At 35.2% G+C, this 57,671-nt stretch carries 44 protein-coding genes and 1 pseudogene (2 of these 45 only partly in view); 17 read left to right on the plus strand and 28 right to left on the minus strand.

The window, feature by feature from the left end:
- Positions 1-698, plus strand: partial view of a phosphatidylglycerol lysyltransferase domain-containing protein gene (locus tag Q0358_RS02885; RefSeq protein WP_299546852.1) — the 3' portion only. The gene continues 208 nt to the left of window position 1, outside the view; only the last 698 of its 906 coding nucleotides appear in the window; its start codon lies off the left edge, out of view; its stop codon occupies positions 696-698.
- Positions 699-708: 10 nt separating this feature from the next.
- On the opposite strand, the gene Q0358_RS02890 is transcribed toward Q0358_RS02885, so the two are convergent.
- The 3 genes from Q0358_RS02890 to acnB all read right to left on the minus strand — a co-directional run bounded on the left by Q0358_RS02890 (position 709) and on the right by acnB (position 6,725).
- Positions 709-2,739, minus strand: coding sequence for a hypothetical protein (locus tag Q0358_RS02890; RefSeq protein WP_299546855.1), 2,031 nt, complete (start codon positions 2,737-2,739; stop codon positions 709-711).
- Positions 2,740-2,961: 222 nt separating this feature from the next.
- Entirely contained in the window at positions 2,962-3,999 is a 1,038-nt protein-coding gene (locus Q0358_RS02895; RefSeq protein WP_299546859.1) for a cytochrome-c peroxidase, read from the minus strand.
- Positions 4,000-4,178: 179 nt separating this feature from the next.
- Complete coding sequence (acnB, locus tag Q0358_RS02900) at positions 4,179-6,725, minus strand: bifunctional aconitate hydratase 2/2-methylisocitrate dehydratase (RefSeq protein WP_299546862.1); 2,547 nt, start codon at positions 6,723-6,725, stop codon at positions 4,179-4,181.
- Between the two features lie 231 nt (positions 6,726-6,956).
- Here acnB and cysK point away from each other — a divergent pair, with 231 nt between their 5' ends.
- The 3 genes from cysK (at position 6,957) to Q0358_RS02915 (ending at position 10,709) form a co-directional block, all read left to right on the plus strand.
- Positions 6,957-7,874: a cysteine synthase A gene (cysK, locus tag Q0358_RS02905; protein ID WP_299546865.1), complete on the plus strand. Its 918-nt coding sequence runs from the start codon at positions 6,957-6,959 to the stop codon at positions 7,872-7,874.
- Positions 7,875-8,250: 376 nt separating this feature from the next.
- On the plus strand, positions 8,251-9,597 hold the full coding sequence (gene thiC / locus Q0358_RS02910) for a phosphomethylpyrimidine synthase ThiC (RefSeq protein ID WP_299546868.1): 1,347 nt from the start codon (positions 8,251-8,253) through the stop codon (positions 9,595-9,597).
- Positions 9,594-10,709, plus strand: a complete 1,116-nt coding sequence (locus Q0358_RS02915) for an Mrp/NBP35 family ATP-binding protein (protein WP_299546871.1) — start codon at positions 9,594-9,596, stop codon at positions 10,707-10,709. Before thiC ends, Q0358_RS02915 begins: the two co-directional genes overlap by 4 nt.
- A gap of 30 nt (positions 10,710-10,739) precedes the next feature.
- Here the strand turns inward: Q0358_RS02915 and Q0358_RS02920 are convergent, their stop codons facing one another.
- The 10 genes from Q0358_RS02920 to Q0358_RS02965 form a co-directional block, all read right to left on the minus strand.
- Positions 10,740-12,398, minus strand: a complete 1,659-nt coding sequence (locus tag Q0358_RS02920) for a hypothetical protein (RefSeq protein WP_299546874.1) — start codon at positions 12,396-12,398, stop codon at positions 10,740-10,742.
- 52 nt (positions 12,399-12,450) lie between these two features.
- Entirely contained in the window at positions 12,451-13,467 is a 1,017-nt protein-coding gene (locus Q0358_RS02925; protein WP_299546877.1) for a hypothetical protein, read from the minus strand.
- Positions 13,468-13,519: 52 nt separating this feature from the next.
- Positions 13,520-13,801 (minus strand): YkgJ family cysteine cluster protein, encoded by a 282-nt coding sequence (locus Q0358_RS02930; RefSeq protein ID WP_299546879.1) that lies wholly within the window; start codon positions 13,799-13,801, stop codon positions 13,520-13,522.
- Between the two features lie 8 nt (positions 13,802-13,809).
- The gene (locus Q0358_RS02935; protein ID WP_299546882.1) at positions 13,810-14,223 is read right to left on the minus strand and encodes a hypothetical protein; all 414 of its coding nucleotides are present in this window, start codon (positions 14,221-14,223) and stop codon (positions 13,810-13,812) included.
- Between the two features lie 279 nt (positions 14,224-14,502).
- Positions 14,503-14,985 carry a low molecular weight protein-tyrosine-phosphatase gene (locus Q0358_RS02940; protein WP_299546885.1) on the minus strand — a complete coding sequence of 161 codons (483 nt, stop codon included), beginning with the start codon at positions 14,983-14,985 and terminating at the stop codon, positions 14,503-14,505.
- Positions 14,964-15,989, minus strand: coding sequence for an aspartate-semialdehyde dehydrogenase (locus Q0358_RS02945; RefSeq protein ID WP_299546888.1), 1,026 nt, complete (start codon positions 15,987-15,989; stop codon positions 14,964-14,966). The genes Q0358_RS02940 and Q0358_RS02945 overlap by 22 nt, the downstream gene beginning before the upstream one ends.
- Before the next feature lie 9 nt (positions 15,990-15,998).
- A complete protein-coding gene (locus tag Q0358_RS02950) occupies positions 15,999-17,312 on the minus strand; it encodes a sigma-54 dependent transcriptional regulator (protein WP_299546891.1) in 1,314 nt (437 codons plus the stop codon).
- Between the two features lie 28 nt (positions 17,313-17,340).
- Positions 17,341-17,721, minus strand: coding sequence for a hypothetical protein (locus Q0358_RS02955; protein ID WP_299546894.1), 381 nt, complete (start codon positions 17,719-17,721; stop codon positions 17,341-17,343).
- Positions 17,722-17,744: 23 nt separating this feature from the next.
- Positions 17,745-20,222: a DNA topoisomerase (ATP-hydrolyzing) subunit A gene (gene gyrA / locus Q0358_RS02960; protein WP_299546897.1), complete on the minus strand. Its 2,478-nt coding sequence runs from the start codon at positions 20,220-20,222 to the stop codon at positions 17,745-17,747.
- Between the two features lie 65 nt (positions 20,223-20,287).
- Positions 20,288-21,043 carry a hypothetical protein gene (locus Q0358_RS02965; RefSeq protein ID WP_299546900.1) on the minus strand — a complete coding sequence of 252 codons (756 nt, stop codon included), beginning with the start codon at positions 21,041-21,043 and terminating at the stop codon, positions 20,288-20,290.
- A gap of 75 nt (positions 21,044-21,118) precedes the next feature.
- Between Q0358_RS02965 and Q0358_RS02970 the strand changes: the two genes are divergently transcribed.
- Genes Q0358_RS02970 through Q0358_RS02980 form a run of 3 tightly spaced genes read left to right on the plus strand, consistent with a single transcriptional unit; the run spans position 21,119 to position 25,613 of the window.
- Positions 21,119-21,592 (plus strand): peptidylprolyl isomerase, encoded by a 474-nt coding sequence (locus tag Q0358_RS02970; RefSeq protein WP_299546903.1) that lies wholly within the window; start codon positions 21,119-21,121, stop codon positions 21,590-21,592.
- Between the two features lie 7 nt (positions 21,593-21,599).
- Positions 21,600-22,157, plus strand: coding sequence for a DedA family protein (locus tag Q0358_RS02975; RefSeq protein WP_299546906.1), 558 nt, complete (start codon positions 21,600-21,602; stop codon positions 22,155-22,157).
- Between the two features lie 9 nt (positions 22,158-22,166).
- Positions 22,167-25,613 (plus strand): homocysteine S-methyltransferase family protein, encoded by a 3,447-nt coding sequence (locus tag Q0358_RS02980; RefSeq protein WP_299546909.1) that lies wholly within the window; start codon positions 22,167-22,169, stop codon positions 25,611-25,613.
- Here Q0358_RS02980 and Q0358_RS02985 read toward each other — a convergent pair.
- The 9 genes from Q0358_RS02985 to Q0358_RS03025 form a co-directional block, all read right to left on the minus strand.
- Positions 25,610-26,170, minus strand: coding sequence for a flagellar FLiS export co-chaperone (locus Q0358_RS02985; RefSeq protein WP_299546912.1), 561 nt, complete (start codon positions 26,168-26,170; stop codon positions 25,610-25,612). The genes Q0358_RS02980 and Q0358_RS02985 overlap by 4 nt on opposite strands.
- A gap of 224 nt (positions 26,171-26,394) precedes the next feature.
- A complete protein-coding gene (cydB, locus tag Q0358_RS02990) occupies positions 26,395-27,510 on the minus strand; it encodes a cytochrome d ubiquinol oxidase subunit II (RefSeq protein WP_299546915.1) in 1,116 nt (371 codons plus the stop codon).
- Between the two features lie 10 nt (positions 27,511-27,520).
- Entirely contained in the window at positions 27,521-29,038 is a 1,518-nt protein-coding gene (locus tag Q0358_RS02995; protein ID WP_299546918.1) for a cytochrome ubiquinol oxidase subunit I, read from the minus strand.
- Between the two features lies 1 nt (position 29,039).
- Positions 29,040-29,246 carry a DUF4492 domain-containing protein gene (locus tag Q0358_RS03000; protein ID WP_299546921.1) on the minus strand — a complete coding sequence of 69 codons (207 nt, stop codon included), beginning with the start codon at positions 29,244-29,246 and terminating at the stop codon, positions 29,040-29,042.
- Between the two features lie 114 nt (positions 29,247-29,360).
- On the minus strand, positions 29,361-29,951 hold the full coding sequence (locus Q0358_RS03005; RefSeq protein ID WP_299546924.1) for a disulfide bond formation protein B: 591 nt from the start codon (positions 29,949-29,951) through the stop codon (positions 29,361-29,363).
- Between the two features lie 15 nt (positions 29,952-29,966).
- Positions 29,967-30,863: a DMT family transporter gene (locus tag Q0358_RS03010; RefSeq protein WP_299546927.1), complete on the minus strand. Its 897-nt coding sequence runs from the start codon at positions 30,861-30,863 to the stop codon at positions 29,967-29,969.
- A 42-nt stretch (positions 30,864-30,905) separates the two neighbouring features.
- Positions 30,906-32,156, minus strand: a complete 1,251-nt coding sequence (locus tag Q0358_RS03015) for a TolC family protein (protein WP_299546930.1) — start codon at positions 32,154-32,156, stop codon at positions 30,906-30,908.
- Entirely contained in the window at positions 32,149-35,340 is a 3,192-nt protein-coding gene (locus tag Q0358_RS03020; protein WP_299546933.1) for an efflux RND transporter permease subunit, read from the minus strand. Before Q0358_RS03020 ends, Q0358_RS03015 begins: the two co-directional genes overlap by 8 nt.
- Positions 35,337-36,491 carry an efflux RND transporter periplasmic adaptor subunit gene (locus Q0358_RS03025; RefSeq protein ID WP_299546938.1) on the minus strand — a complete coding sequence of 385 codons (1,155 nt, stop codon included), beginning with the start codon at positions 36,489-36,491 and terminating at the stop codon, positions 35,337-35,339. The genes Q0358_RS03020 and Q0358_RS03025 overlap by 4 nt, the downstream gene beginning before the upstream one ends.
- A 92-nt stretch (positions 36,492-36,583) precedes the next feature.
- Here Q0358_RS03025 and Q0358_RS03030 point away from each other — a divergent pair, with 92 nt between their 5' ends.
- Entirely contained in the window at positions 36,584-38,452 is a 1,869-nt protein-coding gene (locus Q0358_RS03030) for an STT3 domain-containing protein (protein WP_299546941.1), read from the plus strand.
- Between the two features lie 10 nt (positions 38,453-38,462).
- On the plus strand, positions 38,463-38,933 hold the full coding sequence (gene moaC / locus Q0358_RS03035) for a cyclic pyranopterin monophosphate synthase MoaC (RefSeq protein WP_299546944.1): 471 nt from the start codon (positions 38,463-38,465) through the stop codon (positions 38,931-38,933).
- A 17-nt stretch (positions 38,934-38,950) separates the two neighbouring features.
- Here moaC and Q0358_RS03040 read toward each other — a convergent pair whose 3' ends face one another.
- Both Q0358_RS03040 and Q0358_RS03045 read right to left on the minus strand, forming a co-directional pair.
- A complete protein-coding gene (locus Q0358_RS03040; RefSeq protein ID WP_299547053.1) occupies positions 38,951-39,502 on the minus strand; it encodes a YiiX/YebB-like N1pC/P60 family cysteine hydrolase in 552 nt (183 codons plus the stop codon).
- 12 nt (positions 39,503-39,514) lie between these two features.
- A complete protein-coding gene (locus Q0358_RS03045; protein ID WP_299546947.1) occupies positions 39,515-39,907 on the minus strand; it encodes a DUF4878 domain-containing protein in 393 nt (130 codons plus the stop codon).
- Between the two features lie 239 nt (positions 39,908-40,146).
- On the opposite strand from Q0358_RS03045, the gene Q0358_RS03050 reads away from it, so the two are divergent.
- From Q0358_RS03050 to Q0358_RS03075, 6 genes and pseudogenes are all read left to right on the plus strand, one after another.
- Entirely contained in the window at positions 40,147-41,214 is a 1,068-nt protein-coding gene (locus Q0358_RS03050; protein WP_299546950.1) for a Cj0069 family protein, read from the plus strand.
- Positions 41,215-41,343: 129 nt separating this feature from the next.
- Positions 41,344-43,264 (plus strand): annotated as a pseudogene (locus Q0358_RS03055) (class I SAM-dependent DNA methyltransferase).
- A gap of 48 nt (positions 43,265-43,312) precedes the next feature.
- A complete protein-coding gene (locus tag Q0358_RS03060; RefSeq protein WP_299546953.1) occupies positions 43,313-43,519 on the plus strand; it encodes a hypothetical protein in 207 nt (68 codons plus the stop codon).
- A gap of 55 nt (positions 43,520-43,574) precedes the next feature.
- On the plus strand, positions 43,575-43,751 hold the full coding sequence (locus Q0358_RS03065; protein WP_299546956.1) for a hypothetical protein: 177 nt from the start codon (positions 43,575-43,577) through the stop codon (positions 43,749-43,751).
- Positions 43,752-43,765: 14 nt separating this feature from the next.
- Positions 43,766-45,073 (plus strand): restriction endonuclease subunit S, encoded by a 1,308-nt coding sequence (locus Q0358_RS03070; protein ID WP_299547056.1) that lies wholly within the window; start codon positions 43,766-43,768, stop codon positions 45,071-45,073.
- A gap of 14 nt (positions 45,074-45,087) precedes the next feature.
- Complete coding sequence (locus Q0358_RS03075) at positions 45,088-48,012, plus strand: type I restriction endonuclease (RefSeq protein ID WP_299546959.1); 2,925 nt, start codon at positions 45,088-45,090, stop codon at positions 48,010-48,012.
- A 74-nt stretch (positions 48,013-48,086) separates the two neighbouring features.
- Here the strand turns inward: Q0358_RS03075 and Q0358_RS03080 are convergent, their stop codons facing one another.
- The 4 genes from Q0358_RS03080 to Q0358_RS03095 all read right to left on the minus strand — a co-directional run bounded on the left by Q0358_RS03080 (position 48,087) and on the right by Q0358_RS03095 (position 55,440).
- Positions 48,087-48,863, minus strand: coding sequence for a pseudouridine synthase (locus Q0358_RS03080; protein WP_299546961.1), 777 nt, complete (start codon positions 48,861-48,863; stop codon positions 48,087-48,089).
- 2 nt (positions 48,864-48,865) lie between these two features.
- Positions 48,866-49,231, minus strand: coding sequence for a translation initiation factor (locus tag Q0358_RS03085; protein ID WP_299546963.1), 366 nt, complete (start codon positions 49,229-49,231; stop codon positions 48,866-48,868).
- Positions 49,219-52,710 (minus strand): DNA polymerase III subunit alpha, encoded by a 3,492-nt coding sequence (dnaE, locus tag Q0358_RS03090; RefSeq protein WP_299546966.1) that lies wholly within the window; start codon positions 52,708-52,710, stop codon positions 49,219-49,221. The genes Q0358_RS03085 and dnaE overlap by 13 nt, the downstream gene beginning before the upstream one ends.
- A gap of 78 nt (positions 52,711-52,788) precedes the next feature.
- Positions 52,789-55,440: a valine--tRNA ligase gene (locus tag Q0358_RS03095; RefSeq protein ID WP_299546969.1), complete on the minus strand. Its 2,652-nt coding sequence runs from the start codon at positions 55,438-55,440 to the stop codon at positions 52,789-52,791.
- Positions 55,441-55,646: 206 nt separating this feature from the next.
- On the opposite strand from Q0358_RS03095, the gene fliW reads away from it, so the two are divergent.
- Both fliW and Q0358_RS03105 read left to right on the plus strand, forming a co-directional pair.
- Positions 55,647-56,036, plus strand: coding sequence for a flagellar assembly protein FliW (gene fliW, locus Q0358_RS03100; RefSeq protein WP_299546972.1), 390 nt, complete (start codon positions 55,647-55,649; stop codon positions 56,034-56,036).
- 5 nt (positions 56,037-56,041) lie between these two features.
- On the plus strand, positions 56,042-57,671 hold the 5' portion of the coding sequence (locus tag Q0358_RS03105) for an ATP-dependent helicase (RefSeq protein ID WP_299546975.1). The gene runs 407 nt beyond the window's last position; 1,630 of the gene's 2,037 nt are visible here — the first part of the coding sequence; its start codon is at positions 56,042-56,044; its stop codon lies off the right edge, out of view.

The following is a 57,671-nucleotide window of genomic DNA, read 5'->3' on the forward strand; positions in this document are numbered from 1 at the left end:
AAAATAACAATTTAGACTCAAAAAAACAGACGATATTACAAATTATGGAATCCTGCAAGGGCAAGGGATTAAAATTCTCCATTCACTCATTAAGCCAAGCAGATAAAGAAGAGCTAGAAACACTTATGCCAAACACATTTGATTTTTTTTACAGAGAAGATAGAAGCGATTACATCTACTCTATTCCAGAACTTATTGAACTCAAAGGCAAAAAATATCACAAGAAAAAAACACATCTAAATCGTTTTGTGGAACGCTATTCTTTCAGTTATGAAGCACTAAATCCACAAAATGTTAATGAACTTATAAGCACCTATCAGGCTTGGTTTGGAAAAATCAGTGATGATGCAAATGATGGATTGCGCAATGAATATGTTGGAATTATAGAATCCTTAAAAGAGTTTGAAAACCTTGACTTTCAGGGTGGAATCTTGCGTGTCGATGGAAAAATCATCGCATTTAGCTTTGGAGAACCTTTAAACAAAGACACAATTGTTATCCACATTGAAAAAGCAGATATTGAGTTTCAAGGAGCATATCAAGCAATCAATAGAGAGTTTTTGGCAAACGCTTGGAGCAATTATAAGCTTGTTAATCGCGAAGAAGATTTAGGGATTGAAGGCTTAAGAAAAGCGAAGCAATCCTATCAGCCTTTATATCTGCAAGAGAAATTTGACGCATTTTTAAAAGAAAATTAAATTCTAACTTTTAATCTAATTTTTCTTCTTTAACTGCAACAAAAATTACGGAGTGCAAAGCTTTACGTGTGTATTCCGTAAAGATACCTTGTTGACAAATATCACTACAAACAAGATAGTATTTTTGTCCAATTTTTAAAATTTGGCTCATCTTCTTAAGATTTTTAAAATCAACCACATCATTATGTAAAAATTCATCGAAGTTCAAATCACTCTTTGTTGTAGCCAAAACATTTTTATTATCATCAAACACAACACTAAAAATCTCACTATCTTGTGAAAGGATTTTAGAATCATTTGACAAAACCTGATTTAAAGTATCTTGTATCTTAACAAAATCTAGCACAAAAACAAGCCCTCCTACTAAATGATGTGTAGAATCTTTTAAATACCGATACATTAGCATTGTTGGTTTATCATTGTATAAAAATGAAGATTCAAAACCAGAAACAATCACATCACTTGAACTTGTTGTACCACAGAAGTTAATTTTCTTTTGATTGATTGTATTATCATCAAGTCCATTTAACAAAATCGCACCTTCTTTATCAAAAAGCACCACATTATAAAAACTAGAAAAATCTTTCTCCAAAGACGCCAAAGAAGCCTTAACTTCAGTATCCAAAACTCCTTCTTGTCCAACTTTACTAAGATATTCCGCAAACTCTGTATTTTCACTAATTTGATCTACATCTCTAATTGCCTTTGCAAAAAGTCTATCTGTAGTAAAAACAAGAGACTTAGAATAATACTCTACAATATTAAAAAGCGCACTATAAATCCCTTTTTGCAATTCACCTGTAGATTGAAGACATAGTGTATTCATTTCTTCGCTTAAAATTCTAATATTATTAAGAATCGGATTTAAAGCATAAGAATGACTTTTTGAAGCAATAATCTCACCATTAATCACAACATCACCAAGTTCTTCATTAATATTCTCACCTTCAGCAATCACACGATCAAGATCTTCGGTAATCAATAAAGAATCTTCCAATAAAAAATCATCAATTTCTCTTTTTGTTTGGCGTTTTGTATCAAATGCAACATACAAAGGAACGATTCTACAAACACTACAAGTTTTTATTACGCTTTCTAAATGATCTAGCCCATTTATCTCGCTAATTGCTACCATACAAGTTTTAGAACGATTTTCTAAAAATGTATGTTCCTTATGCTTGTTTAATGCTAAAATCTGTCCAATAGGAAATGTGCGCACATTATCTGAAAACACGATATGTTCTTTTGTGTTCATTACAACCAAATTTGCTTGTGGCAAGCGATAGGGGAATTGTCCCAAAATTGCCTTGACTTTTTCTTGGATATTCATAACAAACACTGCTGTCATACAAACTGCAGACTCCTTGTTTGCACGCAATGGAACTACAAAAAACAATTCTAACTTATCATCTTGAATATCTTCTACCACATTATAAAAATCTGTTTTTTGACAATATTCCGCGTAAGATTCCATTTTGCTAGCTTCTAGCACATAAGGAAGCTTTGTTTTTCTGTTATATTCTTGTTCTCCTACATAGTTTAAACCTTTAATTAAAGCCCCATCATTACCAAATAGAAAAATATCTTTATAAGCCTCTTGAGAGTTTTTACCAAAATTTTGTAAAATATTTAAAATTCTTTCTAAAGATTCACTTGCACTTTCCTTCTCTAAAGCATTGACAAAATCTACGGCAAAATTATGCAAACTCTTATCCTTAGAAAGTTCTGAAATGCTTTCATGGCAGCCCCTAATGAAATTCCCAATCGCACTGCCAATTAATCTTGCAGAGGTCAATGCTTCTTCATAGGCATTATAAAAATTCTGCTCCATAATTGTATGAATTAACTCATCTTGAAGATTTTCAAATTTTTCTTGTGTTTTCTCCATATAGTCAAATAAATTTTCAGCAATATCAAGAGAACTGATTTTTCCTGTTAAAGTTGTTTTACTTAATAAAGTGTTTAATGATGAAAATTGTGATTGATAGCGCTGCACCATCGGAACATAATTATTTAAAATATTGGCAACAGATTGTTCCATTGATTATCCTTGCTTGTTAATAAAATTTTGAAATTATAGCAATATAATCTGAAAATAATGCAATTTTTATTAAGACTTTCACAACTTAATTGATAAATTCTTTAAACAACACACAAAAATTATTAAATTTAACAATAAAATAAAAGCGTAAAAAATTGGAATCTAAAAAACACAAAAGCATCAAAAGGATTCCAACAAATGAAATCCTTTTAAAAGAAAACCTTAAAGTTCTGGTTTTGGTGTTTTTTCGGTAGAAGCTGGAAGTTGTGGATATACAATTTTTGGCTTTTCACCTGTTAAAGCATTTAAGAAAGTTGCAATTTGCTTTGCTTCTTTATCAGAAATCTTAATACCCAATTGTATGCTCCCCATTTCTTTAATTGCATCTGTTAAACTCCAAACTGCTCCATTATGAAAATATGGGGCAGTTTCAGCAACATTACGCAATGTTGGAGTTTTTACCATACCATTAACATCCCCCTTAAAGTTTCCAACATTTGCGAATTTATATTTATTAACCACTTCAAATGCTTGCATTGTTCCACCAAGATTTGGACCTGAATGGCAAGTTGTGCAGCCTTTATCCATAAACACTTCTAAACCTTTTTTCTCTTCTTTGCTTAAAGCTTTCTCATCTCCTTTTAAGAAAGCATCATAGCGTGAAGGGGTGATTAAAGTGCGCTCAAAAGTTGCAATTGCATCAGCAATATTATCAAATGTTAAGCCTTTTTTTCCATAAATCTTTTCAAACTCTGCTTTATATTCTGGCATAGAAGAAATTTTTTCTACCGCAAGTTTTGCAGGTGTTGCCATTTCTGGCTCTGCTTCAATTGGACCTTTTGCTTGATCTGCTAATGTTGCAGCGCGTCCGTCCCAAAACTGCACTTGATTTAATACAGAGTTATAAACTGTTGGTGAATTTAAATGACTAGGGTTTGCCGTCCATTTATGTCCAACAGCAGCTGAGATACCGTCTGCTCCACCCATACCTAAGTTATGACAGGTGTTACAGGAGATTAGACCACTTTTAGAGAGACGCGGTTCAAAATACAATTTTTTCCCAAGCTCTACTTTTTCTTCAGAAAAAGGAGTGAATTTTAAATTCATTTCTTTAAAAATTGCTTCAACTTCACTTTGATTACTGGGCAATGGAGCAAGCCCATTATCTTTTGCATTTTGAAGCAAACTAGAACCCGCTGCATTTAGTGTTAATGCAGAGACAACAACAAGCGTAGATAACGATACAAAAAATCGCTTCATAAAAACTCCTTAATACAAAATTTAATCGTCAAATAATCACGCCTGATTTTATAAGCGTCTTACTTGTAAAAATATTAATAAAAGTATGATTTTAGATATTATAATATAAAGAAAAAATAAATTTAACCAAAATGAGAAATTTTGTAACACTTAGCCCAAAAGGGATTCCTTTAAGGCTTTTAAAGTGTATAATCTTGTAAAAGATTAAAATTTAAGTAACGATAGATTTGCGACTCCTTACCTTCAATCTTTTTAGGGATTAACTCTAAATACTCTTGTTTGCTTGGAATTTTTCCCAGCAAAGCACACGCTGCTGCAAGCTCTGCACTTCCAAGATACACTTGCGCTCCTTTACCCATACGATTATCAAAGTTTCTTGTAGAAGTTGAAAATACTACCGCATTATCCCTAACACGCGCTTGATTCCCCATACACAAGCTACAACCCGGAATCTCAATTCTAGCTCCAGCAGCCCCAAAGAGAGAATAATAACCTTCATCTGTAAGTTGTTTTGCGTCCATTTTTGTAGGCGGTGCTACCCAAAGCGTTGTAGGCACCATTCCCTCTCCACGCAAAACCTCACCAAGTGCGCGATAATGCCCAATATTTGTCATACAGCTTCCGACAAACACTTCATCGACTCTATGTGGACGTTTAGAATCACCTAAAATTTCACTAAGCGTTGCCACATCATCAGGGTCATTTGGGCAAGCAAGAATCGGTTCTGTAACTTCATTAAGATCAATCTCAATCACTGCTGCATACTCCGCATTAGAATCTGCTTTTAATAACACAGGATTATCAATCCATTCTTGCATTTTTCGCGCTCTTCTTTGTAAAGTTTTTGCGTCTTGATACCCAGCTTCTATCATTGCATTAATCAATGTAATATTGGATTTTAAATACTCAATAATTGGTTCTTTATTAAGTGCAACACTACAAGCTGCCGCACTTCTCTCTGCGCTCGCATCACTTAGCTCAAACGCTTGTTCCACTTTCAAATCTGGTAAGCCTTCAATCTCTAAAATTCTACCACTAAAAATATTTTTCTTTCCTTTTTTTTCAACCGTTAGCAAGCCTTGTTTAATTGCATAATATGGAATCGCATTAACCAAATCTCTAAGTGTAATACCCGGTTGCAACTTACCGCTAAAACGCACAAGCACAGATTCTGGCATATCAAGTGGCATAGAACCCGTAACTGCAGCAAAAGCTACTAGCCCACTACCTGCTGGAAAGCTAATTCCAATAGGGAATCTTGTATGAGAATCCCCACCTGTGCCAACAGCATCAGGCAAAACCATACGATTTAACCAAGAATGAATCACTCCATCTCCCGGACGCAAGGCAACTCCACCACGACTACTCATAAATTGTGGCAAAGTCGCATGCAATTTAACATCAGCAGGCTTTGGATAAGCAGCAGTATGACAGAAGCTTTGAAGTACAAAATCCGCACTAAAACCAAGAGAAGCTAACTCTTTTACTTCATCTCTCGTCATTGCTCCTGTGGTATCTTGACTTCCAACAGTGCTAACGCGTGGCTCGCAATAAGTTCCGGGCAAAATCCCATCCACTCCACAAGCACGCCCTACCATTTTTTGCGCTAAAGTAAAGCCTTTTGCGCTAGAGTTTGGCTGTGCAGGTTTGGCAAAAATCTCCTCTTTTGGTAAATTTAGCACTTCTCTAGCCTTTGTGGTTAGCCCGCGCCCAATAATCAAATTAATACGACCACCAGCACGGATTTCATCTGCCATTGTGTTAGGTTTTAAATCAAACCTAGAAACGATAGCTCCATTTTTGCAAATCTCTCCCTTAAAAGGATAAATCTCAATTACATCGCCTTCATTTAGTTCGGTAACTGGTGCAACAATCGGCAAACAACCACTATCTTCACAAGTATTAAAGAAAATTGGAGCAATCACGCCACCAATCACTAATCCTCCAGCCTTTTTATTAGGAATATATGGAATCTCACGCCCCATATGCCATACAAGAGAGTTACACGCAGATTTTCTAGAACTACCCGTCCCCACAACATCTCCCACATAAACAAGCGGATAACCTTTTTCTTTAAGTTTCGCAATTCTCTCAAAAGCATTTTGCGTTCTAGCCTTTAGCATTGCTTGAGCGTGAAGCGGAATATCACTTCTTGTAAAAGCATCTCCAGCTGGACTTAAATCATCTGTGTTAGTTTCGCCATCAATCTTAAAAACAACTGCTGTGATTTTCTCTTCTAAAGCAGGCTTACTTAAAAACCACTCCGCATTTGCCCAAGACTCCAAAACTTCTTTAGCATAAACATTACTCTTAGAAATCTCTACAACCTCATTAAACGCATCATACACAAGCAATGTATGCTTTAAGGCTTCAGTGGCAGCTTTTGCAAGTGTGGAATCGCTAGATTTTAAAGCCTTAAGAAGCGGATTAATATTGTAACCCCCAAGCATTGTGCCAAGCAACTTAACAGCTTCTACATTTGAGATTCCATTAATCTTTTCTTTTCCTTCTACTATGGAATCCAAAAACTCTGCCTTGACTTGTGCGGCTTCATCAACTCCTGGACTTACGCGGTTTGATAGCAATTCTATAAGCTCTTGTGTTCTCTCCCCCTTTTTTAAAAGCGTAATCACTTCTAGTGTTTGCTCTCTGGTTAGTGGTAGTGGTGGAATATTTTGTTTTGCGCGTTCTTGCACTTGTTTATCATATTCTTCAAAGAAACTCATTGTCTAACTCCTTGCAAGTATTTTAGTTTTACTTAGAATCATACAAAAAAATCCACCTGTTTGCATAAAATTAGATAAATATTTTTTAATCTTTTTTAAAAAAATGTGTAAAAATGTGCTTTTTTTCTACAATTTATAAAATAATTTAAATTTTTAAATTTATTATAAGTTTCAATATTTTAAAAAAATCATTAAATATCTTTAACAATAAAATTAAAAAGGAGTTCTTTTATGAAAATTATCCATTCTATAACCGAAGCAATCGGCAACACACCACTTCTAAAACTAGAAAAACTCTCCAAAGAGTGTGGAGCAAATATTTTTGCAAAATGTGAGTTTTTCAATCCTACAAGCTCCGTAAAAGACAGAATTGCTCTAGGAATGATTGAAGATGCACTTCAAAGTGGAACAATCACCAAAGAAACGATTCTTATTGAACCAACAAGCGGAAACACAGGTATAGGACTTGCTTCAGTTTGCGCTGCAAAAGGTATTAAACTTATTCTTACAATGCCAGAATCTATGAGTATAGAGCGCAGAAGGCTTATGGTGGCATTTGGAGCAAAACTTGTTCTAACGCCAAAAGAAAAAGGAATGAAAGGCGCAGTAGAAAAAGCTATAGAACTTCAAACAAACACGCCAAATTCTATAATTTTACAGCAATTTCAAAACCTTTCAAACCCTAAAGCACACAGAGAAAATACCGCACTTGAGATTTTAGAAGCACTAGAGAATCAAGTAGATATTTTTATCTCAGCAGTTGGCACAGGTGGGACATTAAGCGGAGTTGGTTCTATCTTAAAACAACGCAATCCTAATGCAAAAGTGATTGCTGTAGAGCCCATAAATTCTGCAGTCTTAAGCGGAGAAGCACCCGGACCTCACAAGATTCAGGGAATAGGAGCAGGGTTTATCCCAGATACATTAGAAAAAAGCCTTATTGATACAATTTTAAAAGTTGATGTAGAATGGGCATATAAAGAAGCTAGAGAAATTGCTAAGACTGCAGGAGTTTTAGTTGGAATCTCAAGTGGAGCAAACCTTTGGGCAGCGCGTGAAATCGCTAAAACTAATCCGGGCAAAAATATTGTAACAATTCTTTGTGATACAGGTGAGCGATATTTAAGCACCGAACTTTATGAAGATTAATTTTATAGAATTAAGATTCTAAGAAATATAGAATCCAAAATTTAAAGATTTAATAAGTAACATTATCACAAAATTTTATGAGAAATTCTCAGTATAATTACAACGCCCATTTGAAAAATATCACCATAAGAGTCTAAGGCTAGCACAATCCTCAAGTGTTAGCTAGATTCTTTCAACGATTAAATCTTTCTAAGTTTTCTTTATTCTTCATTAATAAAATTTTTTAAAAGCACTTAACCTTAAAGAAGTTTGGTTTTTAAAATTTTATGAAATTTCACACAAAGAAAAGCTAAAATTTATTTTTATTTTGTTACCTTATTGCCTTAATATAATCTAAAAAACTATAAAACCAAATTTTGCAAATTAAGGAGTATTTATGCGAAGCAAATGGGTACAATCCCGTCAAAATGACACCATACGCACACAGCTACATTATGCTAAAAAGGGAATCATTACACAAGAAATGGAATATGTTGCAAACATAGAGCATTTAAATCCAGAAATTGTGCGCAAAGAAATCGCCAAAGGACGATTAATTTTACCTGCAAACATTAATCATACAAACTTAGAACCTATGGGTATTGGAGTTGCAACACGCACAAAAATCAACTCTAATATAGGTAGTTCTGCGCTTGCAAGCTCTATTGATGAAGAAGTGCAAAAAACACTTGTTTCTATCAAATATGGAGCAGATACAATTATGGATTTAAGCACAGGTGGCGATTTGGATTCTATTAGAGAGGCAGTCATTAAACACTCTAGCGTGCCAATTGGAACTGTGCCGATTTATCAAATTTTACACGATGTAAAAAACGATATTAATGCCTTAACGATTGATAAAATGCTAGAAGTTATGGAGCGACAAGCAAAGCAAGGGGTGAGCTATTTTACAATCCATTGTGGATTTTTATTAGAACATATGCCACGCCTTGCAAAACGCAAAATGGGCATTGTTAGTCGTGGCGGAAGTTTAATGGCGGCGTGGATGATGCATTATCACAAGCAGAATCCTTTCTATGAAGCTTTTGATGATATTTTAGCAATTTGTCAAAAATACGATGTATCTTTAAGCCTTGGAGACTCTTTGCGTCCGGGCTGTTTGGCTGATTCTAGCGATGAAGCACAGCTTGGCGAACTTAAAGTTTTAGGAGAACTCACACTTAGAGCTTGGGAAAAAGATGTTCAAGTAATGATTGAAGGACCTGGGCATGTGCCATTAAATGAAATTGAGCGCAATGTGGAGCTCCAAAAAGAGCTTTGCCACGAAGCACCTTTTTATGTATTAGGACCACTTGTTACAGATATTGCCGCAGGATATGATCATATCGCTTCTGCTATGGGAGCAGCGATTGCTGCTTGGAAAGGTGTTGCAATGCTTTGTTATGTTACACCAAAAGAACATTTAGGATTGCCAAACGCAAAAGATGTGCGTGAAGGTATTATTGCTTATAAAATCGCTGCACACGCAGCAGATATTGCACGAGGCAGAACAAATGCAAGACTAAGAGATGATGCAATGAGTAATGCACGCTACAATTTTGATTGGAATAAACAATTTGAACTTGCCTTAGATCCAGAAAGGGCACGCGAATACCACGACGAGAGCCTGCCTCAAGAAGTGTTTAAAGACGCAAAGTTTTGCTCAATGTGTGGTCCAAAGTTTTGTAGTTACAAAATCTCACAAGATATTATAGAAAATACTCAAGAAAAGGAAGCCGTATGAATCAAGAACAATTAATTAATCTTTTAAAAGAAGTGATTTATCCAAATTTTGAAAAGGATATTGTAACTTTTGGATTTGTCAAAGAAACTTTAACAGAGGGTGATTCTGTGGCAATTCGCGTAGAGATCCCATCAGCTTCAAGCGAGATTGCAGAGAAATTGCGTGAAAATATCACACAAAAACTTAACACACAAGGAATCACTAGGATTAATTTAGACATCAAACAACCAAAGCCACAAACCCAAACACAAAAACCACAAAGCACAAAAAACCTTGCACCGCAAATCAAAAATTTCGTAATGGTAAGCAGCGGAAAAGGTGGTGTAGGTAAATCCACAACAAGCGTTAATCTAGCAATTGCTCTAGCACAACAAGGCAAAAAGGTTGCTTTACTTGATGCGGATATTTATGGTCCAAATGTGCCAAGAATGTTAGGATTAGAAAAAGATAAACCAGAGGTTGATCAAAAGCTTAAAAAACTTATCCCCTTGCAAGCTTATGGGATTGAGATGATTTCAATGGGTGTGCTTTATGACGAGGGACAAAGTCTAATTTGGCGTGGTCCTATGATTATTCGCGCTATTGAGCAAATGTTAAGTGATGTGTTATGGGGAGAACTTGATGTTATGGTGATTGATATGCCACCAGGAACCGGTGATGCACAACTTACACTTGCTCAAAGTGTCCCTGTAACAGCTGGTATTGCTGTATCTACTCCACAAAAAGTTGCACTTGATGATGGAGCAAGGGCTTTAGATATGTTTGCAAAACTCAAAATCCCACTTGCTGGAATCGTAGAAAATATGAGTGGTTTTATTTGTCCGGGTTGTGGTGAAGAATACGATATCTTTGGCAAAGGCACAACAAGTGAAGTTGCAAACGCATTTAATACACAAGTTCTAGCGCAAATCCCTATTGAACCTGTTGTGCGTGAGGGAGGAGATAGTGGAAAACCTATTGTATATTTTCACCCAGATTCAAAATCTGCTAAAGAATATTTAAAAGCAGCTAAAATGCTTTGGGATTTCATTGAAGAAGTTAATACTAAAAAACTTGCTGATAATGCCGCAATTCAACCTATTAATACAGGAAAATCCGCCTGCTCATCTTAATAAAAGTTGGAATCTAAAAAGATTCCAACTCTACAACTGCAATTTTCCTGTTCTATTTGGCATTTCTAATATCTGCTTGACATCATCCATATTTTTAATGCATAAAGTCTCTCCATACAGATTACAAATGCCATTGAGGGCATTATAGATTCCAATATCATTATTGTTTGCATAGGCAAGTTGATAATCTCTAAATGAAGAATCTATAGCCATTAATCTTTTGCGGTGTGTTTCTTCAATAAGCTGTTCTAGCGTCTCTCTATTTTCCATTAATGCAGGTAGTTTTTCCACAACTAAATTTGCTATTTCTTCTGCCCTTAGCTTTGCCTCATTCCTTGCGGCAAACACACCAAAGAGAGCATCTATTGCCATATCTATACTTCTACTTGTAACAACAACGGCAAATGCACTTGCGACAATAGCCAATACAGGAGCTATAAAAGGGGCAAGTGGTGCTAAAGGCGTAGCACTCAATGCAGTTTGCATTTGTGCCTCTAAACCTACTACCCCAACAACCCAAGATGCTGAAAAAAGAGATTTTAAAATCGTTTTTGTAAGCGTTCTAAAATCCTTAATTTCACCTTCTATATAAGAATATATACCATTATAAATGGACTTTGCAGAAGTTCGTATGGCTGCCCAAAGCTGCTTTAAACTTCCAGCCACACTTTTAAAAACTTGACTTGCAATCCCAACTACTACATCAATCGCACCAAATCCAGCACCCCTTGTAAAATTACTTTGAAAAGTTTCTTTTACCTTTTGCAACAATCGTTTGATTCTAGTCATAATGGAAGTTTCAGAATCCACTTTGCCACTCAACATATCTTTTACTTCCCAAATGATTCCATTTGCAAGTGTTGATAGAGCAACAACAATCGCATCGCTAAGTCCTGCTTGAGCTATATGTCCGCTTGCCGCTATGCTTTGAGTAAGCACTGCGGTTGTGCGTGGATTTTCAGCCATAAGGCGATTGCAAGTGTTGCTTGCATTAAGCTTTTCTAGGGCGATTTTGGCTTGTTCTGCTTTTGCAACAGCTTTTTCATCATTTGGATTTTGTTTTCCTTTTGCAATCATCGCTTCCAAGTTTTCCTTATGTGTCTTATATTCATCAAAAGGCACTTTAAGCGTATCTGGTGCTGTATCACCATTTAAATATCTGTCTTTAAGCAACCCTTCTGTATCTTTAATGACTTTGAGCTGTGAAGATTGCACTACATTGCCATTTTTATCAAGGGTTATTGTATCTGTGGTATTATGATTCTTTGTTGCAAAATCGCCAATCTTGTCAAAATCCATATTTTTCACTTCATCGCTATAATGTGTGAGAATATACTGAATCTTTGCCCTACCTTTCTCATTAAGATTCTCTAGTTTTTTACCGCTTGCAAGCATTTCACGCGTATTTTTAATATCATAGAGCGTATCTGTTGTATAGGTTTTCTTGCCAGTGTTTAAAAGAGAATCTTGTATATTTTGATGACCTACATCAATCTCTTCATAAGTTTGCCCAAAATATCCTGGATTATTCTTGTGTTGATTGTATGCTTTGCTTGTATCAAGCGTCATTTGCACACTTGCCCCATACGACGCATAGGTGTTTAAGCTAAAGATATTTAATCCAAAGCGAGCCAAAGTCTGCGTGCCAATTTCATCAATCACTTCTTCATAGAGTGCTTTTTGTGCCATATTTATCCTTTATAAGCTATAAGAGATTACAAATCCCTTACTTTTTAGAAACTCATTCTCCCCATCTTTCTTGAATCTCACTCATAAGTTCTTTGCATTTTTCCTGATGTTCTCTTAGACGTTTTGTTAATTCATCTTCATCATTCATTATAGGGGCATTGATGGTTGTAACAACTACTCCTGCGAGTTGCATTAAGGTTTTTAACACCCTTTGTTCTATTTTGTTCCAAATGAATATGCTTACACCTTTGTCCCGCATAATGCTTTCTACTTCTCCAATTAACTCCTGTATTTCTTGCCTATTTGTTTCCAAGATTCCTATTTTTTCGCTACTTTTAGCAAGTATTTGCCTATGTGTTAAAGCTTCACCTTTCATAGCCTCACACAATGCTTCCACGCTATCATAATACGCATAAGCATCATATTTTTTCTTTTCAGAACTTGCTGCAAAGACTGAAGCCGCCACAGCGATAACAGGAGCTACTACAATGCCACTAAGCACCAAAGTCCCTCCAGCCATTCCTAACCCACCAGCAGCCAAAGAGCCACCGCCAAACCACGCTAAAGTCGCATTTGTAGCAGCCACACCACTTAGAGCACTAATAGCAGTCCCCGTTGAAGCAGTTGCTAATAACCCAGCCCCACCAAATGCACCAAATCCAGCCAAAGCCCCAGCAACAGCACTCCCAGCAACAGCACCTAGCGTTGTCTCTAACGACACGATAGATTGTCTTATTTCTACGAGTTTATCTATTGTTTCTTTTCCTACAATGTTTGCAAAATCTACATTACTTTTTATATCAAGCTTGTCTATAAGCTCTGCATAGCTTGTTAGCTCATTTTCAACAATATTTGCTTGCAATTGCCCTAATTTTTCAAAAGTATCTTGTGTTGCTTTTCTTGCTTCATTGAGATCAGATTCTGTCTCATCATACAATTCTTTTGCCCTATTGTGCCAATAATCAGCTGTCTTTGTATCCTTATACGCATCATAGCCCTTTTTAGCTCCAAATGCAGCAGTTGTCAATGCTGCTCCTCCAAGTAAAACTGGTATCAATGGTAATGGCATATTGCCTCCTTAAAAATTAGAATATATAAAATAGATTCTATCTATGTAGAATCTATAATCTCAACGCTTTATCTACATTCTCTTTTTCCTGCAAAACTTTGCAAGATTCTATATTGAGTGCATAAAAGTCCTCTTTGCTGTATTGCCCCACATAGACTTTGTCATGCATTGCTTCTATCCTGCATATTAAAGGGCGATTTGCATAGATTTTACATTCATTGCTTTGCGTGTCTAAATGTTTGCATACGCCATTACCTAAATCATAAGATTCTAGCTCTTTAATGTCAGAAATATTTTTGCAGCACGCACCGCATTTTGTGCAAGGAAAGTCCATTTTCTACTTTAGAGATTGATAAGATTTTTGCCCTGATCAGTAAGAATTAGCATAGCCTTTGTCCAATCCGCATACACCATAGCCAATTCATTACTCAAGCCAAACTCCTTAATCATTGTTTCTAATACTTCTTTTTCGCCTTTATGCAGAGCTTCTAAGGTCGTGATATTATCCGCCATTGCCAATGCCATAGTCTCTAGCAAAACAATTTTTTGATGTGTCTTATCCTTAAACTTTGCTAAAGTATTTTTGAGATTAAACTCGCTTTCATCGTAAGAAATATTACTCACTTGCATTTCCAAGCAATAAGTCGCAATAATTTCTTTTTCTGCGTCTGAAAAGTCATTATTGCTCCACGCAAAATGATATGCAATTTCCAAAAATGCTACTTTTTCTTCCTTTTCTAATAAACCTAAAAACATTCTATTCTCCTTGCAATATTTGTATATTTTTTCATTAAATAATTATGAAAAAATATACAATATTTTAGTATAATAAACCTTAAATATTACAATTACAATTACAATTACAATTACAATTAATTTATTATTTTAATTCAAAATAATTACTCTATAAATTTTCAATTTAATTTTTAATGGATTATATTTATAGTTAAAAGATTTGAGGAGATTGCTATAATTTTACTTGCATTTCTTTTGGTGCAAAATCTTATTTTAGATTCCAACTTTAAGCGTTTAAAATTAATGTTCTATAATTACACCTGTTTTTATTTTCTTTAGAAGCTCTGTGATAGCTGTTTCTAGCATTATATAAACTTCTTCAAAACCATCTAAGTCTTTATAATAATAAGGATCAGGTATATCTCTTCCTTGCAAACCAAAATCCCCCATTAGAGCAAGTTTTCTAAACCCTAAACGTTTCAAATCTGTGTAATTTTGCCCATCCATTGCAACAACTAAATCAAATTCCAAATCCTTATAAACATTAACCCTTCTACCGCGCAAAGAAGAAATATCAATTCTGTGCTTCTTACCAACCGCAATGGATCGCTCACAAGGTGGCTCATCAATATGCCAACCACTTGTTCCAGCAGAATCTATCCTTAACTTTAAATCCATTCTACCAGCCAATTCCCTTGCGATACCTTCAGCTAAAGGTGAGCGACAAATATTCCCCAAACACACAAACAAAATGGATTTTATCACTCTTGCATTCCTATCCATTTTTGCGCAATCCTAACGGCATTTGTTGCTGCTCCTACGCGGATTTGATCTGCAACACACCAAAGATGTAAAATGCTTTTATCATAGTTATCAACACGGATTCTGCCCACATAAGTTTCATCAGTATCCGTAGCAATCATTGGCATTGGATATTGTTTTTGGCTAGGATTATCTACAAGCACCACAGATTCCGCATTTTTAAGCACTTCTTGGGCAGCCTCTTTACTGACTTCTTGTTTAAATTTAATCGTAATTGCTTCACTATGACTACGCAAAACAGGCACACGCACACAAGTTGCACTCACTGCAAAATCACTATGCATAATTTTATTTGTTTCATTCACCATTTTCATTTCTTCTTTTGTATAGTCATTATCCATAAACACATCTATTTGCGGAATCAGATTCAATGCAATTCTATGCGGAAACGCCTTTGGCTCACAACTCTCAAGACTAAAATCAAAGAATTTCTGCATTTGCAGGACAAGCTCTTCCATTCCTTTCTTTCCTGCTCCTGATACTGCTTGATAAGTACTAACATCTACGCGCTCAATCCCAAATTTTTCGTGTAGCGGTGCTAGAACTTGCACCATTTGAATTGTGGAGCAGTTCGGATTAGCAATAATACCTGTTTTCTCCCATAAGACAATATCATTAGGATTAACCTCTGGCACAACAAGTGGCACATCTTTTTGCATTCTAAAATGACTTGTGTTATCAATCACTACTGCTCCAGCTTTAGCTGCACTTGAAGCAAACTCCGCGCTCACACTTCCTCCTGCTGAAAAAAAAGCAATTTCAATATTTTCTTCATCAAAAACAGAATGCGTTAGCTCTTTGACTTTATAATTTTCACCTTTGAAACTAATTTCTTTTCCTACACTTCTAGCACTTGCTAATGGCACAAGCTTATTAATCGGTAAATCGCGCTCTTCTAAGATTCTAAAAATCTCTTCACCCACAGCACCTGTTGCACCTACAACAGCAATATTATATGTTCTCATTGTATCTCCTTAAAATTTAATATGATAACGCTCCATTTTACTTAACAACACATCTTTTTTAAGCCCTAACAATTCTGCCGCACTATCTATATCAGAGTCGCAATTCTTTAGAGCCTCATAGATTAACTCTTCTTCTAAGTTTGCAATTTTTTTCTTGCCCCCGCTCTCTCTTGAGCTTAAAAACAAATCTTCTGGCATAATCGTATCTTCTTCACATAAAATTGCTGCTCTCTCTATCACAGATAGCAATTCTCTAATATTTCCGGGCCAACGATAAGACAACAATTGCTCCTTTGCTCCTTCTCCCCATTTTTTAATTCCGATTCCATATTGCAAATCCACTTGTTGTAGCTTCCACTCACAAAGTGGAATAATCTCTTCTACACGCTCACGCAAAGGCGGGATATTAATGGGGATTGTTTGCAATCTAAAAAACAAATCTTCTCTAAATTCTCCCTTTTTAATTTTCTTTTGAATATCTGCATTTGTTGCTGCAATAAAGCGTATATCTATTTTAATAGGCTTACTGCTTCCAAGTCGCACCACTTCTTTTTCTTGTAATACACGCAAAAGCTTTGCTTGAAGCCCCATAGGCATTTCTCCAATTTCGTCTAAAAAAATGCTTCCACCATTTGCAGTTTCAAACTTCCCAGCCCTGCCCTCTGTTGCATCTGTAAAAGCTCCTTTTTCATAACCAAAAAGTTCAGATTCCAACAAATTTTCAGGAATTGCTGCCATATTTAACGCAATAAAAGGCGCATCAGCCCTTAAAGAATTTGTGTGGATAGAATTTGCAAAAAGTTCTTTTCCTACTCCACTTTCTCCCAATAAAAGCACAGAAGCATCTGTTTTAGCTGCTTTATTTGCAAGCTTTAATGCGCTTTGAAGTGCTGGAGAACTTGCAATAAATTGTTTATTTTCTGCTACTTTTACAGGTTTTTGAATTTTTGTAGTTTTTGCTTTTGTTAGCACTTCTTTAGCTTTTTTTGCCCTATGGATTGCTTCAATTAGCGTTTCAATTTCAAAAGGCTTAGTCAAAAAGTCCTTAACGCCAAGTCTAATAGAATCAATAGCCTTATTTAAAGTTGCATTTCCAGTAATGATTAATGCTTCATATTTCCCATTTAGCGTGCGCAAAAATTCGATTCCGTCCATTTGCGGCATATTAATATCAGTAATCACTAAATCAAAAGAATCATCAAGTTTTTTTAGCGCATCTTTCGCACTCTTAAAACTCACCACTTCAAATTCATCATATTCCCCTAATGCGATTTCTAGGGATTTTCGCATATTAATATCATCTTCAACAACGGCTAATTTCATCTTTGCTCCTTTGTTTCCCTAAAGTCTTCTACCCTTTTTCTTTGATGAGTGCATAAATTGTTGCAATTCCATTTTCATAATTAATTTTAATGCGTGAAGGTGGAATCCAAAGCAGTGTCAATGATTTTCCTTGTAAATTCTGCACTTCACTCCGATCTTCTAAACGCACCCCCCAACCAAAAAAACATTCCAAAATTTCTTCTTTGTAATTATTAATAAATTCTTTTTCATTTTTTGCTTCGTGAGAAATTTCACATTTTTTATAAGGATTTCGGACTCTATCTAGCATTTTAGCACTCACCATTGCTGGAGAAAAATTGTATTTTTCATTTAAGATAATTCCATTTTTAATTGCAACTCTATAAGAAAAAAGATACTCTGTGGCATTTAAAATTAATCCGCAAAACACAATTCCCCATAGAATCCTAAACATTACTCAAGCAATCCAGACTCATTTTCAACTTCTTGTTGCTCTTCTTCTTTTGGACATCTAGCAATAGAAACAACTTTGTCATCATCAACGTTAACAATAATCACGCCACTTGTTGCGCGCCCTGCTTTACGGATTGTTTGCATATCTACACGAATCATCTTACCACTACTTGTTAGCACCATTAAATCCATATTTTCATCAACATTAACAATCCCAACAAGCTTCCCTGTTTTTGGCGTAAGCTTCATTGCAATTACACCTTTACCGCCACGATTTGTAATACGATACTCATTAACTTCTGTGCGCTTTCCAATCCCCTTTTCACTCACACTTAAAATCTCTTCATTTTCACTAGCGACAACAGTTGCGCCAATCACATAATCTTTTGGCATTTTAAATTTAATTGCAGTTACGCCTCTTGCAACACGCCCAATCTCACGCACATTATCTACTCCAAAGCGCACACACATTCCTTCATAGGTTACCACTAAAATTTCTTTAATATCAGCACTAATGATTTTTGCAGTAACAAGTGCGTCATTTTCATCTAGGTTAATTGCCCTAACCCCAACGCTTCTAATGTTTTTAAACTCGCTTAAATTTGTGCGCTTAATGATTCCATTTTTTGTAAAAAATGCAAGAGATTTATCAGGGTTAAAATCTTTTGTTGTAATTGTTGCCATAATCTTTTCATCAGGAGAGAGATTAATAAGATTGACAACTGCCTTACCAATTGCTGTTCTACTTGCTTCTGGTATCTTATACACTTTTAACCAATACAACTGCCCTTTATCTGTGATAAATAAAATTGTATCGTGTGTATCCGAAACAAAGAAACTTTCAATAAAGTCATCATCGTGCGTATTTGCTGAAATTTTACCCTTTCCGCCACGATTTTGCTTTTCATAAGTGCGCACAGGCACACGCTTTACATATCCCCTATGGCTCATTGTAACCACCACAGGTTCATTTGGTATCAAATCTTCAACATCAATGCTTTCATAATCTTCTTCAATCGTCGTTAAACGCTTAGTAGAAAACTTCTCTTTAATTTCTAGCAATTCTTCTTTTATGATTCCATTTAATAAGCTTTCGCTTTTTAAGATCGCACTTAAATGCTCAATCTCTTTTAATAATGTTTGATATTCATTTTCAATCTTATCACGCTCCAATCCTGTCAAGCGTTGCAAACGCATATCTAGGATTGCTTGGGCTTGTATTTCACTTAAATTAAACTGTGAGATTAAGCCTTCTTTTGCAACCTTTGGATCACTGCTTGAACGGATTAATGTAACAATAGCATCAATATTTTCTAATGCAACTCTCAAACCTTCTAAAATATGCGCTCTAGCCTTTGCCTTTTCTAGCTCAAAAATCGTGCGACGAATCACTACGCTTTTGCGATGTGATAAGAATAAATCCAACAATTCCAATAGTGTAAAAACTTTGGGTTCTTTATTGTAAATTGCAAGTAAAATAATTCCAAATGTGCTTTCCATAGGTGTAGATTTAAAGAGATGATTTAGCACAATCTCACTCATCGCTTCACGCTTTAACTCAATAACAACTCTAATCCCTTCTCTATCAGACTCATCGCGCACTTCAGAGATTCCATCAATAACTTTTTCTTTTGCAAGCTCTGCAATCTGCTCTACTAAGCGCGCCTTATTGACTTGATAAGGTATCTCATCAATCACAATAATATCTTTTGTCTTTGTTTTTTCAATGTGTGTCTTAGCACGAATCTTAATGCGTCCCCTACCGCTTTCATAGGCTTCTCGGATTCCACTTTTACCATAGATAATTCCCCCTGTTGGGAAATCTGGACCTTCTATGAACTGCAAAATTTCATCTAAACTTGCTTTAGGATTATCAATTAAATGCACAAGCGCATCAATGATCTCATCAGTTCTATGTGGAGGGATATTTGTTGCCATACCAACAGCGATTCCATTAGAGCCATTAATAAGTAAGTTTGGCAAACGACTTGGCAAAATATCTGGCTCTTGCAAAGTATCATCATAATTTGGTAAAAAATCCACCGTATCCTTATCAATATCACGTAACACTTCTTCAGCTGCCTGTGTCATTCTGGCTTCTGTATAACGCATAGCTGCCGCACTATCCCCATCAATACTACCAAAGTTTCCTTGTCCATCAACAAGCTCTAAGCGCATAGAAAAATCTTGTGCCATTCTAACAAGCGCATCATAAACTGCTGTATCTCCGTGTGGATGGTATTTACCGATAACATCACCTACGATTCTAGCACTCTTTTTATATGCTACGCGCGAAGTTACGCCTAATTCATACATTGCATATAAAATCCGTCTATGCACAGGCTTTAACCCATCTCTTGCATCAGGTAATGCACGCCCAATAATAACACTCATTGAATAATCAAGATAACTCTCTTTAATGGATTCTTCAATATTGACATTTTGAATATCTTGATTAAAATTTAGCAAGTCAGACATTAATTCCCTTTTTTTTAAAAAACTATACTAAGGCGCGATTCTACTTAAAATTCGCTTTAATCTTGCTAAGGCGTGTTTTGTAAATCCAAAGGAGTATTACAAAATGCATTAAGATTTGGCTTATCTTTTAACACAGAAGTTTCACGCTCTATTTGACACAAAAACTCTAAGATTTTTCTATGTGTTAAGATTCCAATAGAATCCATTTTAGATTCCATTATTTTTAGTCCTAAAAATTCATTTTCTACAAACAAAGGCATTCCCCTAAGTTTTTCTTTATCTATTTTTGAAAATGCCATAAAGTCCTGAAATGCAGTTTTTTCTCTTAGAAATTGCGACCAATCGTGTTCTTTAAAATACGAAATCTCCAAGCGTTCATCTAGCGGTAAATCAAGTGGTAACAAAAGAATATTAAAATAATTTTCTTTAAAGCTAAGTCTCCTAAAATTTGGCTCTGGCAAAACATTACAATAAATATCTGTAAATCGCTCTGCTTCAAGCACAGCTAGATCTAGATTTGTATCAATAGCTAAAATTCTAGCGTGAGATAAGCAAGCAATAGGTTCTCCTAGCATTTCAGAGTGATAGATCGTAATATCCTTTGCCTTCTTATTTTCAAATACAACACTTGCGCTTGTTAGCACAAGCCCATCATTAATGATTAGTCCATAACCTTCATTATATTGCTGCACGCTTTTATTTGGCACATCAAATTCCGCAATCACTTTCACTCCGTATTGTAACCAATCTGGATATTTCGCATTTGCACAAAGATTTGCACTAAAAAAGACAAAAATTATCCCTAAAATTATCTTTACCATCGCTATCCTTTTTGGATTTTTTAAACCTTAAAATACTACAATAAATGCCTTAATTTTACACAAAGGTTTTAAAATATGGAATTAAAAGCATTTAACTTACCAAAAGAAGAATTAGAGAAACTGCAATACGCGCTCATTCAAACAGAAAAAGGTGATATGAAAATCAAACTTTTTCCTAATGAAGCTCCAAATACCGTGGCAAATTTCGCTCACCTAGCACAAAGCGGCTTTTATAATGGCTTAATTTTTCATCGCGTAATCCCCGGATTTGTTGCACAAGGTGGCTGCCCAGAGGGAAGCGGTAGAGGAGGTCCGGGATATAAAATTGCTTGCGAGCTAGAAAATAATCCCCACAGACACTTAAAAGGCACATTATCAATGGCACACGCCGGGAGAAATACTGGTGGGAGTCAGTTTTTTATCTGTTTTGCACCACAACCGCACCTAGATGGCGAACACACGATATTTGGACAAATTGAAGATGAAGAGAGTTTAAAGGTTTTAGATACCATTAAACAAAACGACAAAATCCTAAAAATTATTGTTTAGGATTGTTATGCAAGAAACAATTGATTTAATTGCAAAATACGGCTATGTCATTTTATTTCTTTACTCACTTGGTGGGGGATTTGTTGCCCTTGTTGGCGCAAGTGTATTAAGCTTTGCAGGGAAGATGGACTTAAGTCTTAGCATTATAGTAGCGGTTATTGCAAACTTTTTAGGGGATTTAATGCTCTTTTATATGGCGCGCTACCAAAAAGTAATGATGCAACCTTACTTTGCAAAACACCGCAGAAAACTTGCATTGGTGCATCTTTTAATGCGTAAATATGGCTCAATAATTATTGTGATTAAAAAATACATTTATGGATTAAAAACACTTGTCCCATTAGCAATCGCCCTAACTCCTTACTCTTTAGCAAAATTTAATCTCTATAACGCCATTGGAGCAGTGATTTGGGGAGTTAGTATAGGACTTTTAGGATATTTTTCAGGTGGAATCCTAATTCAAGGGTTTGAAACATTAGGAGAATATCCGCTTCTTGCGCCACTTTTTATTCTTGTGTTGCTAGGAGGTTTATGGTTTTGGTTAAAACACGCAACTAAAAAATAAGGAATCTAAATGCACTCTATTCAAACATTAATCAAAGAGCGTGTGCTAATCTTAGATGGTGCAATGGGAACAGAAATCCAAAAGCACCCCATACAATCTTGGGGAACTAATGCAAAAGGAGAAAAACTAGATGGCTGCTCAGAAGCCCTTAATCTCTTTGCGCCCGATGTAATTCAAAGCATTCATGCAAGCTACTTGCAAACCGGTGCAAATCTTTTAAAGACAAACACCTTTGGTGTAATGCCCTGGGTGCTTGCAGAATATGATCTACAAGAACAATGCAAAGAACTTGCAAAAGCTGGAATCACATTAGCAAAAGAGTGCATTAAAGCACATCAGCCCTTAGACAATCAAAAAGACGCACTTTTTATCGCTGCTTCTTTAGGTCCGGGGACAAAACTACCAAGCCTAGGGCATATTGATTATGATACAATGTTTCGTGGCTATTGCACCTGCATAGAAGGCTTTAAAGAAGCAGGGACTGATGTGATTTTACTAGAAACCGCACAAGATCCTTTGCAAATTAAAGCCGCTTTACACGCGTGTGAAGCTATTGCGCCAGAGATTCCAATAATGGTATCAGTTACAATTGAAACCACTGGGACAATGTTAATAGGCACAGATATTACGACACTTTTTTATATTTTAGAACCTTTCAATCTCCTTTCTTTAGGAATTAATTGTGGCTTAGGACCAGATTTAGCTCGCAAACATTTATTAGATTTAAGTGCTGTGTGTAAGTTTCCCATTTCTATCCATACAAATGCAGGATTACCAGAAAATAGGGGTGGAATCACATATTATCCTATGGATGCAGAAGAGTTTAGCACGATTGAAAAAAGTTTTTTAGAGATTAATGGAGTGGCATTTTTAGGGGGTTGTTGTGGAACAACACCAGAGCATATTAAACAGCTTGTGCAAAAAACTACACATTGCAAACCATTACCACCTAAGAGTTCTATAACACCTTGTATTACTTCGCTTTTTGACTACAAAGAATTAAGGCAAAATCCAGCTCCTCTTCTTATAGGAGAACGCTCCAACGCCACAGGCTCTAAAGCCTTTAGAGAACTATTATTACAAGAAGATTATGAAGGTGCTTTAAGTGTAGGCAATACACAAGTTAGAAGCGGTGCACATTGCTTGGATCTTAGCGTTGCTTTTGCAGGACGCAATGAAGAAAAAGATATGCAAAATCTAATCCCGCTTTATGCAACAAAAATTGCTCTCCCTTTAATGCCTGATTCCACACAGGTTAATGCGCTAGAAATTGCATTAAAACACATCGGTGGGCGTCCAATTATTAACTCCGCGAATTTAGAAGATGGGATTGAAAAATTTGATAAAGTTGCAAGTTTAGCCAAAAAGTTTGGTGCAGCCCTTGTGTGCTTAACCATTGATGAACAAGGAATGTGTAAAACTTATGAAAGAAAAATTGAATGCGCCAAAAGAATGATGGAACGCGCCAAAACTATACACAATTTAAGAGAGGAAGATATTATCTTTGATCCACTTACCTTTACAATAGGAAGTGGCGATGCAGAATATTTTACTGCTGGAATTGAAACACTAAACGCAATTAAAACTTTAAGTGAGATTTTTCCAAAAGCTGGGACAACACTTGGGCTTTCTAATATTTCTTTTGGATTAAGCAAAGAAGGAAGAATTTGTTTAAACTCTATTTTTCTGCATTACGCAATTAAAAATGGTTTAACTTCAGCGATTGTTAATGTCGCACATATTATCCCTTATGCACGCTTAGAAAAGGAAGACATTAAGGCGTGTGAAGATTTGATTTTTAATCACACACAAACTAGTGATCCTTTATATGCCTTCATCAAACATTTTGAAAACAAAGAAGCAATGGAGCTTCAAAATACCGAAGATGATAACGCACTTCCCATAAAAGACAGAATCCAAAAATATCTAATCAATGGCGATTTAAATGCTATGCAAAATCTCTTGCCCCTAGCAAAAGATTCCATTGATCCTGAAATCATTATTAATGAAATCTTAATTGATGCAATGAAGATCGTAGGAGAACGCTTTGGTAATGGAGAGATGCAACTCCCATTTGTTTTGCAAAGTGCAGAAGTAATGAAAAAAAGTGTGGATTACCTAAATGCCTTTTTACCTAAAAAACAAAGCACACACAAAACAACAATTGTCATCGGCACAGTTAAAGGAGATGTGCATGATGTGGGTAAAAATCTTGTGGATATTATCCTAACCAATAATGGCTTTAATGTTATTAACATAGGGATTAAAGCAGAGTTGGAGAAGTTTTTAGAAGTTCTAGAAAGTCAAAAAGTGGATTGTATCGGTATGAGTGGGCTTTTAGTTAAATCCACTTTGGTGATGAAAGAAAATCTACAAGAACTTAAAAAACGCGGAATTACAATCCCAGTAATGCTAGGTGGAGCAGCACTTAATCGCAATTTTGTTGAAGAGTATTGCCGTCCAAATTATGATGGAATCATTTTTTACTGCAAGGACGCTTTTGATAGTGTTGCTGCAATGCAAATTATTCAAAGTGGAGATTTTAGCGATTTAACACTCCCAAGTGATAAGGCAAGTAAAACACAAGAAAAGCAAGAAAAACAAAAAGAAAGACTCGCTAAAAAACTTGAAAAAAGCTTACAAAAAGATTCCACTCCAAAACCTACCAAATGCGAGCTAGAGTTTGATTACATCTCACATACTCCACCTTTTTTTGGAGCAACTTCACTAGAACTTACTTTAAGTGATTTAGATTCCGTCTTTAACTACATTGATAAAGATTTGCTTTTTAAGCATCGTTGGGGATATAGCAAACTCAAAAAAGAAGAATATTTAACTTTAAAAGAAAAAACACTAGAACCAACTTTTCAAGCTTTAAAACAAGAATTTATTGAAAAAGAGATATTTAAACCCATTGTGCTTTATGGATATTTTCACACACAAACACAGGAACCTAAAAATCTAGAAGATGGACTAATTTTAAATTTAAGTGCAAATACGAATTTTAACAATATGGAATCTTTTTTGTTCCCACGCAGCAGCAAAAAACCCTATTTATGCCTAAGCGATTATTTCAATCCAAAGGGCGACATTTGCGCTTTACATTTAGTTTCTAGCGGACACAACTTTGCACCTTATGAAGAAACCCTTTATAAAAACGGAGAGTATCATAAATACTATTTAGCCCACGCCTTAGGGATGGACCTAGCAGAAGCTTTAGCGGATTTTATCCACGCAAAAGTGCGTAAAGAACTAAGTTTGGATTCTAAATGCGGACAACGCTACTCCTTTGGCTACCCTGCTTGTCCGGATTTATCTCTAAGCAAGGGACTTTTTAATCTTTTAAAGCCAGAGTCTTTTGGTATCACACTTAGTCAAACCTACCAAATGACCCCAGAAGCAACGACTTCAGCACTCATTGTGCCTTATAAAGATGCAAAATATTTTGCAATTTAGCCAAAGATCCCTTTAAGCGAACTAGGATCAAAGTTTTCAAAATCAAAACTTTGTCCATTAGGTGCGCTAAATGGCAGACTTGCTTTTTCAATTAATCCACTAATTTGTCCCATTTTATCACTAATTTCTTGATGTTTATTTGCAAGATTTTCTCCCAAATCGCCTTGCATTTGACTAGGGAGTGGCAAAGATAATGATACACTCTCTCCTGCTAAAGAAATTGTAAGCTCTTTTCCAAAGAGAGCCTCTCCTTTAAACTGTGCCGCTTTTGCGCTTGCATCAAGCGCATTTAAATCACTTCCACTGCTTTTTATTTGATTACTAAGAGCATTTAGTGTAATATCAGCAATCTGCATTGCACCTACCATCTCATTTGCTCCTTTAACACCATCAGTAAATTTACGAATTTCTAAGGCATTTTGAGAAAGATTAGGAAGCTCCTGCGTTTCTTTTAGAGAAACAATCTGCTCTTCTTTTGCTTGAGATTCCACATTTGCAGCTATTTGTGGTTTTTGATAAACATTCCCCAATCCATAGGGATTTATTGTTGAAATCATCATAACTCCTTTAAAGTTTTCTAGGGATTAAGCATTTATTATTCCACTTTTAAACTCTAAAAGAATTCTCTATCAATCTATTTCAAATTTACTTGCACACTTTCTTTACACTACACTTCTCTACTTTCAATCTCATTAATATTTAAACGCACAAACTTATAGCATAAAAAAATTACTAGAGGCCACAATAAAATCAATAGAATTGTATAAATCATAAAATCTCCTTAATAAGAATGATCATCTAAATCATTAGTTGAGAGCTTTTTAGAATCCATAACTCTCCACACATACACAATATATCCAAGTACAAAAGGTACAAGCAAACTCACATAACCCATTACACTAAGCGTGTAATAACTTGAACTTGCATTAGAAATTGTTAAAGAGCTTTGTAAATCTGAAGTTGAAGGATAAAATGCGCTATTTCCCAAACCTACATTTAAAAAAACTGCCATTACTGCTAACACCACACCAACACCTAGCAAAAAGATTCCTTTTGTGCATTTTAAACTTCCATAAATTCCACCAAGCACTAACACAACACCCACAAGTAATAAGACTAATAACACAGAATTATCTAAAAAATTTTGTAAATACACATAAGGTTGCAAGCTCACAATACCACTACTATCTGCAAAAAATCCATCTTTCAAACAAATCCAAACAAGAAATCCCAAAAAGAAAGGTAAAAATAAAAGTGTATTAATCACTATATCTTTTCTTGCTTTTTCCACAATTTGTGCATTGTCAATAGCATTTATAAAATAACTCTCTGCCAAGATTCTACTTAAAAAAACAAGCGCAATTCCTAAAAGATAGTTAAAGGGATTCGCAAGTTGCTCTAATCCTCTAAAAGCACCCTTCCACTCCACAAAACGATTTTCATCTAACACAAACTCTGAACCTGCAAAAAATGTGCTAACTGCCACACCAATTAAAAACACACCTAAGATTCCATTAATCTTTAAAAACATTTCATAGGTTTTACTGCCTAAGAAATTACCCTCTTTTTTTCTGTATTCATAACTCACAGCTTGTAAAATAAAACAAAACAAAATTATAAGCCATACCCAATAAGCCCCACCAAAACTTGTGCTATAAAACAATGGAAATGCTGCAAATGCCGCTCCTCCAAATAGCACAAGCGTTGTGAAACCAAGCTCCCATTTTCGTCCTAAACAATTAATTAAAAGCGTTTTTTCTTCTTCGTTACTTGAGAGTCTATCTATCAACCCTTGACCACCTTGCACAAAAAACATAAACACAAGCAATCCACCAAGTAAGCTTAGGACAATCCACCAATACACTTGCAAACTAGCGTGTTCTAATCCAAAAAACATTAATTCTCCTTTAGTGCAAAAAGCCCTTTTTGATTTGTTTTGCCATAATCCCAAGCTCTGCAATAAGCAAAGCGGTAAAAAGCACAAGAAAGATAAAAAATGAAATCTGCACATCAAGATGTGAAAGTTTCGTTGCTGCAATATGCACAGGCATTAAATCCTGAATCGCCCAAGGCTGCCTACCAACCTCTGCTACAATCCATCCTGCTTCTGCTGCAATATAGCCTAGCGGAATTGCAATCACACAAAGCCAAAGAATCTTTCTAAATTTTTCTATATGATTTGCCATTGCAAGATACAACACTATAATAAATAAGATAAAGAAAAAGCTCCCAAGTGCTACCATTAAATGAAAGCTATAAAAAGTCAAAGCAATAGGTGGCACAGCTTGCTCTTTATCTTTTAAATATCCATATCCAAAATTGTGCATATTTGCTTGTAAAATCTCACGCGATTCTTGCATTAAATCCGTGTTATTTTCTGCCTTAGCAGCCTTATAGTCCTTTAGAGCCTGCACAGCTAATTGCCCACTTTGAATCCTAGCATCCATAGGTGGAATCCCTTTTGCTTCATTGCCAAAAAGCAAATCATCAATCCCTGCAATAAAACCATCACTATCTCTTTGCCCCAAAATTGAAAGTGCGTAAGGAATCGTAAAATCAAACAAAAACACATTCTCTTCATCTCCGGGTTTTTTATTTGGATTTAAGATTCCAAATGCCACAAGTCCTGCTCTGTGCTCCCCTTCATAAATTCCCTCCATTGCTGCTAACTTCATTGGTTGCTTTTGTGCAACTTGATACGCACTCTCATCGCCACTAAAAAACAAGAAAATAGAAGTCAAAAGGCCAAAAGAAGCTCCCACAATTAAACTCTTCTTTGCTGCAATAATATGCCTACCCTTTAGCAAATACCAAGCACTAATTCCCATTACAAAAAGCGAAGAAATCACATATCCACTAGCCACTGTGTGTAAAAACTTAGAAACCGCCACTGGAGAGAGTGCCACATCTAAAAAGCTTGTCATTTCATTTCTAGCGGTATCTGGATTAAACATCGTTCCTACTGGATATTGCATCCAACCATTTGCAACCAAAATCCAAAACGCGCTTAAATTACTTCCAATTGCTACAAGCCAAGTAGAAATCAAGTGAAATCTTTTTGAGACACGATTCCAACCAAAAAACATCACAGCAAAAAAAGTCGCTTCCAAGAAAAAGGCTAAAATCCCTTCAACTGCCAAAGGTGCGCCAAAAATATCACCTACAAACCAACTATAATTTGCCCAATTTGTGCCAAATTCAAACTCCATTATAATGCCTGTTGCCACACCAATGGCAAAGTTGATCCCAAAAAGCGTCAGCCAAAATTTCGTAATTTTTTTCCACTCTTCCTTGCCAGTTTTTACATAAATGCTTTCCATAATCGCAATAATAAAAGACAGCCCAAGCGTTAAAGGCACAAACAAGAAATGATAAATCGCAGTTAGCGCAAACTGCGCCCTGCTCCAATCCACACTTAATTCCATTTTATTCCTTTGTAAGATTTTCTAAAACAAAATTGCTTTTTGCTTCCTGTGTTTTAAAGCCCCTTAATGAAGTGTCATAAACAAAAACCTTAAGCACTGCAAAAATCACAAAAATTTTAATTAAAATTACAAGCCATAAAGTTTTACCAAGCTGCATATTACGAAATCCATTAACATACAACCCTAAAACATTTTTAAACAAATCCATAGCAATCCTTATAATCACCAAAAACTTGGGATTTTAGAGAAAAACAACTTGTTAAATGCTTAAGATAAGAAAAAAATTAGTGATTTATTTTTAAATCTAATTTTTAGTTAAATTTTATTTGACTTTTTTGAAAAAATCTATAAAATTTACCAAAATTAAAATTCCGATTCCAACTCCATAAGTTATAAAAATAAACAAAGCACACTCCGCCATTGTGCCAAACTTAAGCATTGGGATCAAATACCAACCTTCAGCATATAGAGCAATTAACTTCTCTTGTAAAGGCAAGAGTGTTTGGATTCCATTTAACATAGGCGTATCAATCCCACAAAATCCACTAGGCGCAAAAAGTTTCGGCATCCAAACATCAAGTGGGAGATTAAAATCAAATTTTGGATTTAGCGAACAGCCATTTAGTCCAAAGATAAAAGTCTCACTTTTTAAAGCTTTTTGGATTTCAATTAAACTAAATGCTGCTGAACTCCCTCTAATTAGCGCATACACACAAATGCCAATCCCCACATATCTAAGCACAAAAAATCTTGCAATCAAACAACCAAAGCCCAAAATAATAAAAGCATAGCGGATATAAACACATTGCTCACAAGGTTGCAACATCAAATAGTTTTGCAACACAAAATGTGAAAACACCACAAACAAAAATGCCATAACCCCAAGAAAAAACCAAATTTTGCTCTGTGTCATTACTCTTTCTTTTTATTATATTTTCTTTTTAGGCTTATAAAGATTGATTAAATAAGTAGCAAAAATCGCAATTACCCCACCAACAAGCGTTAAAAGACTTGGTATCTCCCCTAAAATAAAATAGCTTGTTAATAACGCAAAAACTGGCACTAAAAGCGGATAAGAGCTTGCTTTCTCTGCACCAACTTGTGCAATCCCCATATAATAAATACTTGTGCCAATAGCAGTGGATAACACAGAAATAGTTAAAAGCATTAACCAAAAACGCAAATCAAAATGAAAAATCTCTAACATTTCAGGCTGTATTAAAAAAATAGGAGAGAACAACGCTACACTAAAAAGCGTAATATAAAAATTAATGGCAATGGGGTGAATTCTAATGCGCTGACACACTAGCGTTAAAATCGCCCAATCTAACGCACACAATACAAAAAAGACATTAAATTTGCTAAAAAGTATTTGTAAATTTCCTAAATCTAGCAAACAAATCCCAGCAACAATCCCTAGTATTAATCCTAAAGCTTCATTGCCTTTTACTCTCTTATTGACGCCATTTTGGATTCTATATAACATAAAGGTCAAAAGATACACAAACACAGGAGTAATTGTCGTTACAAGAACTCCACCCTTGCCTGCACTCCCATAATTTAATCCTACAAAAAACATCAAAGAATATAAGCAATTAAATACCGCTGCAGCAAGTAAAAATTTAAATGCCTTACTATCAATTTTTAGTGGAATTTTAAGAATAATTACAAGAGGGATAGAAGCAAAAAGAGCGATAAAAAACCGCCAAAAAGTAACAACATCAGCACTTGTATAAGTTACAAGCACTTTGCTACTAGGCCAAGAAGCTCCCCAAAAAAACATCGCAACAACAAGCAAAATAGAAAAGACAACACCTTTAGACATTTTTTCTCTTACAAATGCAATTTAAGGGTGTATTATAGCAAATTACTGCGTGAGTGTCATTTGAACAATGCGTTCAATTTGCGCTAAAGATTCCATAATTGCATAAGTATTAATTGCCACATTGCTCCTTGCTTGCGTTAAGGATAATTCTGCATCTAAAAAATCGCTTGTGCTATCAATTCTTTGCGCATAGCGATTTTTTGAAATTCTATAATTCTCTTCTGCTTGTTTGAGTGCAAGCTTAGCAATCTCTAACGCATTTAGTGCAAGATTATAATTCTCTAAAGCACCAAAGAGTTGCAACTCCAAATCTTCAATTAACCCTATGCGTTTAGCTTCAAAGGCAAGTTTATTTGTTTTAGCACTCTCTATGTTGTATTTATCATTAAAACCATTAAAAAGATTAAGATTAAATAAGAGCTGCACGCTTGTTTCGTCCTTATAGATTCCATCTCTTCCACGCAAGGCATAATCATCTCCATAGCGCATATAATTTCCTACAATATCTATTTCTGGCAAAAAATTCCCTTTAGCACTTTGCACCAAATACGCCTTGCTTTGAATAATTTTATCCATAAACAAAAGCTCTGCGCGCCTTTGAAGCATCTCTTGTCTAAGATTTTCAAAATTTAGATTCCATTTTTTTGGCTCTAATTCTTCTAAATCTTTTAGAGCAATTTTAGTGCGCGTGTAACGCTCTAAATCTCTTAATGCATAAATTAAGGTGCTTTGATAATTCAATAAGTTCTGCAATGTATTATTAAGCTCTACTTCAATTTTTAATAAATCGTTTTTTTGGATTAATCCTACACGATAAAACTCTGCATTTGTTCTTCTTTGCTCTTCTAATAACACTTTAGATTGTTCAGCAATCTCTACATTTTTTGCCTGACGCAATACATTAATATAAGCACTCTTTACAAGCAAAATCATATCTTCTCTTGTTGCTTCTAGTTGATAATCTTGCGATTGCAATAATGCCTTTGCACTTTTTAGATTATAAACATCACTAAAGCCATTAAAAAGATTATATTGCACATTTGCGCCTAAATTTCCACTTGTTTTTTTATCTGCCCTTTGGATGCGATTGCTTGTTTTTGTGCCATAAGTTACATTTAAACTTGGATAAAATGGGCTTTGATAAGATTTATAATTTGCTCTACTTTCTTGCAATAAATACTCTTGCTCCTTAATGCTTGGATTATGGCGCAATGTTAAATCAATTGCTTCTTGCAAACTTAAAGCATTTAAAATCCCATAAAGTAGAGATAAAATTCCAAAAATTCTAAACATTTTTTAACCCCCTTGTAATAAAAAAAGACAGCAAGCAAGGGATTAGAAAAATACTAAGGATTGTAGAAAATCCTAATCCTCCTAAAATCACAGCTCCAAGCCCACGATAGATCTCACTCCCAGCACCGGGTGCCACTACAAGTGGGAGCATACCAAAAAGAGAAGTAAGAGTGCTCATATAAATAGGACGGATTCTAACACGCACTGCTTCTAGGATTCCATTTTGCGCATCCATTCCATACAAACGCACATTATGCAAGCTTTGATACACAATTAAAATCGCATTATTTACAACAATTCCAACCAGGATAATAAAACCGAGCATTGTTAGCACATCTAAAGGTTGATACACCAAAAAAACATTGACCAACCAAAGTCCCAAAAATCCACCACCAACAGCAAGTGGGACACTAAAAAGAATAATCAAAGGATATATAAAATCTTCATACAATGCCGCCATTAATAAATAAATAATAAACACTGCTAAAACAAAACCAAGCACTAGAGAGTCTTTAATTTTTGTGAGAGAATCTGCCGTCCCACTTAATGAAATTGTATTTTTACCAAGTGCGCCACTTTGTTTTAAGCGTGTTAAAATCTCTCCGCTAATTAGCTCCATAGATTCTTGGATTGTGATGTTTGCTGGTGGGCTAAGTGTTAGCGTAATTGTTCTATTGCGTTCATAATGACGGATTTGATTTGTCCCATACTCAAGCTTCAAATCCGCTAGCGTGCTAATAGGGATAATACCTGCTGTTGAAGTATAAATGCTTGCATTATAAAGTTCTTCTGGAGAATAAATCGCGCTATTTTGAGATTTCAAAACCAAATCAATCTTCTCTCTCCCTTCTTCTTTAAACTCCCCAATCTTTCTTCCATCTAAAAGCACATCTAAAGCAACACTAAAAGCATTCACATCAAGTCCAACAGCACTTATGCGCTCTAAATTTGGATATAAATTTAACTCCGGATAAAGCATTTCTAAACTTGGACGCGCACGCATTTGCAAAGTTGTAAGATTTTTTGCTCCGTATTTCTCCCTAAAAACTTCTCTAATAATTTTTTCTAGCGCAATTGTGCTAGCAATTAAAGATTCTATATGATCTCCACTAATATCAATATCCACACTGCGACTTGAACCCCTACGCTCAAAAATCCCAGTTTGCAACGCCGTCCCTCTAACTCCGGGTATTTTTTGGATACAAGTTTTTGCAAGTGGGATTAAATCTGCTGCCCTTGTTATATCAAAAGAACGCAATCCAAAGCTAAGATCAGAAGTCCCACCGATATAAAAAAGATTATGAATTGCAGGATATTGCGCATCTCCTTTAAATCCACTGCTTGCAAAATAATCACTAAAACACATAAAAACTTCCTGCCCTATATTCTCTTTTTCTCTATAAGATAGCCCAGGAGGTGGAGTGATTCTCCCAAAGACAAAATTTTGATTTCCCTGTGGTAAATATTCCATTTTTGGGAGCAAAACATAGCTAAAAATTAAACTTAATAATGTCAAACTAAGAATTGTTAAAATCTTATTGCGCTTGCTTTGCATAGATTTTTGCACAAAAAACATTATCCAATCCACACACCATTGCCCAAACTCTCTAATCTTTAAAGAAAATTTAGAACCGCGGCTATAAACCTCTTGTAAAAGCTTATGTTCCACTAAGATACTTGTTTTTGCGCCAAGTAATTTTGCGCTTTGATAACTCAAAGTTGGAATCACAACGATTGATACAAATAAAGAAAAACTAACAGCACTGCTTGCAGCAAGAGCAATATCTCTAAAGAGTTGCCCTGCTTCTTCTTGGATATTTAAAATCGGAATAAAAATCGCCACAGTTGTCAAAACAGAAGCAATCAATCCACCAACAACTTCTTTTGTCCCATCAATCACTGCCTGCATTGCATTTTTTTGTAGTTTCTTATGCCGATCAATATTTTCTAACACAACAATAGCAGAATCCACAAGCATTCCTACCGCAAAAGAGATTCCAGCTAAAGATACAACATTTAGCGTGCGATTTAAGAACGCCATTACAATAAATGTTCCAAACACACTAAGAGGTATAGCCACAGCAATAATTAGCGTTGAAGTTAAAGAGCGCAAAAACACAAAAAGCACTCCACAAGCTAAAAATGCTCCAACAATAATATTTCCCTTAACTAAAGAAATTGCCTGCTCTATATAATCTCTTTGATCATTTGTCCATTCAAGCTTTAAGCCATTTTCTTTTAAGATTCCATTATTTAGGGCATTAAACACGGCTTCCACCGCATTTGTAAGCTCTAATACATTTGCATCAGCAGCTGGTTTAATTGCCACAAACAAAGCTTCTTTGGGTGTTTTCTCATCTCCACGATAATAAGAAACCGTAGTTTTATTTTCAAACCCTTCTCTAACAACAGCTACATCACTAATCTTAACGCGCTTAACACCATCACTCCAAATCACTACATCTAAAATATCTTGTGGATTTTTAAACTCTCCAATTGTGCGTACACGATAAGATTTTCTCCCATAATCCAAGCTACCTGCCGATAAATTGATATTTTGCTTATTTAAAACATTTGCAAGACTTGTTACATCTAATTGATAAATTGCAAGTTTTCTCTCATCAATAATAATATGCATTTCTCTATCATCACCACCGGGAAACAAAACCTCCGCCACTCCATCAATGCGCTCAAAATATTGAATAACATTTTCATTAAAAAATGTCCTTTGCTCTCTTACGCGCACATTAGAATCAAGACTAACTAACATCATTCTAACAACTGGACTTGTATCCTCACCTGTGGCTCTAATCACAGGACGATCAATAGCATCAGGATAACCTTTGACTTCATTGAGTTTATTACTGACATCTAGCATTGCTTTGGTTAAATCCGTACCAATTTTAAACTCTAAAGTTACATTTGCACGCCCACTATTTGCAAAGCCCTCCATTGTTTCAAGATTATCAATCCCTTTTAGCACTTGTTCTTGTCGCTCTAAAATCTCTCTTTCAATCTCATAAGGAGTCGCACCACTCCAAGTAGTATTGACAGAAATCACAGGTCGTGTAACTTGTGGTGTGAGTTGATAGGGCATCGTGCTTAAAGATAAGACCCCGAATAAACTAAGTAGAATCATTCCTACAATCACTACAACAGGGCGGTTAATCAATGTTTTTATCATTGTCTAACCTCAACAACATTTTCTCCACCCTTTAAACGCTCTGCTCCTACAACAATCACTCTATCTCCCTTGCTAAAACTACCATTTAAAGGAGCAATAAACGCTTTTAACCCATCATAACCTTGAACAAGAATTTTTACTTTTTTTGCTTGGCTACCATCAAGAATAAAAATCACATTGCCATCAATTTCTGGCAAAATCGCATCACGTGGGACTAAAAATTTTTCTTTTTGCCCCTTAACATTAAAAGAAGCTCGCACTTCTAAGCCCTCAATTAATTCTCCTTTAGGATCTTCAATGGCAAGCTTTAAGGGAAATGTTCTAGCCTTTGCATCTCCTAATGGGATTAAGGCACTAACTCTTGCTTGATAAGTATGATTTGCAATTTGCACTTCTAAACTCTCTCCAACCTTTAAAGAACGCAAAATCTCAAAAGAAACTTCAAAAGTTGCTTCAAGAGGAGTTAGCTTTGCGATATTAAACACACTTGCTCCAGCATTAACCCACTCTCCTTGTTTTAACATTTTTTGCAATACCACACCATCATAAGGAGCAATAATCGTCTTTTTGCGCTCTTGTGTTTTTAACAACTCTAAAGCATTACTAATGGATTCCATATTTCCTTTTTGTGCTTGCATATCAAATAAAATATCTTCATATTCTTTAAAAGAAATCGACTCACTCTCATACAAGGACTTGTAACGCGCATAGTCTTTTTTAATCTTTTCATATTGCGCCTTTGCTTGCTTTAAGGCTCCCTCTTTAGAAGCAATCTCATCACGTAGTAAATCACTATTTAAAACCGCTAATGCTTGCCCCTTTTTCACGCGTGCTCCATCATCTACAAGCACAGAATCAATAATACCAGAAACTTCAGAAGCAAGCATTCCACGCTCGCTAAAATACAAAGAGCCGACATATTGATAAGTTTGACTTAAAACACCGCTTTCTATTAAGGCAGTTTCTACAAGAATTGCTCTAGTGTCTTTTTTGGATTCCATATTTTTAGATACTTGAATTTTAGATTCCATATTTTGCATTTCTTTGGTTTGAGATTTAATTTGCCAAACATAAAACACACCAATAACTCCAAGCACCACTACACACAATAAAATTAAACTTTTTTTACTAAAATTTCCACGAAAACGCACAAAATTCCTTTTAAAAACTTTGTTTTATTGTAGAATAAAATTGTTAATTTTTTGTGAAATTTTAAAGGATTCTCTCCATAAAAGGATAGTTTTTGCATATTCAAAGAGATATTTTAGCTAGCATTTGCATATATTTAATCTGCGTTGCTTTGCGCTTTTATTATCCTTTTATCTTAGAATCTTTTCCGCAATATTTCTTGGATAATGCGTGGCTCTTAAACACACACGATGCTTACTTTTATGCACAAGGCGCAAAAGATGTTTTAAACGCCCTAGATGGCTTTTTAGATTCCAACTTTTTATTCACTAAATCCACACTAAACTCCCCCACACACGAACCCCTTTCAATCATCACCGCTTGTGTTGCCTTTTTTACGCCTTTATCTTTGGAGCAAGTTTTCTTTTATCTGCCCGGATTTTTCGGCACACTTATTGTTTTTCCTATGTTTTATATTGCGCGCAATTTTGGGATTATTCAAGCAAGCCTAGCTAGTCTTTTAAGTGCGATTAGTGTGAGTTATTTTAATCGCACAATTTTTGGCTATTATGATACAGATATGTTAATTTTGCCCTTAGTGCTTAGTGTTATTGCTTTAATCCTTTCTAACACTTCTCGCACATTTTTATTTGCACTTAGTGTGTTTGCTTTGTTGTATTATCCAAACTTACGCTATGTATTTTTGGGATTTATTGTGATTTTATGCTTCTTTAAAGACAAAAAAGAGGCAATGCTAATACTAATGCTTAGTCTTGTTTGTGTGCTATATATACGCTTTTTTCCACTTTGGATTCTTCTTGCAATTAGCCTTTTTAAGACACAAATTCACACTAAGTTTTTTATTTTCACAACTTGCTCTTGTGCGCTCTTAATCCTTTATGCTTTAATGCCTAATCTCTTAAACTCTCCATTTCTAAATACTCTTTTGCCGTCCTTTATAGAATCCAAACCCGCGCAATCTTTGCCTTTTTTAAATGTTTTAGATTCCATTGCAGAAACTTCTAAAATTTCTTTTTTTGATCTTGCAAAACGCATAAGTGGCACTCTCCCTCTCTTTATTTTAGGACTTATAGGTTATGGATACTTGGTGTATCAAAGACGGATTTTTTTACTATTTTTACCGCTTTTACTCTTAGGGTTTTTCTCTCTCTTACAAGGCTTGCGCTTTAGCTTTTATGCTACTCCTGTTTTAGCACTTGGACTTAGCTACTTGCTCTTTTGCTTAAGAAAAAAGATTCCATCTTTACGCATTTTTGTAGTATTTTTTATTGCGCTTGTTGTTTATCCTCATTTCTTTCATATTGCAAACTACACGCCAAAGCCCATTTTAGATTCCACAGAAGCAAAAACCCTAAAAGAGATTCCAACTAAAAGCGGAGATTATGCTCTTGCCTGGTGGGATTATGGCTATATGATCAATTATTTTAGCAATCTAAATGTCTTTATTGATGGCGGCAAACATTCAGGCAAAGAGAATTATCCTATTAGTCAATTTCTAGCAAGCAGTGATCCTATCTTAAGCTATGATATTGCAAAATCACTTTTAAACAATACACAACAAACCTTATTTATTATTTTGCCTTTAAGTATGCTTGAGATTTTCCCAAGCGTTGTTAGATTTAGTAATTTTAATCCACCAAAATTCTTTGCACTTAGCAAAAAGATAGAATCTAAAATAGCATATTTCAATCACAATATCACACTAGATTTAAAAAACGGAATCCTAAATCCAAATCAACAAAAAATTTCAAAATTTATCAGTCTAAAAACCCAAACAACACTGCATTTTAATCCAAAAAGTACATTAAGCGCATTAGAACTTAAAGACGATAGAATCTTATTATGCGATAATTCTTACCTAAAAAGCTTTTATTTTCAAGGATTATTTTTTGACACATTAGAGAGAAACTTCTTCCAAAAAGTGTTAAAAAATGACAAAATTGCAATTTACAAACTTCTCTAAAAGGACAGCAATGCAACTTACACATTTAGATGATCATCAAAACCCAAAAATGGTAGATGTTTCTTTAAAGGATCCCACACAACGCGAAGCAATCGCTAGTGGCAAAATCACAATGAGCAAAGAAGCTTTTAGTGCAATAAAAGAACAAAGAGTTAAAAAAGGTGCTGTATTACAAACTGCAATTATCGCAGCAATTATGGGAGCAAAACACACTTCAGAACTCATTCCTATGTGTCATCCACTTTTCTTAAGTAGCGTAAAATGCGATATTACAGAACTTGAAAATGAAAACGCTTTTATCTTAAAAGTGCGTGCAAAAACCTTTGGGCAAACAGGTGTAGAAATGGAAGCTCTAATGGGCGTAAATATAGGACTTTTAACCATTTATGATATGGTAAAAGCAATTGATAAGACAATGGTTTTAAGCGAGATTTGCCTACTAGAAAAAAGCGGGGGTAGAAGCGGACACTTCACGCGATAGTGTCTTAAAATAGACAATCAATCGCGTATGCTTTCATAAATTAGTTTGCTTCTTTTATCCTCAAAAAAAGCTTTGGGAAATAAATAATATCCCTTAATAAAGGGAAAGCCAACAAACTCTTTTTTTAACTTAAAATTCTCTATCTTATTAATTGCTTCTTCTAAAAAAGTCGTGCAATAAAATGCATCTTCTTTGGTGCTTAAAACAAACTCTCTCCCTAAATTTTGCATTGCAAAATCAACAATTTTTTCTTTATTTTTTTGAGAAAAATCAGGTCTTTTAACAGCAATCTTAGAGCCTAGTCTCACAAATTCATCAAGAGAGCTTAAAATCACTTGATTTTGCCGATTAGTATCATCATTTGTTGTTGCGTGAATCAACAAAACATCAGGGCTTATTTTTACCACCATAGCAATATGACTATAGGGAGAATTGCTAAATTTTTGTATCAGCAAACTCTCCGCACCAATGCCTTGCCTAAAAACAAAATCGCCAATTTGAAGAGGTGGAAAATCAATATCTTTAGCAACAGCAATACCAAAGAAAAAGCAAAAAATAAATTGAAAAATTTTCACATCAAATTATTTAAGCTCCACAAACCAAGTGTTATCTTTTTTTATTAAACTTGTTCTCCCTGAAAGATCTTCACTGCCATCTTTAAAGATTACTTTAGTTTGTATGATTGCCTTATTTTCTGTAATTTTCTTATCTGCAACAACCACTTCTTTAACTCCACCCTTAGATTCTGATGTTTTCTTTGCTTGAGAAAGAACTAATCCTATTTTACCTTCTGCAAACGCAACTTCTTCTGGTTTTGCACCCTCTAAATCAAAAAACTTCATCACAGCCTTTGTATCTCCTGCATAAACTGCCTTAGTAAAGTCTAAAGCAATCTCTTCTGGCGAAGAACTCCCACAAGCACTCAAAAACACACCTAAAACAAAGGCAAAACATAACTTTTTAAGATTTTTCAAAACATCTCCTTAAATACAAAATAAAGCCGTTATAATAGCTTAAAATTTATTAATTATTCATCTTTGCTTATATTATGATTTTTTTTTGAATTTCTTTTAACACTTTTATGAAAACCAATCTATTTGTAACATTGTGTAACATTATATAGATTTAATCCCTAAAAACACTTTGAAATCCTTAAAAATTTAAATCTTGTTTTGATAAAATATAAAATTCAGATCTTACAAAAGGAGCGAAAATGAAAAAGAATATTATTTTCTTTGAAGCAATTGGCGGAAGCGATAAAGGCGCAGATGGACATAGAAAAGACACAATGCCAATGGTAAATGCCCTAAAAGCTAAGGGTTGGAGTGCGGAAGTTGTGTTTTTTAGTGATGAAATTTTGCGTAATGAAACTGAACGCAATGCGATTTATGAGCGCGTTAAAAACAGCGCAGATGGCTATGTTTCACGCGTAAATCCGGGCAACTTAAAAGAAGAAAAACTCTATTTTGATGTTTTACGCAAACTTTGTGCTGATGGACTTGTAGGCATGCCACATCCTGATGCAATGATTGGATATGGCGCAAAAGACGCCCTAACAAAGCTTGCAGACACTCCTTTAGTGCCTGATGATACTTATGCATATTATGATATTGAAACTTTTAAAAAGACTTTCCCAAAAAGCCTAGCAAAAGGCGAGAGAGTGCTAAAACAAAATCGCGGCTCAACAGGGGAAGGGATTTGGCGCGTAAGATTAGCAGAAAGTGCATACAATACTTGTGATTCTTTACCACTTGATACAAAAATCATCTGCACAGAAGCTAAAGATAATCACAGCGAAGAGAGAAAGCTTGGAGAATTTATGGATTTTTGCGAGCAATACATCATTGGCGATAATGGAATGCTTGTAGATATGACTTTCTTGCCACGCATTAAAGAAGGTGAGATTAGAATCCTAATGCTTTATAAAACTCCTGTTTATGTTGTGCATAAAAAACCAGCTGAAGGCGGAGATGCTTTTTCTGCAACTCTCTTTAGTGGTGCAAAATACCGCTATGATGAACCAAAAGATTGGCAAGAGCTTGTAGATTGGTTCTTAGGACAACTCCCATCTATTAAATCCAAGCTTGGTAACTATGATTTGCCATTAATTTGGACAGCAGATTTTATTTTAGACACCGATGAAAAAGGCGCAGATCGCTATATTTTAGGAGAGATTAATTGTTCTTGTGTTGGCTTTACAAGCCCTGAAGAATATATGGCAAAAATTGCTGTAATGGTTGGCGATAATATCGTTGATATTGTAAGTGAAAAAAAGGCATAACCCTATTTAAGAGTTGGAATCCAAAAAAGATTCCAACTATACACTCTCCCCAAAAAAATCTTAGAACAAATATCTAAATATGCCATAATGAAACCTTACGCAAATATAACCCTTCAAGGAGTCACTGTTATGCAAATTCATCAATTTCAGCCTATTGTTAGTTTTATTTGGAGCGTGGCAGATGATTTACTACGCGATGTATATGTAAAGGGTAAATACCGCGATGTTATCTTGCCAATGACGATTTTAAGGAGGCTAGATGTTATCCTAGAGCCTACAAAAGATGAAGTCCTAGAGACTTACAACAAATACAAAGATATAGCAGATAAAGATACTCTAAATACTTTGCTATGCAAAACAAGTGAAGCTACATTTTATAATCACTCAAAATTCACACTCAAAATGCTTTTAAACGACCCCAAAAATATTAGAGCAAATTTTGAAAACTACCTTGATGGCTTTAGTGAAAATATCGACGACATTATTGCTAAATTTAAATTTCAAAATCAGCTTGACACGCTTGAAGATGCAAAAATCCTTCTTGGCGTTATAGAGCGATTTTGCTCTCCTAAGATCAATCTCTCTATGCACGACATTAAAGACGATAAAGGCGAAATTCTCCATAAGGGCTTAAGTAATCTTGGTATGGGCTATGTCTTTGAAGAGCTTATAAGAAGATTTAATGAAGAAAATAACGAAGAAGCCGGGGAGCATTTCACACCTAGAGAGCTTATAGACCTTATGACTCATCTTGTCTTTTTACCCGTGAAAGATAAAATCCAAAAAGGTGCTTTTAGCATTTATGACAATGCTTGTGGAAGCGGCGGTATGCTTACAGAATCTAAAGAATTTATCATAGATCAAAGCGGACCTATCCACTCTAAAGCTCAAATTATCTTTACGGACAAGAGATAAACCCAGAAACCTACGCCATTTGCAAAGCCGATATGCTGATAAAAGGCGAAAACCCGGATAATATCAAATACGGCTCCACCCTAAGCGATGATAAGCTAAAGGGCGTTAAATTTGACTTTATGCTGACAAATCCCCCTTATGGCAAATCGTGGGAAAAAGACCAAAAAGAATTAGGCATTAGCAAAAATGGCAGTGCTACAACTTGCAACGACCCAAGATTTCAAGTAGGCATTACAAGTAAAAGTGATGGGCAAATGATGTTTTTGCTTAATCAGCTAAGCAAGATGAAAAAACCAAGTGAAAACAAAGGCTTAGGCTCACGCATAGCCTCCGTGCATAATGGCAGCTCACTTTTTAATAGCGATAGTGGTATGGTAGCCATACGCAAGCACATCATAGAAAACGACTTCCTAGAAGCCATCATCGCCCTACCTACAAATATGTTTTATAACACAGGAATCCCTACTTTTATATGGATTCTAAGCAACAACAAAACAAAAGAGAGAAAAGGTAAAGTCCAGCTTATAAACGCCACAAAAGAGGCATATTATACTAAGATGAAAAAGTCCTTAGGGCAAAAGCAAAACGCAATGACAAAAGAACATATTAATAAAATCACGGAGTATTTTTTGCAAAATAAAGAAAATGATGATTGTAAAATTTATGATAATGATGAATTTGGCTATATTAAAATCACCATTGAGAGACCAAAAAGCATAGAAATTTTACTAAACGATGAAAAATTTCAAGCCCTAGAGCAAAAAGATGAGCTTGTATCAAAGCTTAAGGAGCTAGAAGCAAATCCGCAAGATTTCACAAGCAAAGAAGACTTTATAAACTTCCTTGATGTCAAACTCAAAAAAGCCGAAGTCAATCTCATCATCGATAGCGATAAAACAAACAACACAGAAAAAATCCCCCTAAAGCAAGACATACAAAGCTACTATGAAAATGAAGTAAACCCTATGTGCCAAACTCGTGGATAGCGTGGGAGAGCAAAGTGGTAGGCTATGAGATTTTGTTTAACAAATATTTCTATACCTACACACCACCAAGAAGCCTAGAAGAGATCGATAAAGATTTACAAGACTTAGAGCAAGAAACACAGGATTTGTTAAAGGAGATTCTATGCTAGCAAATAGCTTAAAGATAATGTGCTAAAATACAAATAAAAGGAATAAAAATGACTTTGACACTAGAAAATGTAGATACCAACACTTTGCGTGTTATAGAATCCTTACAGGGACTAAACAAGAATTTACATATCAAAATATCCAAAGAAACACCTACAATAGAAAAAGCAGAATCTGATTCTATTATTGAAGAGAGTATCGCAGATTTCTTAAAGCCAGAAAACTATGCCGTTTTTGAAAGGCTTAAAGATAAATGAGATATTTAAGCTTACAAGAAGTTTTAAAATTACACGATATGCTAAAAGGAATTTAATGAAAAAGCATACTCAACCCCCTTATGAAAGCAGCGAAATGTCCTACAAGCCTAGTAATATAGACTATCTCGGGGGGGTAAAATCCCTAAACATTGGGAATATGTCCCACTTCGCTCTTGCTTCACAGAATTTATTCAAAAGTGTAATGATAAGTCTTATCCCTTATTATCCGTAACAATAGCAAATGGTATTGTCTATCAAGATGATATTGAAAATAAAAAAGATATATCAAACGATGATAAATCAAATTATAAAATTGTCCCTTTAAATGCAGTTGCCTACAATAAAATGAGAATGTGGCAGGGAGCTGTTGGAGTTAATACCCTTGCTAAAGGGATAGTAAGTCCTGCTTATATCGTGGCAATTCCAAACGAAAAAATACTTCCATTTTTCACTTTATATTTATTGAAATCAAAAATAATGATAGGCGAATTTGAAAAAAATTCTTATGGACTTTGTTTAGATATGAATAATTTAAGATATGAGGATTTTAGAAATATTAAAGTCCCCCTACCACCACTACAAGAGCAAAAAGAAATAGCGGAATTTTTAGATTCTAAATGTGAGAAGATAGAAAATTTCATCACTAAAAAGCAAAGCTTAATCACACTCTTACAAGAGAAAAAACAAGCTCTAATTAACGAAGCTGTGTGCGGCAGGGTCGTTCGTTGTCATACTGAGCCTTGCGAAGTATCTAAAAATACAGAATCTAAAAGAGATTTTTCGCTATCGCTCAAAATGACAAGCTCCTATAAACCTAGCGGGACAGATTATCTCGGCACTATCCCTAAACATTGGAAAGTAAGGCGTGTCGCAACGCTTGGAAAATTTTTTAAGGGGAGCAATATCTCAAAAAATGATTTACAAGATAGTGGTGTTTCCGTTATTTTATATGGCGATATATACACAAAATATGAGATAAAAACAAGACACTTTCAATCAAAAATAGCAGAAAATTTTGCTAAGGATAAAACGCAAATCTTATGCGGTGATTTGTTATTTTCTGGTTCTGGAGAAACAAAAGAGGATATAGGAAAATGTATTTGTTATTTGGGTAACGAAAAAGCGTATGTTGGCGGTGATGTAATTGTATTAAGGCAAATGGGGCAAGATAGTTTGTTTTTATCTTATGTTTTAAATAGTGATTATACAAAATATCAAAAGGCAGTAATAAGTAAGGGTGAAATTATAATTCACATTTATGCTTCAAATTTAAGAGATTTAAAAATCCCCTTACCACCACTACAAGAGCAAAAAGAAATAGCGGAATTTTTAGATTCTAAAATCGCACAAATTGATTTAGTTATAGAAAAAACAAAAAAGCAAATCACACTCATCAAAGAATACAAAAACACCCTCATAAATGAAGCTGTTTGCGGTAGGATAACTTGCAGCAGAGATTTTTCGCCTACGGCTCAAAATGACAAGAATAGAACAATTCAAAATGGCAAGGAGAATTTTTGTCATACTAAGCCTTGCGAAGTATCTAGGAACTAACAAAAGGAAGTAAAATGCGTGCATATAAAGAAGAAAATTTAGAAAGCTTTATAGAAGCTCATTTATTAAAAAGTGGCTATATCAAAAGAGAAAGTAAAGATTATGATAAAAGCTTGGGTGTAGATAAAGAGTTGCTCAAACACTTTTTACAATCAACTCAAAAGAAAGCCTTGCAAGAGCTAGAGAAAAAGGGTATAAAAGAGCAAGAGCTATTACAACGCATTATCTCACAAATAGAGGAGAAAGGCATCTTAAAAGCCTTACAATCATTTATAGAAATAAGGGGCGTTAGAATCACACTAGCCTACTCTAAGCCAAATTTAAGTGCAAATGAAAAAGCCATAGAAAATTATAATAACAATATCTTTTCTATCACGCGTCAGCTACATTACAGCACGAAAAATAATAATTCTTTAGATATGGTGATATTTTTAAATGGTTTGCCACTTATCACTATGGAGCTAAAAAATCCTTTCACACATCAAAATGTCTATAACGCCATAGAGCAATACAAAAAAGATAGAGATTCTAGAGAGAGGATATTTAAGCAAAGTGTGGTGCATTTTGCCCTTGATAGTGATTTAATTTATATGAGCGCAAAGCTAGAGGGTGGGGACACTCAATTTCTACCTTTTAATAGGGGGCTAAATAATGGCAGTGGGGCAATAGGGCTTGAGTGCGGTGCTGGCAATCCTGCGGTAAAAGACAAGATGAAAACGAGCTATTTTTGGGAAGAGCTTTTACAAAAGGATACTTTAAGCAAACTGCTTTTTGACTATGCAATAAGCAATTCTAAAGGGGTGATTTTCCCTAGATTTCATCAATTTGATGTGGTAAATAAGCTTTTAAGCGACATAAAAGAAAAGGGTGTGGGACAAAGATATCTTGTCCAGCATAGTGCAGGAAGTGGGAAAAGCAACTCCATAGCGTGGCTAGCACATAATCTAGCAAGCTTACATAGAATAGAAAATGATAAAGAGAAAAATATCTTTGATAGCATTTTAGTCGTAACGGATAGAAGAGTGCTTGATAGACAAATCCAAGAAAATGTCAAGTCTTTCACACAAGATAAAAACCTAGTAGAAGCCATAATAGATGGAAGCAGACAATTAAAAAATGCTTTAGAAGAGGGCAAAAAAATCATCATCACAACCATACAAAAATTCCCCTATATCGCTGATGAAATCACGCATTTTGGGAATAAAAATTTTGCCATAATCATCGATGAAGCGCACTCTAGCCAAAGTGGCAAAAACGCACAAGAAATGGGAAAAGCCATAGCAAATAAAAACGATAAAGAAAAAGGCGAAATAGATTTTAATGAAATGGATACAGAAGAAAAGCTACTAAAAATCATCGAAAATAAAAAATTTCAAAAAAATGAAAGCTATTTTGCTTTCACTGCTACACCTAAGCCAAAAACGCTAGAAATGTTTGGCACAGCTTGTGAGATAGACGGGGTGCAAAAATTTATCCCTTTTCATCTTTACTCAATGAAACAAGCCATAGAAGAGGGCTTTATCCTTGATGTATTACAAGGCTATATCACCTATACAAGCTATTATGAAATCGTCTCTAAAAATGATAATAAAGAGTATGATAAGAAAAAAGCAAATGCAAAGCTAAAAGCCTATGTAACAAATCATCCTGAAACCATTGAGAAAAAAGCAAAAATAATGATAGAACACTTTTTTCAAAATACTTATAAAAAAATCGGTGGCAAGGCAAAAGCTATGGTCGTTACAAGCTCTAGGGAAGCGGCGGTTAAATACTATCGTTTCTTTAGACAATATTTGCAAGAAAATCACCCGCAATATAAAGCTTTAGTGGCTTTTTCAGGGGATAAGGAAGTGAAGGGGGAAAGCTATAATGAGGCAAGTTTAAATGGCTTTAGAGAAGATAGGCTAAAAGATGAATTTAAAGAGAAAGATTGCTACCGCTTTTTGATTGTCGCGGAAAAATATCAAACAGGCTTTGATGAGCCGCTTTTACACACAATGTATGTGGATAAACGCTTAGATGGGATAAATGCGGTGCAAACACTCTCACGCCTAAATAGAATCTGTCAAAATAAAGAGGATACTTGTGTGCTAGACTTTGCAAACACACACGAAGAAATTAGGAAATCTTTTAGCACTTTCTATGGGCAAACCTACCTAAAAGAGCCAACAGACATTGATAAGATTTACACACTTAAAGGCAATCTTTTAGATTATGAAATATATACGCAAGATGAGTTAGATGACTTTGCAGACGCTATTTTAAAAGGGCAAAACGAGGATACAATCCACTCTAAACTTGATCATATGATAAGAGCATATAACGCAAAAAGCGATGATGAAAAGACAGAGTTTTACACAAAGGCAAAGGCGTATTTAAGGGAATATTCTTTTCTAGCACAAATTCTACCCTTCAATGATATAGAACTTGAAAAATTATCTATCTTGCTAAAAATGCTTATTACAAAAATCGTCCCACCACGCACGGAGGATTTGGCAAAGGGGATATTAAATAATGTAGATTTACATAGCATACACATAATGCTTGAAAGCAAAAAGGATATAAAGCCTGAAGAGAATAAGGGCGGAGTGAATCCAGCAGAACCTGATGGCTCTAGCAAGAAAGAAGCAGAGCTTGAACGCCTATCAAACATCGTTAGGGAATTTAACACTAAATTTGGTAGTGTGGATTTTGGGACAAATGAAAAGATAGCAAAAGAACTTATGGAGTTAAAAGACGATATTGCAAAGGAGCAGACTTTTATAGACACTTTAGGAGATGAAGAGAATTTAAAAAATGTTTTTGAAACATTTTTTAATACTAAATATGCGAAGTTTTATTTGACAAACGAATTTTATTTAAGACAGCTTGACAACGCACAAGAATTTAGAAAAAGAGTTTCTAATGTGATATTTGAGATGATTAATGAGAGCGCATAAAGCATTCATATACAAAAAAGCATTTCACTCTCTTTTGAAATTTAATAATGACTTAACCAAATAAACTAGAAAGCCTATCTCTTTGATGGGCTATTTTCTTCAATCCCTTTTAAAAATTCGTGTAATTTATTATATTCTCCTCTTTCTAAAAACCTAACCTTGCCGCTTGGTAAGTTATTCAAATGCACAAACCCATACGCAATGCGTTTTAAATCCAACACTTCTAGTCCAAAATGTGCGAAAAATCTTCTTAATTCTCTGTTTTTACCTTCTGTAATTATCACCTTGATTTTAGAATATTTTGGCGTATTTTTTATGCAAGTATAACCCACAAATGGCGCAAACTCCATTGATTTAATCTTGCTTTTGCTATGTCCTCCACTCCTTGCATCTTCTAGCGTGATTCCACTCTCCATTGCGTCAAAAACACTTTCTTTAATAAACCCTGATAGCTTCAATAGATACACGCGCTCTGACGCACTCTCCATTAAATAACGCACCACTTTTGCACTATCACTAAGCAGCAAAAGCCCCTCACTTGCAAAATCTAATCTCCCAACAGGCATAAAATGTGAAAATCTTTTCGGCAAAGAATCATAAATCACTTTGCGTCCTCTGTCATCGCGTTTGCTGACAAGCTCACCCTTAGGCTTATTATAAACAATCACAGAATATTGCTCTTGCTCTCTTAGACATTTGCCATTAAGATAAACTTTTGTGTTTTGATCCACTTGATAGGCAAAATCACTCACAACTTCTTTATTAATTGTAACCTTGCCTTCTTTAATTAACCTATCCGCTTCACGCCTTGAATACTTTGAATGATGTGCTATGTATTGATTTAATCGCATTTTTACTTCTTAAATTGAAATTTCTGTGCTTTTAAAAGCGTTTTTAATCTCTCCTTATGTTTGCCTTGTAAAACCAACCAAAAACCCCCATTATCCTGCTCTATGCTTCCACCACACGAGAGTTTTTTCTTCATTTCTTTTAGAATTATCTGCATTGCTTGTTTTTCTTCAAAAAAGATTCCACAACGCGTAATATCCTTGCCCCCTGCTCTTTCTTCATTTAGTGCCAGAAAATAACTCGCGCGCGCTTTAACCTCTGCACCTTTTTTGCAAACACAAGCACTCTCTAGCTCTCCGCATTTCTTACACACACAATCTGTGCTATCGCTAAACTTCGCACCGATATTTAAAGCCTCTAATTGCACCATTGCAACTCACTTAATACACTTTTTATTTCACTATGTACTTTAAAGCCGCTAATAAGTTCTAGCTCTTGTGTTTGCGTCCTAAAAAGGATTCTAAGCTCTCGCTTGCCACTATGGATTAATGCAAACTCCCTAAGCTTCTGCAGGCTTTGACTCTGCGTGTTTGAATCTAGCATCACAAGTAAAGGTTCGTTAATATCAGCCTTTTCAATCACAAAATCTACCGCTTCTTTTTTGGCTTCATCTAAAGTTAGAATCTTTTCTGCTTTTAATTTTTTAGTTTCGTTTTGTTCTTGCACTTGACATTTAATTGCTAGTGGGATTTCTTTATTTAGTGTTTCCACCTTTGCTAGCATTTGTTCAAAAATTGTAAGTTCTATGCTACCATAGAGATCTTGAACCTTTAAGATTCCATAGCGTTTTCCGTTTTTAGAAAACTTTACAATCACATCTTCAATAAGCCCTAAAATTAGGATTTTGCTATTTTCTGCCAAGTCTTTAATTTGATTGCTAGGCGTATAATTAATGCTCTTAAAAGATTCTTTGTAAGAATCCAAAGGATGCCCAGAAGCATAAAACCCTAAACTCTCCTTTTCAAACTCTAAAATTTCTTTTTGACTATATTCTCCTAAATCTTTCAAATCCAACCGCACACGTGTTAGTTCTTCATCATTACCAAAAAGTGATCCTGCAGCTTCTTTTTGCGCTGCTTGTGAGAGCTTTGCTGCTTCTGTTAAATCCTCTACTTGTTCTAGCAAGGATTTGCGTGTATAGCCCATTCCATCTAATGCACCACTTTTAATAAAGGCTTCTATGGATTTTTTATTAACCTTTGCAGGCTCAATGCGTGTTAAAAAATCTTCTAAACTCTTAAACTCACCATTTTGCTTGCGTTCTTCTAAAATAACATTAATCGCAACTTCCCCTGCTCCTTTAATTGCTCCAAGACCAAAGAGAATACAAGATTCTCCTTCAACTTCAGCAACACTAAACTCAAGATCAGATTTTTGGAGATTTGGAGGTAGCACTTTAATCCCCATTTGATTTGCTTCTTCAATGTATTCTACAACTTTATCTGTATCGTTCTTTTCTGAAGTGAGAAGAGCTGCCATAAACTCTTTTGGATAATAAGTTTTTAAATACGCTGTTTCAAAGGTAATCATCGCATAGGCAGCAGAATGCGATTTATTAAAGCCGTAACCTGCAAATTTTACAATAAGCTCCCAAAGCTCTTCTGCCTTTTTTCTATCAAAACCTTGTGCAACTGCTCCATCGGCAAATTTGCTTTTATTATCTGCCATAATTTGCGCGTCTTTTTTTCCCATTGCACGACGGATTAAATCTGCTCCGCCCAAAGAAAATCCACCAATTCTTTGCACGATTTGCATAACCTGCTCTTGATACACAATCGTCCCGTAAGTTGGACGCAAAATAGGTTCTAGTTCATCAAACATATACACAATCGGTTCTTTCCCGTGTTTTCTATTGATAAAATCATCAACCATTCCAGACTCTAATGGTCCCGGACGTCCTAAAGCAATCGTTGCAATAATATCTTCAAAGGTGCTTGGACGCATTCTTTTATTAATTCCTTGAAACATACTAGATTCTATTTGAAAAACCCCTAGTGTGTTTCCACTTTGCAAGGTTTCATAAACTTTTTTATCATTGACATCAATATTTAAAAAATCAATGCGATTTCCACTGCGTTTTTCAATTAATTTTAAAGCATCATCAATAACAGTGAGTGTTTTTAAGCCCAAAAAGTCAAATTTAATTAAATCCACATCTTCAAGATATTTCATGGAATATTGCGTAGCAATGATTCCATCGCGTTGTGAGCGATACAAAGGAGCTTTATGCCATAATTCTTGCGTAGAATCAATCACAACAGCAGCTGCGTGAGTTCCGGGATTTCTCTTTGTGCCTTCCAAAATTAATGCGAATTCCCAAACTTTTTTTGCCAAAGAATCCTTTGAAATAAGCTCTGCAATCTTTGGTTCTTTGTTAAACGCATCTTCAAGTGTGATTTCAAGCTCTTTTGGTATGAGTTTTGCAAAAGCATCTGCATCATTATAAGGCATTCCCATAACACGCGCAACATCTCTAATCACTGCCTTTGCTTTCATCATACCAAAGGTAATAACTTGCGCAACATTGTGTCTGCCATATTTTTCTGTTACATAATCTAAAATCTCTCCGCGCCTGCTTTGACAAAAATCCATATCAATATCTGGCATACTTACGCGTTCAGGATTCAAAAAGCGTTCAAAAAGTAAATTATATTTTAAAGGATCAATATTTGTAATCTCCAAGCAAAATGCAACCAAACTTCCAGCAGCACTTCCACGCCCCGGACCTACTGGGATACCGCGTTCTTTTGCTGCACGCACAAAATCCCAAACAATCAACATATAACCCGGAAACTTCATAGAATTAATAATCTCTATTTCTCTTTCTAAGCGTTCTAAATATTGTGTGTGCTGTTCTTGTGGCACATTTAAAAGGCGTTTTTTTAATCCTTCTTTGCATTTATACGCAAAATACTCACTATCTTGCGTGAAATTTAATCCTTCTGCTTTAGCATATTCTTGTGTAAATTTAAAACTAGGCGGCGTTGGATCTCCTAAATGTAGTTCTAAATTGCATTTATTAGCAATTTCTTGTGTATGCTCTAATGCTTCAGGTAAATCTGCATAGAGTTCTGCCATTTGTTCTGGAGTTTTAATATAAAACTCCTGCACAGTGTGGCGCATACGATTTGGATCATTAAAGTCCTTTCCAAACCCAATACAAAAAGCAACTTCTTGCGCCGTAGAGTCGCTTTGTTTTGTGTAGTGCGTATCATTTGTGGCAATGATTTTAATCCCTGTTTCTTTGGATAGCTTTAAGAGTTGATTATCAATAAATTGCTGCTCCTCAATGCCGTGGCGCATAAGCTCTAAATAAAAATCCTCCCCAAAGATTTCTTTGTATTCTAGAGCAACTTCTTTTGCTCTTTCGTAACCCTTGCGCCCTTTATTATCATCTTTTTTTATATTTAAATGCCACTGCACTTCACCATTTAAACACGCACTACTACAAATTAATCCTGTGCTATGCTCTCTTAGCATTTTTTTACTAATGCGCGGCTTCATATGAAATCCATACAAACACGCTTGAGAGCTTAGATACATTAAGTTTTTATAACCCTCTAAATTCTTTGCATACAAGCATAAATGAAATCTTTGATTGCTTTTATCGCTGATTTCTTCTGCATTATGCAAATACGCTTCCATACCCAAAATGGGCTTGATACCTTCTGCTTTCATTGCCTTATAAAACTCAATAGCTCCAAACATATTGCCGTGATCTGTTAGAGCAACACTATCCATTCCATATTCTTTAATCTTTTTAGCAAGCACTTTGATTTTGTTTAAGCCATCAAGCAAAGAATATTCAGTGTGCAAGTGCAAATGTGTAAATTTAGGTGTTTGACTCATCACAAAGCCTTTTAAAAATTTTATGCAATTCTAGCTATTCCTTACTAACAGAATCATAAGAAAATTGTATTTTTAAATTTAAGGGCACAATACTTTTAGTTCTTGTGTGATTTTCTCTAATTTTTCTTGCTGTTCTATTAGTGCATTTTGGTTTGTTTGCAACACTTCTTTTGGCGCATTTGCCACAAATTTTTCATTATTTAGCATTTTTTGCAGTTTGTCAATTTCTATTTGTGCCTTTTGCGCTTGTTTTTCTAAACGCGCAATGATGGGAGATAAATCAACATCTGCAATTGGCAAATACGATTCTAACTTCTCTGTAATATCTACAATACAATTTGGAATCTTTTTTGACACAATTTCTAAAGACTCTACTTTTGCAAGCTTACACACATAGTTAATAAAGAGTGTGTGTAAGGTTTGTGGGATCTCCACATTAATATATGCTTTTGCAATCTTTTGATTTGCTAAATCAATCGTGGCTTTTGCACGGCGCAAAGATACAATAGAATCTACAATTTTTCCAAAAGTTGCAAAATTCTCCGCATTTGTATAGCTAAAATTCGGATAAGGACGCACCATAATAGAACCACTTTGCTCTAACGCTGTGCCATCAAGTCTATGCCATAAATAATCACTAATAAAAGGCATATAAGGGTGCAATAAAAGCAAAGATTCCTTAAACACAGCACCAAGTTCAACAATGGAATCCTTATCTGCTTTGCTAAGCTCAATCCCCCAATCACAAAATTCATTCCACAAAAAGCGATAAAGTGCATTTGCTCCATCATTAAAACGATAGGATTCTAAATGCTCACGCACTTCTTGGATCACCTGACTTAATAATTCAACAAAATATTGCCCAAGCGGAGTTTTTGGCGCACCAAGTTCGCTTAGATTTGGAAATTTTTCAGCATTTAAAAGTAAAAAGTTTGTCGCATTATAAAGCTTATTTGTGAAGTTTTTGGACACTTCCATTTGTTTAGAAGAGAGCTTGACATCACGTCCTTGCGCACAAAGAATTGCTAGAGTAAAGCGCAAAACATCTGCGCTATATTCTTCAATTTTTTCTAAAGGATCTACAACATTACCCTTAGATTTACTCATTTTGTTGCCAAACTCATCACGCACAAGCGCGTGAAGATAAATATCTGGATAAGGCAACTCCTCTAATAAATGCTCTCCCATCATCAGCATTCTAGCCACCCAAAAAAACAAAATATCAAATCCTGTAATCAAAAGTGAGTTTGGATAAAACTCCTGCATATCATCTAGATTCCATAATTCCCCTTTCCCAAACTCTCCATTTGCGTAACCAAGCGTTGAAAAGGGCCACAATGCAGAACTAAACCAAGTATCAAGCACATCAGGATCTTGTGTAATCTTATCACTTTGGCAATGCTTACACGCTTTTGGGGTCTCCACACTTGCAAATTGCCCCCTACAACTCTCACAATAAAACACTGGGATTTGATGTCCCCACCAAAGCTGTCTTGAAATACACCAATCACGCAATTCACGCATCCAAGCATTGTAGTTATTCTTCCATTGTTGTGGATAAAAATTACTCACATTTGCATTAATCTTGTCAATTGCGCCTTGCGCTACTTCTTTTTTCAAAAACCACTGCTTAGAAATATAAGGCTCTACAACATTTCCACAGCGATAGCAATGCCCAACTTGATTCTTATAATCTTCAATCTTCTCTATAAACCCAAGCTTCTCTAGCTTTTCTACAATGCTCTTTCTTGCTTCTAATCGTTCTAATCCAGCAAATTCTCCTGCATTTTCATTTAGGATTCCATATTTATCAAAAATTACAATTTGCTCCAAACTATGATGCTTCCCTACTTCATAGTCATTAACATCGTGCGCTGGCGTTACTTTAACCGCGCCTGTTCCAAACTCCATATCCACTTGCAAATCTGCAATAATAGGAATCTTGCGTCCAAGCAAAGGCAAAATCACGCGTTTCCCAAGATAATGTTTAAAACGTTCATCTTGTGGATTTACCATTACTGCAGTATCACCGAAGTAAGTTTCTGGTCGTGTTGTAGCAACTACAATATAATCCTTGCTATCTTCTAAAAAATAACGGAGATAATAAAGCTTCCCATTGTTTTCTTTGTATTCCACTTCAATATCAGATAGTGCGCCATCGTGCGTGCACCAATTTACTAAATATTCCCCTTGGATAATTAGCCCCTCATCATAAAGTCTTACAAAGGCTTCTTTTACGGCATTTTGCAAGCCTTGATCCATTGTAAAGCGTGTCCTACTCCAAGCAGGAGAACTTCCTAGTTTTCGCATTTGATTTAAAATCATTCCTCCACTTTTCTCTTTCCACTCCCACACCTTTTTTACAAAAGCTTCACGCCCTAAATCTTCTTTTTGGATTCCATCTTTTAAAAGTTGCTTTTCTACAACATTTTGTGTTGCAATCCCTGCGTGATCTAATCCGGGCTGCCATAGCGTCTTATAGCCATCCATTCTTTTAAACCGAGTGATCACATCAATAAGTGTATGATTTAAAGCGTGTCCAATATGCAAACTCCCTGTAACATTTGGTGGCGGAAGCATAATGCAAAAGTTTTTGCCACTCTTTTGGATTGCTTTATTACCATTAATCTCAAAATATCCCGCCTTCTCGCAGAAATCATAATATTGCGATTCTACTTCTTTTGGATTATAGGTGTTTGTTGTTTTTTGCGAAGATTCTATTTTTTGCATAAAAGACCTTTTGTTTAGCAAACTTTTTAGCACATTTTATAAAACTGGAATAGTTTTTGCTGATTTGCCAAGTATGAATTTAATTTCAGAATTCTACCAAAGATTCTTTAAAATCTATTTTTCTTAAGGAAAAGCATAAAATAGGCTTTAAAGTCAAAAATTTTATGGTAGAATTAAATCAAACCAAATTAGGCAAGGAGTGTGTTATGAAAAGCGAAAAGTTTCAAGTAAAATCCCCAATTTTAGGGTTTGACAATGCAAATGAAGTGAGTTTTGCAGAGGTTGATGATGGTGCATTAGCGTTTTTATCAATGGATAATGGAGCAGAATTATTACTGATTAACCCTTACAAAGTGCGCGAATATTCTTTTGAAGTACCAACAGCAGTTCAAACACTACTAGATATGAAATCTAACTCTAATGTAAAGGTTTTTTGTGTGTTTGTGCGTGAAAAAGAAGCAGAAGTGCGCATTAATTTCTTAGCACCAATTATTCTAAACTTTGATAACAACACGCTTGCGCAAGTTGTGTTAAATGCAAAAGATTATCCAAACTTTGGCGTAGCAGAATCCATTAAAAACTACATTAAAGCATAATTTGATTGCCCTTATCCAATCTTAACTCTCAACAAAAAGAAGCCTGTCAAGCTTCAAGCGGACGCAATCTAGTTATCGCTTCAGCTGGCACAGGCAAGACTTCTACAATCGTAGGGCGCATCTCTTTTTTGCTCCAAAATGGAATCTTACCTAATGAGATTCTTCTTTTGACATTTACAAACAAAGCTGCTTCAGAAATGCTCTCACGCCTTAGTGTGAAGTTTGATACAAAAATCGTCAAAGCCATTGAAGCTGGCACCTTTCACGCTGTTGCTTATCGGTATTTAAAGGCAAAGGATTCTGTAATTTTAAAACAACCAAGAGAGCTTAAAGTGCTATTTAAAAGCCTTTATGATAGGCGTGTGTTTTTAAATCGCCAAGAAAACACCCCATACAATGCAAACTATCTATACGACTTGTTTTCTCTTTATTTTAATGCGACAATTTCTGAAGATTTTTCAAAATGGCTAGAGCGCAAAAACCCTCAGCAATTAGAATATGCAGAGATTTACTTAGATGTTTGGGAAGAGTTTAAAGCCCTAAAGCAGGAATATCGTTATGTAGATTACAATGATTTACTATTAAATTACAAAGCAAGTTTGTTAGAAAATATGGAATCTCCTTTCAAAGAAGTGCTAGTTGATGAGTATCAAGATACAAACCCTTTGCAAGACTCTATTTTACAAGCTTTAAATCCCCCTTCTCTATTTTGCGTTGGAGATTATGATCAGAGTATTTATGCCTTTAATGGTGCAGACATCAGCATTATAGGTAGCTTTAAAGAACGCTATGAAGATGGCAAAATTTTTAGCTTAACCAAAAATTATCGCTCCACAGAGCCGATTTTAAACCTTGCAAATCGCGTAATTGAAAAAAATCCGCGCATTTATCCTAAAAAACTTGAAGTTGTCAAAGAAAAAAACTTTGGCAATCCAGAACTTTTAGTTTATGAAGAGCTTTTTTTGCAATATGCTGGCATTGCTAATAAAATCAAACTCTCAAATCGCCCCTATTGTGAAATTGCTGTGATTTTTAGGAACAACTCTAGTGCTGATGGTATTGAAGCTGGCTTGCGTGAAATTGGGATTCCAACTAAACGCAAAGGCGGAGTAAGTTTTTTTGATTCTAAAGAAGTGGTGTATATGCTAAACCTTTGCACATTGCTTTTTAATCCAAAGGATATGATGGCTTTTATCCACACTTTAAGCCACGCAAAAGGAATTGGAAATGCCGTTGCAAAGGATATTTATGAAGCATTATTGCTACTAGGAAATGGGGATTTAAAACAAGGGATTTTACAGCCTGATAAAACCATCAAAGAACCCTTTAAAAAAGGAATCCAAAACACACAATTAGGGCTTTTTGATGATTTTTTAGAGTTTAGCAGCACTGCAAGATTTCATACATTGCCCTTAGAAGAGGACTTTAAAAACAATGCAATTTTAAGCCACCCAAAAATTACTAAAGATGGTGCGGAGTTCTTAAATGCACTATATTGCTTTTTTAAATTTTTTAACGCTTATGAAAAACCCTATGAACTCATTACAAAAATCCAAACACTGCCTATTTTTCAAATTGTTGCACAAAAACTTGCCAAAGAGCGCTCTATCACTAAAGAGGGGATTATTCTAGAAG

It is taken from the genome of uncultured Helicobacter sp., assembly GCF_937893305.1.
Lineage (GTDB): Bacteria > Campylobacterota > Campylobacteria > Campylobacterales > Helicobacteraceae > Helicobacter_D.

Bases quoted from the DNA above. Each gene is read 5' to 3' on its own strand.
- Q0358_RS02890 (WP_299546855.1), bottom strand. From the start codon at position 2,739: ATGGAACAATCTGTTGCCAATATTTTAAATAATTATGTTCCGATGGTG.
- Q0358_RS02895 (WP_299546859.1), bottom strand. From the start codon at position 3,999: ATGAAGCGATTTTTTGTATCGTTATCTACGCTTGTTGTTGTCTCTGCA.
- acnB (WP_299546862.1), bottom strand. From the start codon at position 6,725: ATGAGTTTCTTTGAAGAATATGATAAACAAGTGCAAGAACGCGCAAAA.
- cysK (WP_299546865.1), top strand. From the start codon at position 6,957: ATGAAAATTATCCATTCTATAACCGAAGCAATCGGCAACACACCACTT.
- thiC (WP_299546868.1), top strand. From the start codon at position 8,251: ATGCGAAGCAAATGGGTACAATCCCGTCAAAATGACACCATACGCACA.
- Q0358_RS02915 (WP_299546871.1), top strand. From the start codon at position 9,594: ATGAATCAAGAACAATTAATTAATCTTTTAAAAGAAGTGATTTATCCA.
- Q0358_RS02920 (WP_299546874.1), bottom strand. From the start codon at position 12,398: ATGGCACAAAAAGCACTCTATGAAGAAGTGATTGATGAAATTGGCACG.
- Q0358_RS02925 (WP_299546877.1), bottom strand. From the start codon at position 13,467: ATGCCATTACCATTGATACCAGTTTTACTTGGAGGAGCAGCATTGACA.
- Q0358_RS02930 (WP_299546879.1), bottom strand. From the start codon at position 13,801: ATGGACTTTCCTTGCACAAAATGCGGTGCGTGCTGCAAAAATATTTCT.
- Q0358_RS02935 (WP_299546882.1), bottom strand. From the start codon at position 14,223: ATGTTTTTAGGTTTATTAGAAAAGGAAGAAAAAGTAGCATTTTTGGAA.
- Q0358_RS02940 (WP_299546885.1), bottom strand. From the start codon at position 14,985: ATGGATAGGAATGCAAGAGTGATAAAATCCATTTTGTTTGTGTGTTTG.
- Q0358_RS02945 (WP_299546888.1), bottom strand. From the start codon at position 15,989: ATGAGAACATATAATATTGCTGTTGTAGGTGCAACAGGTGCTGTGGGT.
- Q0358_RS02950 (WP_299546891.1), bottom strand. From the start codon at position 17,312: ATGAAATTAGCCGTTGTTGAAGATGATATTAATATGCGAAAATCCCTA.
- gyrA (WP_299546897.1), bottom strand. From the start codon at position 20,222: ATGTCTGACTTGCTAAATTTTAATCAAGATATTCAAAATGTCAATATT.
- Q0358_RS02965 (WP_299546900.1), bottom strand. From the start codon at position 21,043: ATGGTAAAGATAATTTTAGGGATAATTTTTGTCTTTTTTAGTGCAAAT.
- Q0358_RS02970 (WP_299546903.1), top strand. From the start codon at position 21,119: ATGGAATTAAAAGCATTTAACTTACCAAAAGAAGAATTAGAGAAACTG.
- Q0358_RS02975 (WP_299546906.1), top strand. From the start codon at position 21,600: ATGCAAGAAACAATTGATTTAATTGCAAAATACGGCTATGTCATTTTA.
- Q0358_RS02980 (WP_299546909.1), top strand. From the start codon at position 22,167: ATGCACTCTATTCAAACATTAATCAAAGAGCGTGTGCTAATCTTAGAT.
- Q0358_RS02985 (WP_299546912.1), bottom strand. From the start codon at position 26,170: ATGATTTCAACAATAAATCCCTATGGATTGGGGAATGTTTATCAAAAA.
- cydB (WP_299546915.1), bottom strand. From the start codon at position 27,510: ATGTTTTTTGGATTAGAACACGCTAGTTTGCAAGTGTATTGGTGGATT.
- Q0358_RS02995 (WP_299546918.1), bottom strand. From the start codon at position 29,038: ATGGAATTAAGTGTGGATTGGAGCAGGGCGCAGTTTGCGCTAACTGCG.
- Q0358_RS03000 (WP_299546921.1), bottom strand. From the start codon at position 29,246: ATGGATTTGTTTAAAAATGTTTTAGGGTTGTATGTTAATGGATTTCGT.
- Q0358_RS03005 (WP_299546924.1), bottom strand. From the start codon at position 29,951: ATGACACAGAGCAAAATTTGGTTTTTTCTTGGGGTTATGGCATTTTTG.
- Q0358_RS03010 (WP_299546927.1), bottom strand. From the start codon at position 30,863: ATGTCTAAAGGTGTTGTCTTTTCTATTTTGCTTGTTGTTGCGATGTTT.
- Q0358_RS03015 (WP_299546930.1), bottom strand. From the start codon at position 32,156: ATGTTTAGAATTTTTGGAATTTTATCTCTACTTTATGGGATTTTAAAT.
- Q0358_RS03020 (WP_299546933.1), bottom strand. From the start codon at position 35,340: ATGATAAAAACATTGATTAACCGCCCTGTTGTAGTGATTGTAGGAATG.
- moaC (WP_299546944.1), top strand. From the start codon at position 38,463: ATGCAACTTACACATTTAGATGATCATCAAAACCCAAAAATGGTAGAT.
- Q0358_RS03050 (WP_299546950.1), top strand. From the start codon at position 40,147: ATGAAAAAGAATATTATTTTCTTTGAAGCAATTGGCGGAAGCGATAAA.
- Q0358_RS03060 (WP_299546953.1), top strand. From the start codon at position 43,313: ATGACTTTGACACTAGAAAATGTAGATACCAACACTTTGCGTGTTATA.
- Q0358_RS03065 (WP_299546956.1), top strand. From the start codon at position 43,575: ATGAAAAAGCATACTCAACCCCCTTATGAAAGCAGCGAAATGTCCTAC.
- Q0358_RS03075 (WP_299546959.1), top strand. From the start codon at position 45,088: ATGCGTGCATATAAAGAAGAAAATTTAGAAAGCTTTATAGAAGCTCAT.
- Q0358_RS03080 (WP_299546961.1), bottom strand. From the start codon at position 48,863: ATGCGATTAAATCAATACATAGCACATCATTCAAAGTATTCAAGGCGT.
- Q0358_RS03085 (WP_299546963.1), bottom strand. From the start codon at position 49,231: ATGGTGCAATTAGAGGCTTTAAATATCGGTGCGAAGTTTAGCGATAGC.
- dnaE (WP_299546966.1), bottom strand. From the start codon at position 52,710: ATGAGTCAAACACCTAAATTTACACATTTGCACTTGCACACTGAATAT.
- Q0358_RS03095 (WP_299546969.1), bottom strand. From the start codon at position 55,440: ATGCAAAAAATAGAATCTTCGCAAAAAACAACAAACACCTATAATCCA.
- fliW (WP_299546972.1), top strand. From the start codon at position 55,647: ATGAAAAGCGAAAAGTTTCAAGTAAAATCCCCAATTTTAGGGTTTGAC.